Genomic DNA, 57,530 nt, shown 5'->3' with positions numbered 1-57,530 from the left:
GAGAAAAAGCGGTCAGGCAACGACATTGACGATCCTTTGCGGCACCACGATAACCTTCTTCGGCGAGCCCCCGTTGAGCGCAGCCTTGACGAAGTCAAGTTCGAGCACCGCCTGCTGGATGCTAGCTTGATCAGCGTCGCGGGCGATTGTCAAATCCCCACGCTTCTTGCCGTTGATCTGTACCGGCAAAACGATCTCGTTTTCCACCACCAATGCCGGATCGAACGCCGGCCAGGCACTGCGGGCAACCAGCGTTTCACGACCAGCAATCCTGCCGCCCAGCGCCGCCAGGCACTGTTCAGCCAGATGCGGCATCATCGGTGCCAGCATCAGGATCAGCTTTTCGGTGGCGTCACGCGTAGCGCTCTTCAATTCGTCATCGGCGCTACCTGAAGCAACCTGCTGCAGAGAACCTGCAACCGTGTTGACCAGCTCGTAAAGGCGGGCAACGCCACGGTTGAAGGCGAGTTTCTCGATATCATCTCCGACAGCCTTGACCGCCTTGTGCGCAGCCTTGGAAACAACGAGAGCTTCGCCCTGCGTACCGGCCTTCGGGGCAACGTCCTTCAACTGCTCAGCCGCTTCCGCCACCAGACGCCAGACGCGCTGCACGAAACGATGGGCGCCTTCGGCACCGGCTTCCGTCCAGATCACGTCACGCTCGGGCGGCGAATCAGACAGCATGAACCAGCGCGCCGTGTCGGCCCCATAGGAAGCGATGATGTCATCGGGATCGACGACGTTCTTCTTCGACTTCGACATCTTCTCGATGGAACCGATTTCCACCGGCTCGCCTGTCGAGAGCAGGGTCGCGCTGCGCTTGCCGTCGGTTTCCTCGATGCGAATATCGGCAGGCGCCACCCACTGGCCATCGGCCTTGTAGGTTTCGTGTACGACCATGCCCTGCGTAAACAGGCCCTTGAACGGCTCGTCGATGCCGACGTGACCGGCGACCTTCATCGCACGGGTGAAGAAACGCGAATAGAGCAGATGCAAAATCGCGTGTTCGATACCGCCGATATACTGATCGACCGGCAGCCAGTGATCGGCAACCTTGCGGTCGGTCGGTTCGTTTTCCCACGGTGCCGTAAAGCGGGCATAGTACCAGGACGAATCGACGAACGTGTCCATCGTATCGGTTTCACGGCGCGCATCGGCACCGCATTTCGGGCACTTCACATGACGCCAGGTCGCATGACGGTCGAGCGGATTGCCCGGACGGTCGAACTCGACATCATCCGGCAGCTTGACCGGCAGATCGGCGCGCGGCACCGGATTGACGCCACAGCTTTCGCAATGGATCATCGGGATCGGGCAACCCCAATAACGCTGGCGCGAGATGCCCCAGTCGCGCAGGCGGAACTGCACCTTGCGGCTTGCCTGCGGTTGATTGCCGAGGCTGGTTTTTTCCAGACGATTCGCCACTTCATTAAAGGCAGCCTCCGGCGTCATGCCGTCGAGGAAGCGCGAATTGATCATCACGCCATCGTCGGTATAGGCCGTTTCACCGATGCTGAAGCTTGCCGCATCCTCGCCCTTCGGCAGAACGACAGGTGTAACCTTCAATTTGTACTTGTTGGCGAAGTCCAGGTCGCGCTGATCGTGTGCCGGGCAGCCGAAAACCGCGCCCGTGCCATATTCCATCAGCACGAAATTGGCGACATAGACCGGCAGTTCCCAGTTCTCGTCGAACGGGTGCCTGACCTTGACGCCGGTGTCGAAACCCTTCTTCTCAGCCGTTTCAAGCGCTGCCAGCGACGTGCCATGATGATGGCATTCGTCAATGAAGCCTGCGAGCGAAGCATTGTCTTCAGCCAGTTTCTTCGCCAGCGGATGATCGGCGGAAATAGCCACGAAAGCCGCACCGAACAGCGTGTCCGGACGGGTCGTATAGACTTCGATTTCCGAGAAACCGGCAGGCGCCGTATTGCCGTCCAGCGCAAAACGAACCTGCAGACCTTCCGACTTGCCGATCCAGTTGCGCTGCATCAGGCGAACTTTTTCGGGCCATTGGTCGAGCGTATCGAGACCGGCCAGCAATTCCTCGCTGAAATCAGTGATCTTGAAGAACCACTGCGTCAGTTCACGCTGTTCGACCAGCGCGCCTGAACGCCAGCCGCGGCCGTCCACCACCTGCTCGTTGGCAAGCACGGTGTTGTCGACCGGGTCCCAGTTGACCTTGGAGGTCTTGCGCGTCACCAGACCTTTTTCGAAAAGGTCGATGAACAGCATCTGCTGGCGATGATAATATTCCACGTCGCAGGTCGCGAATTCACGCGCCCAGTCAAGCGAAAGCCCCATCGATTTCAGCTGGCTGCGCATCGTGGCGATGTTCTGGTAGGTCCATTCCTTCGGATGAACCTTGTTCTGCATTGCCGCATTTTCCGCAGGCATGCCGAACGCGTCCCATCCCATCGGATGAAGCACGTTGAACCCCTTGGCGCGCTTATAACGGGCAACCACGTCACCCATCGCATAGTTGCGCACATGGCCCATATGGATGCGTCCCGATGGATAGGGAAACATCTCAAGCACATAATATTTCTCGCGGCTGTCGCTATTGTCGGTTTCGAAGGTCCGGTCTTCTTCCCAGACTTTCTGCCAATGAGCTTCCGCCACGCGCGGATTATAACGTTCGGCTGCCATGACCGTATTTACTCGTACGAAGGTGATGCAATAAGGAGAGTCGATGTTTAATGGCGACCTTCACCACGTATTGGCGAAAGCGTCAACCTTTTGCGGATGAAAAGCCTGAAAGCGAGAGTTTCATGTCAGATATCGTCACGAACCTGAATACGGTCAAGGCCGCAATCGCCAATGCCGAAAAGGAAGCACAGCGCGACAAGGGGGCCGTAACGCTCGTCGCCGTGTCGAAAACCTTCGACGCGGAAGCAATCCGCCCGGCCCTCGACGCCGGCCAGCGGGTCTTCGGCGAAAACCGCGTGCAGGAAGCGCAAGGAAAATGGCCAGGGCTGCGCGAGGATTATTCCGGCATCGAACTGCATCTCATCGGCCCGCTTCAGTCCAACAAGGCCGCCGATGCCGTCGCCCTCTTCGATGTCATCGAAACCGTCGACCGCGAAAAGATTGCCGCCGCCCTCGCCGCCGAAATCAGGAAGCAGAACAAGGCCCCGAAGCTTTACGTGCAGGTGAATACCGGACTTGAAGAACAGAAGGCCGGTATCGCGCCCAAGGAAGCTGTCGCTTTTGTCGAGCGCTGCCGCAAGGAACATGGCCTCGCCATCGAGGGGCTGATGTGCATCCCGCCTGCGGATGAAAATCCGGGGCCGCATTTCGCGCTTCTGGAAAAGCTCGCCCGCGAGGCACAGGTCGAAAAGCTCTCCATGGGCATGTCGGGCGATTATGAAACCGCCATCGGTTTCGGCGCGACATCGGTGCGTGTCGGCTCGGCCATCTTCGGCGGGCGGAGCTATGCCAACCCCGCCTGAATACTTTGACCAAAACAATATTAATGCAGGACGATCTCGCCCTGCACATTCCTCCAGTCCGAAGGGCCAAGCAGCCGGAAATGCGTGTAGCTGACCGAATGCAAAGGTCCGTCGATTTCCCGATTCCAGAATTCGATGAAGTGATTGAGCACCGGAAAATCGGGCGCGATGTCATAATCCTGCCAGACGAAAAGCTGCAGCAGATGCGGATGATCGGGCAAGTGGTAGAAGACTTTCGCCGTCGTCAGGCCATAACCGGCGAGTTGGAGTTCGAAGGCTGACTTTGCATTCAAAGCGGACGTCGTCATAGCGATTTCCCCTTTTTGTGAAGAGCCATATTGTCAGGCTCCTGAATAGGAGATAATCACTCCAAATGGTTTTTAAATTGTAAAAACAATATATTAGCACCATTCGACAGCGAGTGCTGCCAGTTGCTATTTCTAACGATGCGTCATTGTGGATCATAGACGCGCCGATTGTCTAATTTACCTTGCCCGCAATGGAAGGTAGACAAGGCACCCGATGGTCTCGCCTTTCACGGTGAACCGTCTCACCCGGCGGGAGGTGCCGGTCAGTTTTTGGGTGCATTTATTACGAGTGGGATATCGTCCGGCTCGGGGGATGCCGAAGGAGGAAATCATGTCGGAAAAGCTTTACCCGGTTCTCGCCGAGGCAAAGAGAAACACGCTCATCGACAACGCAACCTATCTCGAATGGTATCAGGAGAGCGTGAGCGACCCGGACAGCTTCTGGGCAAAGCACGGACGGCGCATCGACTGGTTCAAGCCCTTCACCAAGGTCAAAAACACTGATTTCAACGGTGACGTGTCCATCAAGTGGTACGAGGACGGGGTTACCAACGTTTCCTATAACTGTATCGACCGTCATCTGAAGAGCCGTGGCGACCAGGTCGCCATCATCTGGGAAGGCGACAATCCCTATATCGATAAGAAGATCACCTATCGTGAACTTCACGAAAATGTCTGCCGTCTGGCCAATGTGCTGAAGAAGCATGGCGTGAAGAAGGGCGACCGTGTCACGATCTATCTGCCGATGATCCCGGAAGCGGCCTATGCGATGCTGGCCTGCGCGCGCATCGGCGCTGTGCACTCGGTCGTTTTCGCCGGATTCTCGCCAGAGGCGCTTGCCGGTCGTATCGTCGACTGTGAATCCACGTTCGTCATCACGGCCGATGAAGGCGTGCGCGGCGGCAAGCCGGTTCCCCTGAAGGAAAATACCGATACCGCCATCGACATCGCCGCCAAGCAATATGTCATGGTCAACAAGGTTCTCACCGTGCGCCGCACCGGCGGCAAGGTGAGCTGGGGACCGGGCCGCGACCTCTGGTACCATCAGGAAGTCGCAAGCGTCGAACCGACCTGCGACCCGGAACCGATGGATGCGGAAGATCCGCTCTTCATCCTCTACACATCCGGCTCGACAGGCAAGCCGAAGGGTGTGCTGCACACGACGGCCGGCTATCTCGTCTATGCATCGATGACGCACCAATATGTCTTCGACTATCACGATGGCGACATCTACTGGTGCACGGCGGATGTGGGCTGGGTGACGGGCCACTCCTATATCGTCTACGGCCCGCTCGCCAATGGCGCGACGACGCTGATGTTCGAAGGCGTACCCAACTTCCCCGACCAGGGCCGTTTCTGGGAAGTGGTCGACAAGCATCACGTCAACATCTTCTACACTGCGCCGACCGCACTGCGCGCGCTTATGGGCGCGGGCGACGAATTCGTCACCCGCTCGTCGCGCTCGACGCTGCGCCTGCTGGGCTCGGTCGGCGAGCCGATCAATCCGGAAGCGTGGGAATGGTATTACCATGTCGTGGGTGACCAGAAATGCCCCATCGTCGATACATGGTGGCAGACGGAAAATGGCGGCATCCTTATCACGCCGCTGCCGGGTGCCACCGATTTGAAACCCGGTTCGGCAACGCGCCCGTTCTTCGGCGTCAAGCCGGTGCTGGTGGACAATGAAGGCAATCTGCTGGAGGGCGTAGCCGACGGCAACCTGTGCATCTCCGACTCCTGGCCGGGCCAGATGCGTACCGTCTACGGCGACCACAAGCGCTTCATCGAAACCTATTTCTCCACCTATAAGGGCCTGTATTTTTCGGGCGACGGCTGCCGCCGCGATGAGGATGGCTATTACTGGATCACCGGCCGCGTCGATGACGTGCTCAACATTTCCGGCCACCGCCTCGGTACGGCGGAAATCGAATCGGCGCTTGTCTCGCATCACTCGGTTTCGGAAGCCGCCGTCGTGGGCTACCCGCATCCGATCAAGGGACAGGGCATCTACTGCTATGTCACGCTGATGACAGGCGAAGCAGTTCAGGACGAAGATGCGTTGCGCAAGGAACTGACCCAGCACGTGCGCAAGGAAATCGGCCCGATCGCCACGCCGGACAAGATCCAGTTCTCACCGGGCCTGCCGAAAACCCGTTCGGGCAAGATCATGCGCCGTATCCTGCGCAAGATCGCCGAAGACGAGTTCGGCGCACTGGGCGACACCTCGACGCTGGCCGATCCGGGCGTCGTGGACGACCTGATCGAAAATCGCCAGAACAAGAAATAAAAAGCGATTTAGTATTCTGTATAATACGGGAAAATTCAAAAATTTCCCCGTATTATATTTTTTTATCGGTCATTGTATAGTAATAATCATTCTTGATGATCTGGAGAAACCCCCATTTAAAGTGCTCGATACGCGCTATTATGGAACGTATCGTCTCCTTCTCCCGGTTTTGTGGAGCACTCTCCAACATTTTCAATGCACAATCTACTGAAATTGCTTTATGCCTAACTGTACTATAATTAGCAATTCTTACTTCTTTTCTTCTTTTAAGATAATGCTCTAAAGCAGTTTCATCTATCAATACACCAATAAGCTCATCAAACTCACTTCTAAGCTTGGCATATCTATAAAAAGTGAACCCTTCTTCCATTATGTTTACAATATGCCATCTCACTATTTCGGCTCGCCGCCCAAACATATGTGAATGCTCATCAAGTTCAGCTGGCCCCGTTCGCTGTGTCATCGGGTTTTCTTGCACAGAATGGTGCCCCATATCCATTGAATACAAGTGTTCACAACGTTTTACAAAAGACGCAATCGAATCTCGATTATTTAACGTAGGTCTGTTCCACTTATCGTGCCTACGAACATCGTCTATAGCCCCCTTAACGACACCTATAATGTCCCCAAAAACATGATCTCCTTGCTCAGGAGCCAGCGCAGTGGCACCTTCTGTTTTTGGAGTTTCAGGGCAAACACTCAAACTATTGGCCGCCATTCTCCTAGAGAGTAAATATCCAGTCATCTCAATCTCAATAAATTATGATAATCAGTGCAAAATACGATCAATAACAGTGTTATTAAAAATACAAATAATGGCATATGAATATACCTGACATACAACTCATGATAAACTATAATTTTTAGGGTAGAATAAAAGCAATTAAAAAATGGGGCTGAAATTAAACGACCTATCCGAAAATAAGATCAGGTCAAATGATTTCGACCAATTCAGCCATTCTGCTGACATTCCGGTTGCACCGACCCGCCTCACACCACGAATCTCGGCCTGTCTGTTCACAGGCCACGCTAAGTAAAAGAAATAGCGCGAAGCGCTATCTCGCCTTCGACACGGTGCCGCCCACCGGCTCAGGACGAGGGTTGCGGCGAGTCGGCCATCCGCAGTTCAATAATCAGAAATCTATCGACCTGCCCTTGATCTCCCAGTCACCATAACGGGCAGGGTCCTTGCCGCCGCGTCCGCCGATTTCGCGGGGCGCTTCGTTTGCCCTTTCAGCTATGCGGCGTGCTTCGGCTTCCTTCAGCGCGCGCTGGGCAGCTGGCGGCAAGTCTTCGAACATGCGCGCGCCTGCGTTTTCCGGGCTTTCGGTTGCTTCGGTTTTTTCGCTCATCGGTAATATTCCTGTTGGCTGCATCAGCTCCCATTATTGAAGCGAAGCCTGTTCATACCCATCATATAGGCAGAAAGGCACGCGGTGCAAAACCCTTGCGGGCCATGCACGATTAAGATTTTGGAGACCGCCACGGATGAATATGACGAAAACTGCCATGCTGATCGCCCTCATGACGGTCATGTTCATGAGCATCGGCTATTTGCTAGGCGGCGGCGGCGGCATGATGATCGCGCTTGTGATCGCTGTCGCCATGAACCTGTTCGGCTACTGGAACTCCGACAAGATGGTGCTGCGCATGTACAATGCGCAGGAAGTGGATGAGCGCAGCGCACCGGACTATTACCGAATGGTGAGCGGGTTGGCCGCCAATGCGGGCCTTCCCATGCCCAAGGTCTACATCATCCATGAAGACCAGCCGAACGCCTTTGCCACGGGCCGCAATCCCGAAAATGCCGCCGTTGCCGCGACGACCGGCCTTCTCAACCGCCTGTCGCCGGAAGAAGTCGCAGGCGTGATGGCGCATGAGCTGGCGCACGTCCAGAACCGCGACACGCTGACCATGACCATCGTTGCAACGCTTGCGGGCGCCATATCCATGCTCGGCAATTTTGCCTTCTTCCTTGGCGGCAATCGCGAGAACGGCAACGGCATCATGGGGGTGGTCGGCACCATTCTCGCCATGATCGTCGCCCCCTTTGCCGCGATGATCGTACAGATGGCCGTCAGCCGCACCCGCGAATATGCCGCCGACAAGCGCGGCGCGGAAATCTGCGGCAATCCGCTGTGGCTGTCCTCGGCGCTGGGCAAGATCGCGCGCGGCGCCAGGGCCATCCCAAATGAGGAAGCGGAACACAACCCGGCAACCGCGCATATGTTCATCATCAATCCCCTGAGCGGACGTGGCGCAGACAATCTTTTCTCGACGCACCCGGATACCGATAATCGCATCGCCGCCCTTGAACAGATGGCTGCCGAAATGGGCATCCGCTCGGCTGGAATGGCGCCGCGTGCCGCGGCCCCTTCCCAAAGCACCGGTCCATGGGGTAATGCAGGCGGTAACAGCAATGGCGGTTCCGGTTATCGGGGGCCGTGGTCCTAAATAAAGTAGAACAGTGTGAACGATAAAAAGCCTGCGCCGAAGCGTGGAAACAAGAAGCCGCAGAACAACAACGCCGCAGAGCTGCGCCCCGGTCTGGCAGCGCGTTTGTGTGCCGCACGCCTTCTCGGCGCGGTGATCGAAAAGAAGACCTCGCTCGACGGCCTGACCGACAATACCCATGGCCATCCCCAATATCTGGCGCTGGAGCCGCGCGACCGCGCGCTGGTTCGCGCCATTCTCGGTTCTGCGCTGCGCAATCGCGGCAGCATCGAACGCGCCATCAACAAGCGCCTCGACCGCCCATTGCCGGAAAATGCCGTGGCACTGAAACATCTTCTGCATGTCGCCATCGCGCAGATTTTCTATCTCGACCTGCCCGACCATTCGGCGGTCGATCTGGCGGTGGAAGCGGCGAACAGCGATCCGCGCAACCGCAAATATGCCGGCCTAGTCAATGCGCTGCTGCGGCGTCTCGCGCGCAACAAGGAACGCGCGCTCGCCCACACATTCCAGCCTGAAACCAATGTGCCGGAGTGGTTTGCCAAAAGCATCACCGACGCCTATGGCGCGGAAAAAGCAGCAAGCATTCTTGCCATGCACGCCTATGAGCCGCCAATCGATTTCACGGTCAAGGGCGATGCGAAGGCATGGGCCGAAAAGCTTGGTGGTGTCGCGCTGCCCAACGGTTCGGTGCGCCTGCAAACGGTCGAAGGCAATCTCACCGATCTGCCCGGCTTTGCCGAGGGCGACTGGTGGGTACAGGATGTGGCGGCAAGCCTGCCAGCGCGCCTGATGGGTGACATCAAAGGCAAACGGGTTGCTGATCTGTGTGCCGCCCCCGGCGGCAAGACGGCCCAGCTTGTGCTTCAGGGTGCAGACGTGACCGCGCTCGACCTATCCGAAAACCGGCTGAAGCGCCTCAATGGCAATCTGGAACGGCTCGGTTTCGAGGCCAAGACCGTCGCCACCAATCTGATGGATTTCCAGCCGGAAGACCTGTTCGATGCCGTGCTGCTCGACGCGCCCTGCTCGTCCACCGGCACGGTGCGCCGTCATCCGGACGTGCCGTGGACCAAGACGCCGCAGGACATTGCAAAACTCGCGGAACTTCAGGGCAAGCTTCTGGCGCACGCGGCCACGCTGGTCAAACCCGGCGGCGTGATCGTCTTTTCCAATTGTTCGCTGCATCCGCTCGAAGGCGAGGAAATGGCGCGCAAGGCGGCGGAAAATCCGCTGCTGGAATCCTATCCGATCACGGAGCAGGATTGCGCCGGATTGGATGGGCTGGTGACGGCGGAAGGCTTTTTGCGATCTACGCCTGCAGACCTGCCGCCGGATCGTTTCGACGGCAATCCGCAGATGGCCGGCATGGACGGCTTCTTCGCGGCCCGCTTCAAGCGCATATAGCAATCGCTGATAAATTAGCAAAACTGGCATAGGATGCATGACTTGCATCCTATGGTTAACGCTCGATTCACCATTTCAGTACAATTGTATCAAAGGACGCCGGCTGTTCGATTTGGCCGCAGAATAATGACAAACGATACGGAGAAAGACCGGGTGGCAGTTGCCCTCAGCGAAACCCCACATCTTTGGGGACTGGCCGTTGCACAGGCTTGGCGCAAGTTCAGCCGCCGTCTGCGTATGGGGCCGCTTTATCGCTGGCGCTTCACCGGCTTTACCCCGGACCGTATCCTGATCGCCCCGCCCGATCTGCGCGTCGCCGACCCGCAACTGGCACAGGAATTCTATCACGGCCGCTTTGCGCTGGCCGGTCGTCTCGTCGAAACCGGCGGATTGTCGCCCTTCGCGGTCGAGCCGCCGACACCGGAATGGGAAGCGGCTTTGCAAAGCTTCGGCTGGCTGCGCCATTTGAAAAGCGCCAATAGCGAACTGGCAACCGCCAATGCGCGCGCGCTCGTCGATGACTGGATGCGCATGTTCGGCAAGCGTATCGGCGGCATCGCCTGGGCGCCGGAAGTCACCGCCCAGCGCATCATCGCCTGGCTGCAGCATTCGAACCTCATCCTGTCGGGTGCCGAACTTCCCGCCTATCGCAAGTTCATGCGTTCGCTGGCCATGCAGGTGCGCTATCTGCGCACTGTCGCAGCCGCCATGGATGACGGTGAGGAACGCTTGCGCGCGCGCATCGCTCTTGCCTTCGCCGCCCTGGCCCTGCCCGTTTCGCCGCCGACGGCACGCTCCGCCCGGCGTAATCTGGAATACGAGCTGAAGCGCCAGATCCTGCCCGATGGCGGGCATATCTCGCGCAATCCCGTTACGGTTCTGGAGCTGCTGGCCGATCTTCTGCCGCTTCGCCAGACCTATGCCAATGGCACCGAATCCCCACCCAAGGCGCTGATCGAAGCCGTCGAGCGCATGTTGCCAGCCCTACGCTTCTTCCGCCATCAGGATGGCAGCCTTGCGCTTTTCAACGGCGTCGGCCCGACCATGCCGGAGCGCATCATTTCGGTCCTCCGGCATGATGAAACCGCCGGATCGCCGCTGACCCATGCGCCCTATTCGGGCTATGAGCGGCTCTCGATGGGTTCCACCACCATCATCGCCGATACCGGGCTGCCGCCGCCGGTCACGGCATCGCGGGACGCCCATGCCGGTTGTCTCGCCTTTGAAATGTCCTCCGGACGCCAGCGCTATATCGTCAATTCCGGCATCGACCGTTTCGGCCCGCCGGAATTTCGTCCATTGGGCCGCTCGACGGCTGCGCATTCCACTGCCACCATCAACGACACCTCCTCGTGCCGCTTCAGCCTCAATACGGGGCTGTCCAACATGATCGGCACGCCGATCATTGCGGGCCCTACCCGCGTGCAGCGCGACCGGATCGAGGAAATGGGTCGACAGGGTTTCGTCGCCAGCCATGACGGCTATGCGCGCCTGTTCGGCATCTATCACGAACGCCGCCTCGTGCTGTCGCATAATGGCAGCGTCATTCAGGGCGCGGACCGCTTCTATCGCGGCGATGGCCGTCCGTTGAAGGCCAACGGGCGCGACAATATTGCCGTGCGCTTCCACCTGCATCCCTCGGTCGATATTTCCTTCGACGAGAACGGATTGATCGTCCTGTCGGCCGACCGCGACGACACCTGGGTATTCTCCTGTTTTGAAGTTGCGCCGCAATTGGAGGATTCGATCTTCTTTGCGGGTTTCCGTGGTCCCGTGACATCGAAGCAGATCGTGCTCTCCTTCCCGGCTTCCGACCTGCCGGAAGTGAACTGGCAGTTCAGCCGCGTCGCGCTTGGCAGTTACGTATAAAGTTCAAAATGGTCTTTTGCGGTAGGATTCTCGGCGCGCTTGTGTTAGGGCGAGCCGTCCACTTTCCTGAACGCATCCGTTTCAGCAACGAAGAGACCAACTCCCTATGGCTGTCAGCTCCAAGCATATTCCCGCTCCCGATCTTCATCGGGTGCGCCGCGCCCTCCTTTCCGTTTCCGACAAAACCGGCCTGATCGATTTCGCCAAGGCGCTTCATGCGCAAGGCGTCGAAATCCTCTCGACCGGCGGCACCGCCAAGTCGATTGCCGCAGAAGGCATTCCGGTGAAGGACGTGTCCGAAGTAACCGGCTTCCCGGAAATCATGGACGGGCGTGTCAAGACACTGCATCCGGCAGTCCATGGCGGTCTGCTCGCCGTGCGCAACGACCCGGAACATGTCGCGGCCATGGAAGCACACGGCATTGGCGGCATCGATCTTGCCGTCATCAATCTCTATCCGTTCGAGGAAGTCCGCTTCAAGGGTGGTGACTACGACACCACCGTCGAGAACATCGACATTGGCGGCCCGGCGATGATCCGCGCATCCGCCAAGAACCATGCCTATGTCGCAACGGTCGTCGATCCTGCCGACTATGCCGACGTTGTGGCCGAACTGGAAAAGCATTCAGGCTCACTGCCGCTCGCCTTCCGCAAAAAGCTTGCCGCAAAAGCCTTCTCGCGCACGGCAGCCTATGATGCGGCCATTTCCAACTGGTTTGCCGAAGCCATCAATGAAGAAACCCCGACCTATCGCTCGGTCGCAGGCAAGCTGCATTCCGTCATGCGCTACGGTGAAAACCCGCACCAGACGGCTGGCTTTTATCTCACCGGCGAACAACGTCCGGGCGTTGCCACTGCGACGCAGCTTCAGGGCAAACAGCTTTCCTACAACAACATCAACGACACCGATGCGGCTTTCGAGCTGGTGGCCGAATTCGATCCGGCCCGCACCGCAGCCGTCGCCATCATCAAGCACGCCAATCCGTGCGGCGTGGCGGAAGCTGCCACCATTAAGGAAGCCTACCTCAAGGCGCTCGCCTGCGATCCGGTTTCGGCCTTTGGCGGCATTGTTGCGCTCAACAAGACGCTCGATGAGGAAGCCGCTGAAGAGATCGTGAAAATCTTCACCGAAGTCATCATCGCACCGGATGCCACCGAAGGCGCACAGGCCATCGTCGCGGCCAAGAAGAACCTTCGATTGCTCGTGACCGGCGGTCTGCCGGACCCGCGTGCCAAGGGCATTGCCGCCAAGACCGTTGCCGGTGGTCTGCTGGTTCAGTCGCGCGACAATGGTGTGGTCGACGATCTCGATCTCAAGGTCGTCACCAAGCGTGCACCGACCGATGCCGAACTCAACGATCTGAAATTCGCCTTCCGCGTCGGCAAGCATGTGAAGTCGAACGCCATCGTCTATGTGAAGGACGGCGCAACGGTCGGCATCGGCGCAGGCCAGATGAGTCGCGTGGATTCGGCCCGCATCGCAGCCCGAAAGGCGGAAGATGCTGCGGAAGCCGCCGGTCTTGCAGAACCGCTCACCAAGGGCTGCGTGGTCGCTTCCGATGCGTTCTTCCCCTTTGCAGACGGCCTGCTTTCTGCCGTTCAGGCGGGTGCAACCGCTGTCATCCAGCCGGGCGGCTCCATGCGGGACGACGAAGTGATCGCCGCCGCTGACGAACATGGCATCGCCATGGTCATGACGGGAATGCGCCACTTCCGGCATTAGCGCTTTTACGCATTATCCTGCGCAAAGCCGCTTCGCACTTTTGCTGGAAATGCTCTACCCCTTATAAAACATGCATTTATCGAGGCCCCGGAACCAATTATTCCGGGGCTTTTTATCAGGGTTTCATTTTCGTTGAGTTTCGTATTGTTTCGTTTAAATTCGTTTTAGCATTGAGAGAGCAGGAGGAGCCCGCCCCATGACGCAGTTTATCGGTTCCATCGATCAGGGAACCACGAGTTCGCGTTTCATCATTTTCGACAGGCAGGGCGATATCGTCGCGAGCGACCAGCGTGAACACGAGCAGATTTATCCCAAGGCGGGCTGGGTCGAACACAATCCGGTAGAAATCTGGCGCAACACGCAGCACGTCATTGCCGCCGCACTCAAAAAGGCGAAACTGAAGGCAAGCGATATCGCTTCCATCGGCATCACCAACCAGCGCGAAACCACCCTGCTCTGGGACAGGAAAACCGGTGCGCCGCTCTATAATGCAATCGTCTGGATGGATACGCGCACCGACGAACTCGTCGCCCGTTACACGAAAGAGGGTGGCGCGGACCGCTTGCGCGCGAAGACGGGCCTACCGATCTCGACCTATTTCTCCGGGCTGAAACTGCGCTGGATACTCGATCACGTTCCGGGTGCGCGCGAAAAAGCCGAAGCCGGAGACGCTCTTTTCGGCACTATCGACACATGGCTGGTCTGGAACCTGACCGGCGGCACCCATGGCGGTATTCACATCACCGATGTGACCAATGCGTCCCGTACCCAGCTCATGGATCTTTCGACACTGAAATGGGACGAGGGCATCCTCCGTCTGTTCGATATTCCGTCGGCCTGCCTGCCGGAAATCCGCTCTTCAAGCGAAGTCTATGGCGAGATCACCCTGCCCGCGCTCTCCGGTGTCAAACTTGCGGGTATTCTGGGCGACCAGCAGGCAGCGCTCTTCGGTCAGGCATGTCTGGACCCGGGCGAAGCCAAGAACACCTACGGCACCGGCTGCTTCATGCTGATGAATACCGGCGAGAAACTGGTGCCCTCCAATTACGGTCTGCTGACCACAGTTGCCTACAAGATCGACGGTGCCAAGCCGGTCTATGCGCTGGAGGGTTCGATTGCCATTACCGGCGCTCTGGTGCAATGGCTTCGCGACAATCTCGGCATTATCAAAACGAGCGGCGACATCGAAACGCTGGCGCGCACGGTTGAAGACAATGGCGACGTCTATTTCGTTCCCGCCTTTTCGGGTCTTTATGCGCCGCACTGGCAGGATTCCGCGCGCGGCATCATCGCCGGGCTGACCCGCTTCGCCAACAAGGGCCACATTGCGCGCGCGGCTCTGGAGGCGAGCGCCTATCAGGTGCGTGAAGTTCTCGAAGCGATGGTCAAGGATTCCGGTGTCGAGATCACGGAGCTGCGCGCCGATGGCGGCATGACCATCAACGACCTTCTCATGCAGTTCCAGTCCGACATTCTGGACGTGCCGGTCGTGCGCCCGAAAATCATCGAGACGACGGCGCTGGGCGCTGCCTATGCGGCGGGACTTGCCGTCGACTACTGGAAATCCACGCAGGACATCGTGGAAAACTGGCAGGTAGGGCAGCGTTGGCATGCTCGAATGCCGAGACACGAGCGAGAACGCCTGTTCAAATCCTGGGGAAAAGCGGTTCAGCGCTCCCTCGACTGGGTCGAATAAACACTCGATCTTGACTTATGCCAGTCCGGAAACCGGGACAGGTGCATTGCAAAGCCATTGATTTCAACCGCCCGGTGGACGTTTACACCCGTCGGCACGGATTTTTTTAAACCTTTTTCATGGAGTTAATAATGAGCAGCGGTTTTATCGGTGAATTTCTGGGCACGATGGTGCTTGTTCTGCTCGGCGACGGTGTTGTCGCCAATGTGCTGCTGGCAAAGTCCAAGGGCCAGAATTCCGGCTGGATCGTGATCGCTGCAGGCTGGGGATTTGCCGTTTTGTGCGGCGTATTGGTGGCGGTTGCCGCAGGTGCGCCAGGTCATCTCAATCCTGCGGTCACGCTCGCTTTCGCCGCTGCCGGTACTTTTCCGGCTCATGAGATATTGCCTTATATCACTGCGCAGATGCTCGGGGCATTTACAGGGGCGATCCTCGTCTATCTGGCCTATCTGCCGCACTGGAAGCCAACCGACGACCAGGAACTTAAGCTGGGCGTATTCTGCACCGCACCAGCTATCCGCAACATTCCTGCCAATTTCCTGACTGAAGTCATCGGCACATTTGTTCTTGTGTTTGTCGTCATCGCCATCGGCGCAAAGGCAGTCGGCGCAACTGGTGCACTCAACCCTTTGATGGTCGGCCTGCTGGTATGGGCGCTCGGCGTTTCGCTAGGCGGCCCAACAGGTTATGCGATCAATCCAGCCCGTGATCTTGGTCCGCGCATAGCCCACGCGCTTCTTCCCATTCCCGGCAAGGGCGGTTCAGATTGGGCCTACGCATGGGTACCTGTCGCCGCCCCGCTCGTCGGTGGTCTTTTCGCCATGGCCTGCGCCAGTGCGGCCGGCATGATATAAGCGCTTTATCGGTCAGCGGGATAAGGTGTCCTGACAGCCAGAAAGAACCCGACGACGAAAAACACGACCAGCACCGACATGCCTGCAGCGGCAGACGATGTAAGCGCTGTGACGCTTGCAACCAGAAACGGTCCCAGAAAGCTGGTCGCGCGTCCGGCCAGCGCATAAATGCCGAAATAGCGGCCCGATTCCTCCGGCTTGATGCTGCGCGCAAACCACGACCGCGACGAGGCCTGAACCGGGCCGAAGGCCGCGCCGATCATCAGACCATAGATGAGATAGGCATGTTCCGCGGAACTGGAGAACAGCCCTCCCTCCGGAGCGGGCGCAAAGAGCATCAGGCCGAACAGGGTGTAATCGCGCCCGGTCGAGACGATGCCGATAGAGGCAAGCAGCAAGAGCACCAGCGAGGCGATAACGACCGCCTTGGAACCAATCCGCGTATCGACACGGCTTGCGACCAGGCAGCTGAAAATGGCCACGACATTCATCACCATACCGAAAAGCCCGATCTCGGTGATCGTCCAGTTGAACAAGGCCGCCGCATAGCCCGCACCAAGCGCCAGCGTAGCGTTGACGCCATCCTGATAGATCATGCGCGCCAGAAGGAAACGGACCAGTCCAGGCCGTTTGCGTGCCTCGGCCAGAGTTACCTTCAGCTCCGCAAAACCGGAGCGCAGCGCCTTGCGCAGAGGCTCACCGCGTTCTGTATCCGGCGTGAACAGGAACATCGGCAATATGAAAACAAAATACCAAAGTGCAGCCAGCGGTCCCGTAATGCGCGCATCCTCGCCCAGAGCGGGATCGAGACCGAATAGCGGCTTCATGCCAATGATGGTTCTGCCGGTCTCGGGCGAGGCCGCCAGACACAGCACGACGAAGATCAGCACAATCATGCCGCCCAAATAGCCGAGCCCCCAGGCGATGTTGGAGACGCGCCCGATATCCTCGCTCGGCACCAGACGCGGCATCATGGAATCATTGAAGACGATGGAAAACTCGGCAGCCACCATGGCCATCGAAAACGCGCACAGTACCCAGAACAGATTCGCACCCGGAACGGCGAACCACAGCAGGCAGAGGCCTATAATCTTCAGCACAGCGAAAAAGCCGATCCATGGCTTGCGCGCACCCGTCTTGTCCGCAATTGCTCCCAGAACAGGGGACAGGATCGCGATCAGAAGACCGGCAACCGCGATGCCGTAACCCCACGCAATCTGACCAGCCTCGGGACTCTCAGCCATACGCGAGATGAAATAAGGCCCGAAAATAAAAGTTGTGACAACAGTAAAAAAGGGTTGTGCAGCCCAGTCGAACAGCATCCAGCCCCAGACGCCGCGCTGCGAAGCATAGCGACGCATCGTCACCGTTTGGTCGGTCAATGCTAACCTCCTGCGCACAAAATCAGCGGGACCATATAATGGTGTTCAGCACCAGACAACCAACAAGAAAAGGGTGGCCGAAGCCACCCTTTTCATTTGTGGATCGATTGGATCTATTGCGCAAGATCAGACATCAGACCCGCTGCAACCGCCAGACGCGAGACCGTCAGGTCACCACCTTCCGTCAGCGCCACCATGCGGCTCTTCACCTGCTCGATGCGCGCGCCATCGGCCGCAAACCAGGCTGCCGCCGGGTCCTTGTCCTTGGCAAAACGCTTGAGCGCTGCAATGGTGATGCCGCGCGCAGCCTGCGTGATCGTATCGCTCGCACGAGACAGGGCAAGCCCGTCATAGTAATCCGTAACCGGGATGGAGCGCGCGGCTTCCTCGATGCGTCCGATGCGGAAGGCTTCCGAAACACCGAAATAGGTCTTGGCGGTTACCACCCGGTCGGCACCGGCCAGATGCGCGATCAGCGCGATGTCCGGCATGATGCCTGCAAGCTGCAGATTGGCAAGACGCCCTGCCAGCTTTTCCGGCGCACCTTTTTCCACGAAAGCGGCCTTGTCGGCCTGAAGCGTATTCTTGAGGAATTCCGGCATCAGACCGTCGAAACGCGGTTCCAGCTCGGCACGTGCCTTGGTGATCGTATCCACCAGTTCCGTCAGATTGGCGCGTGTCGTATCGTTGCGCAGCACCCAGGCCGTCGTCGCCTGCAGCATCTCGCCAACGAGATGGTAGAACTGGTTCTGCACATCGCCCGGCACCTTATTGTCGAGCGCATCGATGGCATCGTAGATCGTGTCGATATCGAAACCGTCACGCACCGCCACATAGGCGCGGACGATATCGGCAGGCGACTTGCCGGTCGTATCGGCAAGACGGCTGATGAAGGTGATGCCGCCGCGATTGATGACATCGTTTGCCAGCAAGGTCGCGACGATTTCCCGACGCAGACGATGGCTGGAAACTTCCTCCGCATAGGTTTTCACCATGCGTTTCGGGAAATAGCCCATCAGCAGCGACTGGAAGTAAGGCTCGTCCGGAAGCTGGCTTGCGACCAGATCATCCGACAGCGACAGCTTGGCATAGGCGAGCAGAACCGCCAGTTCCGGACGTGTCAGCGGCTGGCCCGCCTTCTGGCGTTCAGCCAAAAGCGCATCGGACGGCAGATACTCGACCTTGCGATCAAGAAGCTTGCGATTTTCCAGCTCCGCCATGAAGCGGGCCTGATAGGGCAGCTCTGCCAGTCCCTGACGTTCGCTCAGCGAAAGCGCCAGCGGCTGCAGATAGTTGTTGCGCAAAACCAGTTCCGACACGTCGTCGGTCATACTGACCAGAAGCTTGTTGCGCGCCGGGCGCTTGAGCTTGCCCGAACGCATGGCAGCGGCAAGCGCGATCTTGATGTTGACCTCGACGTCCGAACAGTTGACGCCTGCCGAATTGTCGATGGCGTCCGTATTACCGCGACCGCCTGCCAGCGCATATTCGATACGCCCGCGCTGCGTTACGCCAAGATTTGCACCTTCGCCGATCACCCGCGCGCCCACTTCCGAGCCGGTAATGCGGATCGCGTCATTGGCGCGGTCGCCTACCTGTGCGTCCGTTTCAGCGGACGAGCGGATATAGGTGCCGATACCGCCGAACCAGAGGAGATCGACCTTCGATTTCAGGATCGCGGTCATGATTTCCTGCGGCGTGCCGGAAGTCTTTCCAAGGCCGATGACTGCCGCTGCTTCTGGCGAGAGTGTGATCGTCTTCTGGCTACGGCTATAGACGCCGCCGCCAGCCGAAAGCTTGGAGCGGTCATAGTCCTGCCAGCTCGAACGCGGCAGCTCGAACAGGCGCTTGCGCTCGGCAAAGCCATCGGCGGGAACCGGGTTCGGATCGATGAAGATATCGCGATGGTCGAACGCAGCCACCAGCCTGATCTGCTCGGAAAGCAGCATGCCGTTGCCGAACACGTCGCCCGACATGTCGCCCACACCGGCAACCGTGAAAGGCTCGCTCTGGATATCCATGTCGAGTTCGCGGAAATGCCGCTTCACGGCTTCCCATGCGCCGCGCGCGGTGATGCCCATGCCCTTGTGGTCGTAACCGGCGGAACCGCCGGATGCAAAGGCATCGTCCAGCCAGAAATCATGCGCCTGGCTGATGGCATTGGCGGTATCGGAGAAGGTGGCCGTGCCCTTGTCGGCGGCAACGACGAAATAAGGATCGTCATTGTCATGGCGTACGACTTCCGCCGGCGGCACGACATGATTGTCCTCGATATTGTCAGTAACCGACAGAAGCGTGGAGATGAACACCTTGTAGGCATCGCGACCAGCTTCGAACACCGCATTGCGATCGCCGCCGACCGGCAGGCGCTTCGGATAGAAACCACCCTTGGCGCCAACAGGCACGATCACCGCGTTCTTGACCTGCTGTGCCTTCACAAGGCCCAGCACTTCGGTGCGGTAATCCTGCGCGCGGTCCGACCAGCGCAGACCACCGCGGGCGACAGCGCCGAAGCGCAGGTGCACGCCTTCCACTTCCGGCCCATAGACGAAGATTTCGCGATAGGGGCGCGGGCTCGGCAGGCCTTCGACAAGGCGCGGATTGAGCTTGAAGGCGAAGGTGACGCGCGGCTTCCCGTCGGCATCCGGCTGGTAGGCATTGGTGCGCAGGGTCGCTTCGATCAGATTGCGGAAACGGCGCAGGATCTGGTCGTCGTCGATGCTCGGCACGCCAAGCAATGCGGTCTCAATGGCGTCAACCAGCTTCTTTTCAGCCGCATCGCGGCGCTTGGCAGAAGGGTTGAAGCGCAGATCGAACAGCGAATAGAGATCGCTGGCGATTTCCGGATAACGGTTCAGTGCAGCCGCGATGAAGCCCTGCGAATAGGCAATGCCTGCCTGCTGCAGATAACGGCCATAGGAACGCAGGATCATGATCTGGCGTGCCGAAAGCCGCGCGGTCTGTACCAGCGCGTTATAGCCGTCATTGTCGGCCAGACCGTCCCAGACATTGCGGAACACATCTTCCAGCATCTCGCCATCGTCGGAGAGATCGACCGGTGCGCCATAGGCGTTCACGAGCTGCATATCGTGCACGTAAACGGCAGCGCCATCCTTGCCAGCATGAGGCAGGTCGATGGTCTGCTCGCTGACGACGCGGAACCCCATGTTTTCCAGAAGCGGCACACGCTGCGACAGCACAACCGGCGCGCCGTGATGATAAAGCTTCAGCGAAACCGCATCGGGACCATCGGTGCGATAACGATAGAAGTCGACGAAAAGTGGAGCTTCTGCGCTGAGGCCGGCAATGCGTTCCGCATCGACGAGTGCTTCCGGCGCGGTGAAGATTTCGCGGTAGGATGGGGGGAAGCTGGCAGCAAGCGCGACGGTCTTTGCATCGGCAGTGTCGGAGCTTTCACGCACCGCATCGTCCCATGTGCGAACGATGGAACGCACTTCCGCTTCCAGCGCTTCACGATCCACATGCGGCGTGGAACGCTCGTGACGGCGAATGACGAACTGGACGCGCGTCAGGCCGTTCTGCAGGAAGACCGGATGGAATTCGAAACTGTCACCGCCATAGACGTCGACCAGATAATGCCCGATCTTTTCGCGCACGACCGAGTCGTAACGGTCACGCGGGATATAGACCAGCACCGTCGCGAAACGGCCGAAACGGTCGAGACGCGGCACGGCACGAACACGCGGACGTTCGCCGAGCGCCAGGATCAGTTCGGCATTGGCCGTCAGGCTTTCCACGTCGATCTGGAAAAGCTCGTCGCGCGGATATTCTTCCAGCACATTGATGAGCGCCTTGCCCGAATGGTCCTCGCGGTTGAAGCCCAGATGCTTGATGACCGCATCGGCCTTGGAGCGGATGAACGGAATGCCTGCAACCGAACTCGTATAAGCGACCGAAGTGAAGAGGCCGACAAGGCGCAGTTCACCAATGGCCTCGCCCTTCTCGCCGAATATCTTCACGCCGACATAATCGAGATAGGAGCGGCGATGCACCAGCGAAAGCGAATTCGCCTTGGTGACGATCAGCGGCTCGCTGCTGTCAAGGAATTCCGTTACCTCGCGCGGCGTCACCGTGTCGTCGTCATCCTTGCGCAGGACGCGGACTTCATTGTCGTTGAGGATACCGAGCGTTTCCTTCACCGGGACCAGTTCGCGCTTGTCGCCCTTGCCCTTGAAGGTCAGTTCGCGAAGCCCGAGGAAGATGAAACGATCATCGCGCAGCCATTCCAGAAACGCGATGGCTTCCGGCATGGCCGGATCGCTCGTCATTTCGGAAACGCGCTTGTAATCGGCAATTGCGCCATCGAGGCGCTTCAGCATCGGCTTCCAGTCGCTGACGGCCGAGCGAACCTGTCCAAGCACACGCTTGATGGCGGCAGTCAGGTCGGCCTTGGCCTGCTTATCGAGGGCGGGAAGATGGATCTGTACCAGGCTGACGCGCTCAACGCCCTTGGCAGGCGCGAGCTGCGATGCCTCACCCAGAATGACGAGCTCGTCCTTTTCGCGTGCAATATCCAGAACCGGATGCACGACCATGAAAATCCGGCTGGCATGATCGTTCAGCTCACCCATGATGGAATCGAGCAGGAACGGCATATTGTCATTGACGATGGTGATGACGCTGACGGGGCGACCATGGCGTTCGATACCGTTATCGACGCTGATGATGCTCTTGCCCTTGCGCCAGGAGTCGAGGGCGGCGTAGCCGTGACGGGCTGAGCTGTCGAGGGCGGCGGCATCGTAAGCGGCCAGATCTTCTGGCGGCGCCCATTCGAAGAGAAGCTGCGAGAAGGCCGTAAGCGCCTTCGATTTTCCTCCCTTCTTCTCCTCCTTGCTTGCCTTGGAACCTTTAACCTTGCTCGACCGATCCTGCTTTGCAGTCACGTCGGATACTCCTGTCATGATGGCAATGCGCGCCAAACTAGCAGATTAGGCATCGGTTTCGATGGCAATTCGCTCAAAATAACGAAAAATTTCCCGGAAAGTCAGAAAGATCGCATTTAATCCATTTAATTTGGAACAAAACTTCGAAAACTTCCCGCAAAATTTCGAAATATGCCAGTGGATTTCCCCGCGGACAGTAAAAAGTCCGGCCAAAAGGGCAAAAGCTGAGGCTGACTTTGCCACATTTCAGACTAAAGTTGCAGATGATTCTAATAATGAATCGGTCTGTCAGAGCTCGATCAGGTGGTCGTCCAGCTCATTGATATTGTCTGCTCCTGCCGGGAAATGCTTCTCTAGCAAAAGCCCGGCCTGACCGATGGCCAGCACGAAGCCTTCTGCCACCTGCGCGCGCGATGCATGATGGATGAGCGTCGCGACAATTGCGTTCCACTCGTCCTGTTCGACACGCGCATGGATGCCCGCATCAGCGATCACCTCGGCATAATGTTCGGCCATCGAGACAAAGAGCAGAATGCCGGTGCGGTGCTCCGTAATATGGACATTGCGCGCCAGAAACTGCTGCAGTGCATTGAGATGGGCGCGCTTGTAACGGATGCGACGCGGCACCAGCAACATGCGGATGGACGGAAAGAACCAGAGCACCAGCATCGCAGTCAGGAATGCTGCCAGCACCGCAAGCCCGAACATGGGCAGGCGGATATCGAACCAGTACCAATGAGCGAGAAAGGCTGCGATTACCGAAGCGATCAGGATGCCGCAAGTCGCAACAAAGCCCGCCGCAAAGAAATAATCGTCGCTGGAGCGCGCCAGAACGGCATAGATTTCGCCGCTGGTTTCGGCTTCCGCCATGCGGATGGCCTCAGCAATGCGGGCATGGTCCTCGGCGCCAATCAACGTGTGATGCTTCATCCTTGCGTCTCCCTACCAGCTGCCCGAGGCGCCGCCGCCACCGGATGAGCCGCCGCCACCGGAGAACCCGCCGCCTCCCCCGCCGGACGACCAGCCACCGCCGCCGCCCCAGCTTCCGCCACCTCTGCCGCCAGAGCCGCCGCCGCGATTGTTGTAATCCACGACCATGCCGAGCCACTGATATTTGCCGGGCCCGATCTTGCGTCCGAAAACCGGCGTCAGGATCGCCATGCCGAAACCGCCGAAGAAGATCAGGCACCAGAAGGTGATAAAGACGACAAAGACCCAGTCGACGTCGTCCGAACTCGACTGCACATTGCGCTTGGCCCGCGCTTCAAGCTCGGCTGCATCGCCGGAAAGCACGGAAAGGATACCGTCAACGCCTTGCACGATACCGTTCGAATAATTGCCGGTGCGGAATTCGGGAATAATGGTGCCGTTGATGATGACGCTTGAAAGCGCATCGGTCATGACGCCTTCGAGACCATAGCCGACCTCGATGCGCACCTTGCGGTCATTGGGCGCGACCACGAGTAAAATGCCGTTGTTTTCCTGTTTCTGCCCCAGCGCCCAGGCACGGAACAGGCGGTTGGAATAGGTTTCGATGTCTTCGCCATTGAGGCTCGGGACCGTCACCACGACCACCTGATCCGACGATTTCGCTTCAAAATCGGCAAGCTTTTGGGTCAGTTGCTGGCGCTCTGCGGGATCAATGATGCCCGCCGCATCCACCACGCGGCCCGTGAGGGCCTGTGCGGGTTTCGCCGCATCCTGTGCAAGCGCTGCGGTGTGCAGCGTCAGCGCTGCGGAAAACAGCAGAAAAACGAGCGCAAGGAGATGCCGCGGCCAGCCCAGCCAGCCCCCCAGCCAGCCAAGACCGCGGCGATCACGCGAGAGTGCCGCACTCACCATAAATCACGCCGTCAGTTGAAGTTGACTTTGGGCGCGGCCTGACTGCCTGCATCGGCACTGAAGCTCTGCATGGGCTGCGCATCGCGATACCAGATCCACGTCCAGATCATTGTCGGCATGGTGCGCAGCGCCGTGTTGTAGACGCGAACCGCCTCAATATAGTCGCGACGTGCGACGGCGATGCGGTTTTCGGTGCCTTCAAGCTGCGACTGCAATGCAAGGAAGTTCTGGTTGGCTTTCAGGTCGGGATATTTTTCAACCACCACCATCAGGCGCGACAGCGCGCTTGTCAGATTGGCCTGATTATCCTGAAACTGCTTGAAGAGTTCGGGATTGTTGAGCGTTTCGGGCGTGATCTGCACCTGCGTCGCCTTGGCGCGCGCCTCGATCACGGCCTGCAGGGTTTCCTGTTCGTGTGCGGCATAGCCTTTCACGGTCTCGACCAGATTGGGCACGAGATCGGCGCGGCGCTGGTACTGGTTCTGCACCTCGCCCCAGGCGGCCTTCGCCTTTTCCTCATTGGTCGGGATCGTGTTGAAACCGCAGGCGGAGAGCAGCGGGACCAGAACAGCGAGACCAAGAGCGATGAAAATACGGCGAAAAGAGAAAGAAGTGGCAACCGTCGCAGCCGACATGGACTTCTCCTGAAAAGAGCGCTTTGCCAAGCGCCGGGGAAACAAATTCGTCACCCGCATATGCGTATTCATGCAAATGCGAGCCGTCAAATCAACAAGATAGATGAAATCCTCTCGTTTTCCAGTCGATTTGAACAACAAGGTAAAACCGCGAGCACCATTTCCCGGTTTCAGGGATGCAGCCGGAAAGCGCCACTTTCAACCGCCGCGCGGACAGCGGCAAGCGTCTGGCTGCGCGAAAGCCCTTCCGTGGCCAGCACATGCGGCTCAAGCGGACCCAGCGCTGACAATTGCCTGTGCAGTTCCGCAATCGGTCCCGGATCGGTCAGCGTATTACCGCCCCGCTCACGGCAGCGCCGGATCGCCTCGTCGAGAGACGGTCTCAGAACGACATAATGAAGCGGCGTGGCAAGCATCCGGAACGGCTCGAGGAACCACGGTCCGATGATTCCGTCGACAATGACGAAATAGCCGCCATCGGCATAGGCCTTTGCCACTTTGGTCAGCGCATCCATCACAATGACATTTTGCGCATGCGCCTCCGGCAAATAGGGCTGGATCGCACCGTTTTTGATGAAGTGCCAGAAATCATCTGAATGAAGATGAACCTTCGGCGAACCCGGCTGGTTCGCAAGTATCTCGGCGGTTGTGGTTTTACCGGCGCCCGGTGTGCCGGTCAGGATAAGAATTTCACCAGAATGTTCCATGTCAGATTCGTAGCACAATGATGGCTATCGGTCAGCCGGGTCGCTTCTGATGAGAATGGTCATGCTTACCGCAACAAAAAAGCGGCGGATTGCGCCGCCGCTTTTTCAAAACATAAAACTGCGCGAAGATTATTCGCTTGCAGCTTCTTCAGCCGGAGCAGCAGCGGCTGCGGCAGCTTCAGCGGCCTTTGCAGCAGCTTCTTCTTCAGCCTGCTTGGCCATGGCCAGGCGTTCCTGAGCCTTCTTGCCCGGCTCACCCTTGGTCGGATTGCTGCGGGTCGGACGCTTTGCAAGACCAGCCTGGTCGAGGAAGCGCAGAACGCGGTCGGTCGGCTGTGCGCCCTGTGCAATCCAATGCTGGATGCGGTCGGCATCGAGCTTCACGCGTTCAGCGTCCTTGGCCAGCATCGGGTTCCATGCACCAACGGTTTCGATGAAGCGACCGTCGCGCGGGCTGCGGACGTCGGCAACAACGATGTGGTAGTAAGGACGCTTCTTGGAGCCAGCGCGGGCCAGACGAATCTTCAGAGACATTTTTTCTTCCTCGTGTTTAATGGTACCCTGAGTTGGTAGCTCAGAGCCTCTGGTCGGTAGCCAGAGAAAAAGGGTTAGTCGTTTGTGTTTCCGCCGTGGTTTGCGGCGGCATGCTCATGATGCCGAATGACTTCCTTCACGATGAAGTTCAGGAATTTTTCGGCGAAATCGGGATCGAGATGCGAGTCGACTGCAAGGGCGCGCAGACGTTCCACCTGACGCTTTTCGCGGGCCGGATCAGCCGGTGCGAGGCCGCGCTCGGCCTTCAGAACGCCGACAGCCTTGGTGCAGCGAAAACGTTCGGCCAGCATGTGGATCAGCGCAGCATCGATATTGTCGATGGAAGCGCGCAGTGCCAGAAGTTCAGCCGGTGCAGTGTTCTGTTCGTCGCTCATGATGCTCACTTCTTCTTCGGCAAGCCGGGAAGGCCACCGCCAAGACCGGGAAGCTTAGGCCCTCCCAAACCGGGGAGACCGCCGCCAGAAAGTCCAGGCAAGCCACCGCCTTTCGTCAGACCGGCTGCTTCCGCCTGCTTGGCAAGCGCTTCAAGCTGCTTCGGGTCCATCTTCGACAGATCCGGCATGCCGCCGAGGCCGCCCATGCCACCGCCCAGACCGCCAAGGCCCATCTTGTTGGCAAGGCCGCCCATCATCTGCTTCATCATTCCGCCCTTGCCCTTGCCCATGACTTTCATCATGTCGGCCATCTGGCGGTGCATCTTGAGAAGCTTGTTGATGTCGGCAGCAGTCGTGCCTGAACCTTTGGCAATGCGCTGCTTGCGGCTGTGCTTGAGAATATCGGGATTGGCGCGCTCGGCCTTGGTCATCGAGCCGATGATGGCAAGCTGGCGGTCAAACACCTTGTCGTCGAGACCGGCTGCTGCTGCCTTGTCCTTCATTCCGCCCATGCCGGGCATCATGCCCATGATGCTGCCCATGCCGCCGAGCTTTTTCATCTGGCCCAGCTGATCGGCAAGATCATTGAGATCGAACTTGCCCGACTGCATCTTCTTGGCCATCGCCGCGGCTTTTTCCGCGTCGATGTTTTCAGCAGCCTTTTCCACGAGCGAAACAATGTCGCCCATGCCGAGAATACGGTCGGCGATGCGCTTGGGATAGAATTCCTCCAGCGCATCCATCTTTTCGCCGGTGGCGATCAGCTTGATCGGCTTGCCGGTGATGGCGCGCATCGAAAGGGCTGCACCACCGCGCCCATCGCCGTCCATACGGGTCAGGACGATGCCGGTAATGCCGACGCGTTCGTCAAAATTGCGCGCCAGATTGACGGCGTCCTGACCGGTCAGGCTGTCGGCAACAAGCAGGATTTCATGCGGATTGGCGGCCTTGCGGATATCCGCCATTTCCACCATCAGCGGCTCGTCAATATGCGTGCGGCCAGCGGTATCGAGAATGACGACATCATGCGCGCCAAGCTTTGCAGCCTGAACGGCGCGTGCGGCGATTTCCACCGGCGACTGACCGGCGATGATCGGCAGCGTGTCGACGCCCGTCTGGATGCCAAGCTGGCGAAGCTGTTCCTGCGCGGCGGGACGGCGCGTATCGAGCGACGCCATCAGCACCTTCTTGCGCTGACGCTCGGTCAGGCGCTTGGCGATCTTGCCGGTTGTCGTCGTCTTACCTGAACCCTGCAGACCGACCATCATGATGACGACAGGTGCCGGCGCGTTCAGGTCAATCGCAACGCCTTCGGTGCCAAGCATCTCGACAAGCTCGTCATGGACGATCTTGACGACCATCTGGCCGGGCTTGATGCTTTTCAGAATTTCGGCGCCGACGGCTTTTTCACGCACCTTGTCGGTAAACGAGCGAACCACTTCCAGCGAAACGTCGGCTTCGATCAGCGCGCGACGTACTTCGCGCAGCGCTGCGGCCACGTCGGCTTCGGAAAGAGCGCCGCGTCCGGTAAGGCCGTTCAGGATGGAGCCAAGGCGCTCCTGAAGTGATTCAAACATTGCGTTTCCTTTTAATCCGAGAAGAGGCTTATGCTTCGTCAGGGATAAATCGTCCCGTGTGTCTGCCAGTTCAAGAAGCAACCAAAGCGATACAGCACCCGAGGGCGCATCGCGCTGTCGGATGTGGACCTCCGGGATCTCTTTATACCAAATGGGTCCCGGTCGGTGGCTCGCGCTCTGAAGATCGCGGATAGATTGGAGCTGGCTTTAAGGCGATCAGCCCCCAATGTCAAGCAAAAGGCCCGGAACACATTGAAGCCGACCCCGGTTTTGGGCGCATCCTGAAAAGTGTGAAACCTTTTTCGGAACAAGATGCGCCCTCAAACAAACCGGGGCCGGTTTCATTTTGCCATTCCGTCTATTGTGCAGCCACGCTGGCCAGCGGATCGCCGATGCCCAGCACATAAAGGCCGATCATCAGAAGCGTTCCTGCCAGAACCACATAATAGATCGTGGGGATAATGGTCATGCGCAGGGTCGTGCCTTCGCGTCCCAGCAAGCCGACCGTGGCCGATGCAGCCACAACGTTGTGGATCGCGATCATGTTGCCAGCCGCAGCACCGACCGATTGACCGGCAACCATCAGCGCACCGGAAACGCCAAGCCCTTCCGCCACACCATACTGGAACTGGCTGAGCATGAGGTTCGATACCGTATTAGACCCGGCAAGGAACGCACCCAGCGCACCGACGGAAGGTGCAAAGAACGGATAGACATTTCCAACTTCGGTAGCGACCCAGTCCGCAACCATCAAAGGCATACTGACCAGTTCGTTGCCATTGACGCCTGAATTGATCATGACGCGCACCATCGGCACGGTGAACAGGAGCACGAAACCTGCGCCCACCAGTGTCTTTGTGCTTTCTCCGAAAGCCTTGGCAAACTGTCCGCCATTCATGCGATGCAGGAAGAAGGTGATCAGGCAGACGATGACCAGAAGACCGCCCGGCAGGAAAAGAGGCGTGAAATCACCACCAATCCCGGTTTCACCCATAATATCCTTGGCAACGAAAGTGATCGATTTCAGCGCATTGCCCACGGACGGGAATGTGCGGCTGACCACGAGAAAGATCGCCAGAAGAATATAAGGCGTCCACGCCAGCGCAAGCGGGATATTCTTCGAAGTCAGTTCATCGAGCTTGATCTGGACGGTGCCGACCCAGCCTGCAGGCCATTCCGAAGCAGGCGCGAAATCCCAGCTTTGCTTCGGCATGAGAAAGCCGCCGCGCGCCGCAAATGTCGCCAGCGAAAGTCCGACGAGACCGCCGATCATGGACGGAAATTCTGCACCGAGGAAAACCGCGCTCAACGCATAAGGAATGGTGAATGAGAAGGCCGCAAACAGCGCGAAGGGCAAAATGGCAAGCCCTTCCGTCCAGGAGCGGTTGCGCCCGAAGAAGCGGGTCATGATGACCACAAGAAACAGCGGCATGAACGTGCCGCAGATTGCGTGCAGGATAGCCACTTCCGATGTGATGATGTGGAAAAACTGTTCCCAGCTCGACCCGACGCCCTGCAATTGCGTTGTCAGCGCCTCGCGATTGAGACCGGACTGAACACCGACGATGAGCGGCGTGCCGACAGCCCCAAACGACACCGGCGTGGACTGGATAATCAGTCCGAAAGTAACAGCGGCAAGGGCCGGAAACCCGACAGCCACCATCAGCGGTGCCACAACGGCGGCAGGGGTGCCGAAGCCGGACGCACCTTCGATGAACGACCCGAAAAGCCAGGCAATCAGGAACACCTGAATGCGCCGGTCCGGGCTGATCTGGGCGAAACCGGAGCGGATCGCAGAAATGCCGCCGGAATATTTGAGTGTATTAAGAAGCAGGATCGCGCCGAAAATAATCCAGAGCAGACCTGCTGTCTGGATCAGGCCCTGAATGGTCGAGGCAATGACCCGGTTGCCGCTCATGCCCCAGATCACCATGGCAATCAATACAGTCAGCACATAGGTCACCGGCATCGCGATGCGGGCCTGAATTCGAAATCCAACCAGCATGACGCCGGCTACGAGAATTGGCAAAAACGCAAATAGCGCAAGAAATCCGTTCGACATGTGGCGTCCTCCCCGTCAATGTCACGAACTTTGAAAGTCAACAATGCAAATGCTGGTAAAGAAATTTTACCAGTAGGACTATAAGCAATAGGTATGAAAGCCACAGCTTCCAAGCGAAAAATTGAGCTCGCGGTTTGGGGGCCAACAAAAGCTTGCTGTTTTTGTGCAAAAATGTTTGTAAACGCGGCATTTCGCATACGCTTCTGCGCGCTTTGCCGTTGCCGCATGACATTTGGTGTAAGGAATGGCAAATTCGCGTTGAGGTCGAATCAACTCCAAAGGAGAAACGAATGGCATTGGTTGCCAAGGGCCGGTCTTGGACGGCAGCAGCAGTTCTTGCAATGGGCATAATGACGGGAACAGGCATTGCCGAGGCAGCCCAGTGCGGCAATAACGCCGCCGGTTACAACGCCTGGCTCCAGCAGACAATGAAGGAAGCCGCTTCACGTGGTATCGGCAAGGCCGGGATCAGCGCACTTGGCAATACCAAGTACGCGCAGGCAACCATCAATGCTGACCGCAACCAGAAGAGCTTCAAGCTCTCCTTCGAACAGTTCATGCAGAAGCGCGGCGCCGATACCATCATCAAGCGCGGCCGTGCACAAAAGCAGCAGAACGCAGCTCTCTTTGCCGCGATCGAAAAGCGTTACGGTGTTCCAGCCGGCCCGCTGATCGCGATCTGGGGTATGGAAACCGGCTTCGGCGCCTATCTTGGCAAGCAGCACACTTTGTCGGCTGTCGCGACGCTCGCCTATGATTGCCGCCGCAGTGAATATTTCACCAACCAGCTCTATGCAGCTCTCCAGCTGATCGACCGTCAGGATCTCAATCCGAATGCGGTTGGCGCCATGCATGGTGAAATCGGTCAGACGCAGTTCCTCCCGGTCAACGTTCTGAAATACGGCGTCGACGGCGACGGCAGCGGCCATATCGACATGGCCCGCTCCAAGGCGGATGCGCTCTATTCAACCGCTAACTTCCTCGTCGGCCATGGCTGGCAGCGCGGTGCAGGCTATCAGCCGGGTGAACCCAACTACGGCGCGATCCAGGGCTGGAATGCCGCGCAGGTCTACCAGCGCGCCATCGCCGTGATGGGCAAGGCTATCGACGGTAAATGACAATCAAGGGTTGAAATTGCCGTAAAATAGCCTCAATTATCACAGAATAGCCCCAAAGTTTGGGGCTATTTTTGTATGTTTTGTTGCGAATTTTCGCGTTTGGAAGACAAAAACGCCGATTTCGGTTGTCCAAAATGTGGCAAACGACCCCTTTCGATCAGAGAGGAGCCGTTTCAGGAAGCGTTTTCTGAAAGCTGGATCAGACAGGGTCAGGCCGCGTGAAATCACCCGTCTGATGATCCATCACCCACAGTTCACCGGTCGAAATATCGAACCATGCGCCATGCAGGGTAAGCTTGCCCTTCTTCTCCAGAATATCCACGCAAGGAAATGTGCGCAGATTGTTGATGGAGTAGCGGATGGAGATGCGCTCCAGCGCGGTCTGGCGCTCGGTTTGCGTCATGAGCTGATTGCCGCTGATAGCTTCGGCGGCAGGCGCGATGAGGCTCATCCATTTGCCGATGAAGTCGCCCGGCGAAAGCGGTGCACTTTCTGTGTCGAGCGCAGCCTTGATGCCGCCGCAACGGCCGTGGCCCATGACGACGATATTCTTCACCTTGAGGCTCTGAACCGCAAATTCCAGCGCTGCCGAAGCCGCATGATATTCGCCATCGGGTTCATAGGGAGGAATGAGGTTGGCAACATTGCGCAGGACGAAGATTTCGCCGGGCGCCGTGTTGAAGATGGTTTCGGGAGCTGCACGCGAATCACAACAAGCGATAACCAGCGTTTCCGGTGATTGTCCCTTGTCGGCCAAATGGCGATATCGTGAAGTTTCGTGGGTAAAATGCTCGCGCATGAAGGTTCGGTAACCGGCGAGAAGTGAGTCTGGAAGATCAACCATATTTTTCCAATATCCCTATCGAAAACCGAGATCAATCGAAATGCATTGCGCGGGCTGCGTCCAATTGGACGCATGATCCCGCTCGTTTTCCTGCAGGCTTCTCAAGAGAGCGGTCGCCGGGCAAACTCCGAAAGCCAGCTCATTTTTGCATTATATATCGCACGGCGATAACCAGAGCGGCAGCGCTCCAGCCTCAAGCGCGGAGCCCCTTGGTCGGATGCATCAGCCGCCGCGTCTGCACCATGGCCATCGGCGTAGCGAGGCTCGACGCATCCGCCTCCAGCATCAGCTCATCCGCCCCGCGCTTTGCCGAACGCGCCATGATCTCGAACACCGCCGCCGTGGTGCTTTGCAGCATCTTTTCCTCCGCCATGCCGGACAGGCGGCGCGCGAGAAACACGGCAGAAGTCAGATCGCCAAGACCATTGGTGGGACCATCCACACGGCGATGTTCGGCCATCAGCGCCATGGTCGGCGTGAGCAGGATATTGCCGATGCTGCCGCTCATCAACGGAAAGGCCGATGTCACCAGCATGGTGGCCGGCCCCGCATCAAGCGCCGCTTCCATGAGCGCCGTATTGTCTTCCAGCGGCACGCCGGTCAGCCATGAAAGCTCGAAACGATTGGGTGTCGCGATATCGGCAAGCGGCAGAAGCCTGTCGCGAATGCCCATGGCCGTCGCTTCGGGCACATAAAGCCCCTTTTCGTCACCGATGACCGGATCGCACAGATAGACAGCTTCCGGGTTTTTCGCCTTTACGGCTTTGACCAGTTCGGCAACGGCTGCCGCCTGCTCTGGATGGCCGAGATAGCCGGTCAGGACGGCGCCCACCTCGCCAAGCCACGGCGCACGCTGAAGATCCTGCATCAGGCGCGAAAACTCTTCCGCAGGCGGCACGATGCGTCCGGCAGGCCCGTGGCCCGGATGCCATGGCAGCACCACGGTCGGCACGGCCCAGACGGGAAAACCCAGCGTTTCCAATGCGAATACGGCGGCTCTATTGCCGACCGATCCGCGCACGACATGGCTTGAGATGACAATAACGGTTGTCGCATCCGAAGGCGCAGGAAGCGTCATTGGGTACCTAGCTTTGCATGAGATAGAAAATAAGCCAGACGATGATCGCCAGCGTGATGAGAAAGCCGAGCCCGCGCCCGATACGCGTGGCCCAAAGCTCGATAGGATCATTTTCGGGAGCGTCTGCGGCGGCCAGATGATGCGCAGTGCGGGAAAATCCGCGCCGCACGATGCCTTCGGCACCGGTCTGCTCGCGTTCGAGCCTGTCGAGAATACGCCGGGCCTCTTCCTGGCGCTCGCGTCCCGGCCCGCCGCCTTCCCCTATGCCCGCCTGCTGGCGCTCGCCCATGCTCTGCCTGCCCTTTGCAATGACCCAGTGTGGTGGATTTGAATTCGAAATTCGTTCGCAACCCTGCTCCAGAGTGATACGAATTTCGGATTCGCCACACTAGTTTCCAACAGAAGAAACAGGCACAGCATCACGCTCAAAAGGCCGTTCTGCAAGCAGAATATTGCAGTCTTATACCAGGGCGCTGAGATGCTAACGCATCACGCCCTGAAAATGCTCAGTCGCCGCACGGGCTTAACCAAAACTCGATGAGTTTGACTCATCGAGTTTTGGTATTATGCGAGCTTTATGATGAGCTTTCCGAAATTGCCGCCTTCCAGCAGGGAAATGAAAGCTTTCGGCGCATTTTCCAATCCATCGACAATGTCTTCGCGATAACGCACCTGACCGTCGGCAATCCACTTCACCATGTCATGGTAAAAGGCTGGCCTCTGATCGGCAAAATCGCGCTGGATAAAGCCGCGAATGGTCAGGCTTTTCGACAGAATATCCCGCATCACCAGCGGCAGCCGGTCAGGCCCGTCGAACGGCCCGCTCTGATTATACTGCGCGATCAGGCCGCAGACCGGCACCCGCGCAAACTGGTTCAGCAGCGGAAACACAGCATCGAAGACCTTGCCGCCGACATTCTCAAAATAAACGTCAATGCCCTTCGGGCAGGCCGCAGCCAGTTCCTGAGCGAAATTCTTGCTGCGGTGGTCAATCGCCACATCGAAACCAAATTCATCGATCAACGCCTTGCATTTATCCGCTCCGCCCGCAATGCCGACTGCACGGGCACCCTTCATCCGGGCAATCTGCCCGACGGCAGAACCGACCGGACCGGTTGCCGCCGCAACCACGACGGTCTCGCCCGGTTTCGGCTGGCCTATAGTAAGCAGGCCGGAATAGGCAGTGAAACCCGGCATGCCAAGCACGCCAAGCGCCGTCGTCACCGGCGCCTGTTCCGGGTCGAGCTTGCGCAAGGTCGATGCATCGGCAACCGCATAATCCTGCCAGCCGGAATGGGAAAGCACGAAGTCGCCGGGAGCAAAGCCCGCGCTCCTGCTTTCGACGACTTCGCCGACCGTGCCGCCCTCCATCACGTCGCCGATTGCCACCGGCGCGGCATAGGATTTGGCCGCGCTCATACGCCCGCGCATATAAGGATCGAGCGACAGATAGTGCAGTCTCAAGAGAACCTCGCCATCGCCGGGGCTCGGGAGCGCCGCTTCCTCCAGCCGGAAATTTTCTGCGGTCGGACGACCTTCAGGGCGCGATGCCAGCACGATACGGCGATTGATCTTTTCGCTCATGAACGGAACTCCTGACAGTGACGATCGGGCTTCGAGCTACATATTATTAGTTTAGGGCGATGATCGGAAAAGTTGAGCTTTTGCAATCAAAATCAAGCTATACATCCGTTGTGAACGCTTGGCTTGGAAAGCTGTTCCAAAGCTGGCGATTTTGCGCCATGCATTACCCTTTTTGCAATTCGCTCCAGCCTTGGGACAAATGGCATGAATCAAGACAGGCTTTTTCTCTTGAAACCGGGTTTTGAAGATCCGGCTTATCCCGGCCAGCTTTTCTATTGCTGGCATTGCGCGCTCATCGAGGGTGTTCTGGCTTCGTTTCCAACGCTGGGGAGCAGTCTGGACATTGAGCGCGTCGACTGGCAGCGTCCGCGCAAGGCTGTCATAGAGCTGGCAGGCGAAGACAACCAAAACCTGCCCCTATTGATATTGAAGGATGGCGACCGCTCCCCGTTCGAGACCGGTATGCATGAAGGGCGTTCGCTGATCGGCGACCCGCACAAGATACTGGCCACCCTTGAGGAGCGGCACGGATTTCCGCTGCCGCATCCCTGAAACAAAACCCCGCCACAAGGGCGGGGTTCGCTTGGGGGACAGTAAGGCTGCCTATTACTTCATCGTCGGGATGACGAACTCTGCCCCATCCTTGACGCCAGACGGCCAGCGCGAGGTGACTGTCTTGGTCTTGGTATAGAAGCGGAATGCATCCGGGCCGTGCTGGTTGAGATCGCCGAAGCCGGAAGCCTTCCAGCCGCCGAAGGTGTAATAGGCGATCGGAACCGGGATCGGCACATTAATGCCGACCATGCCGACCTGCACGCGGCTGGCGAAATCGCGGGCCGCATCGCCGTCACGGGTGAAGATCGCAACGCCGTTGCCATATTCATGATCGTTCGGCAGGGCCAGCGCTTCCTCGTAATTCTTGGCGCGCACGACCGAGAGAACCGGACCGAAGATTTCTTCCTTGTAGATGCGCATGTCCGGCGTCACATGGTCGAACAGGCAGCCGCCCATGTAGAAGCCATCTTCATAGCCCTGCATCTTGAAGTTACGGCCATCGACGACCAGCTTCGCGCCTTCTTCGACCCCGAGATCCACATAGCCGCGTACGCGGTCGAGCGCCGCCTTGGTGACCAGCGGGCCGTAATCGGCGGAATTGTCGGTGGAGGTGCCGATCTTCAGCGCCTCGACGCGCGGGATGAGCTTTTCCATCAGGCGGTTGGCGGTGTCTTCACCGACCGGAACCGCAACCGAAATCGCCATGCAGCGTTCGCCAGCCGAACCGTAGCCCGCGCCGATCAGCGCATCGACGGTCTGGTCCATGTCGGCATCCGGCATGATGAGAAGATGGTTCTTCGCACCGCCGAAGCACTGTACGCGCTTGCCGTTCGAGCAGCCGCGGCCATAGATGTACTGGGCAATCGGCGTGGAGCCGACAAAGCCGATGGCCTGCACGTCCGGATCGTCGAGCAGCGCATCGACCGATTCCTTGTCGCCGTTGACGACGTTGAAAATGCCTGCCGGAAGACCGGCTTCCATGAACAGTTCGGCAAGGCGCATCGGCACGCCCGGATCGCGTTCGGACGGCTTCAGGATGAAGGCATTGCCGCAAGCAATCGCCGGACCGGCCTTCCAGAGCGGGATCATGGCCGGAAAGTTGAATGGCGTGATGCCGGCAACAACGCCAAGCGGCTGGCGCATGGAATAGGTGTCAATACCCGTACCGGCATTATCGGTGAACTCACCTTTCAGCATATGCGCCGCGCCGAGGCAGACTTCCACCACTTCGAGGCCGCGCTGAATGTCGCCCTTGGCGTCGGCAATGGTCTTGCCGTGTTCGCGGGCCAGCAATTCGGCCAGGCTGTCATATTCGGCTTCAACCAGTTCGATGAACTTGCGCAGGATGCGAACGCGGCGCTGCGGGTTGGTCGCGGCCCAGGCCGGCTGTGCGGCCTTGGCGTTTTCAACAGCCGCGCGCACTTCTTCCTTGGTGGCGAGCGCCACCTTGGCCTGCACCGAGCCGTCGAGTGGCTGGAAGACGTCCGCCGTGCGGCCACTCTTGCCTGCCACATGCTTGCCGCCGATAAAATGTCCGATATTGCGCATCGAAGAACCTCCCTGATGATCGCTTTAAGGGGCCATATGCCCCCATCGTTGACGCCATCTTGACTCTGCAAATTCATGATTGCAAGGCGCTGAAAAGCGTATCCGTTGTGCAGATTTTATAGTAACAAGGGCGTATCCTCATGCAGGGAACATCATGAACTGGGACGATATTCGCATTTTTCTCGCTGTTGCCCGCTCTGGCCAGATTCTTGGAGCGGCCAAAAGGCTCGGCCTCAACCACACCACTGTGGCCCGGCGGCTGACGGCGCTTGAAACGGCGCTCTCCACCACGCTTCTGACACGCCGCACCAACGGATCGACGCTGACGCAGGCGGGCGAGGAGTTTCTGCTGGCTGCCGAACGCATGGAAGCCGAAATGCTTTCTGCCCGCTCGCATGTCGGTAATGCGGATATTGCCGTTTCCGGCACGGTGCGCATCGGCGCGCCGGACGGGTTCGGGGTCAATTTTCTGGCGCCCCGGCTGGCGCGGCTGACGCAGAAATATCCCGACCTCACCATCCAGCTCGTGCCGGTGCCGCGCTCCTTTTCGCTGTCGCGCCGTGAGGCCGATATCGCCATTACGGTCGAACGTCCGGAACAAGGCAGGCTGATCGCGCGCAGGCTCGTCGATTATACGCTCGGTCTCTATGCGCATCGCAGCTATCTGGAGGCAAACGGCACGCCGGAAAACAGCGACGATCTCGCCCGGCACCGGCTCATCGGCTATGTGGAAGATCTCGTCATCAACCCGTCGCTGGCCTATGCGCCGGAAATCAGCCGCGACTGGAAACCGGCCTTCGAAGTGTCGAGCGCGCTTGGACAGGTCGAGGCCGTGCGGGCGGGCGCAGGTATCGGCATATTGCACGCCTTCATCGCCCGCGCCGATCCCGATCTCGTGCCCATTCTGCCGGATCGGGTGATCCGCCGCGCCTACTGGCTCGCCTATCATGAATCCGCCCGCACATTGCGGCGCGTCACCGCCATATCGGCGCTGATTTCCGAACTGGTGGAAAGCGAAAAATCGCTTTTCAGCTAAATCAATTGAGCCGCATATAGGCAACCATGACGCCGACGATCATCGCAGCCGGAACGAACAAGGCGTCGAGGCCGATGAAAGAGTGACCGAGACCGCCGCCGACAGCGCCCAGCATCAGGGACAGCCAGACCGCCACATGCTGCATCCAGCGCCATTTCGGCGTTTCACCACGCAGCGAACAGGCAAGATCGGCGGCAGCGTTGAAGAGCGTGCCGGTCACATAGGTCACGCCGAGACGCGCAGCCCCGATAGGCTGCACCGCCGCATTCTGCGCGCCCATGGCCGCGGCAAGCAGCAGCACCGGCTGGATGAACAGCGCACCCTCGCGCCGCAGCACGCCGACCAGCAGCAGGATCGCCACCACGCTCGCCATCACATAGAGACTGCCCCAGCGCCCGTAAGCGCGCACAACCAGTGTGCCGAAGAAGGCGCCGGAAAAGAACAGCACGATCAGGATCGCCGGAAACCAGACCAGGACCAGACCCTGCGGGCCGGGCTGTCCGGCCAGCGCCGTGCCAAGCTGCGTGGTGTTGCCGCTCATGAAGGATGCGAAGAAACCGCCCAGTTGCAGGAAGGCAATCGCATCGACGAAACCCGCCGATGCGGTGAGAACCAGACCGAGCGACAGTTTGGAATTCGGTGTCATTTCAATGAACTTCGAGAAAGGAAACGGCCCGGCGCAGGACCGCCGGGCCTTTCGGAAATATTCCGGTTCAGGCGCGTTTGACGATGCGCAGGATAATCAGGAGGATGGCAGCACCTATAAAGGCGTTGACGATCGAGGCGACAATCCCTCCGCCAACGGAAAATCCGAGACGCGGCAGCAACCAGCCTGCAAAGAATGCGCCGATCACGCCGACAATGATATTGCCGATCAGGCCGAAACCGCCGCCCTGCACGACCTTGCCAGCCAGCCAACCGGCAATAAGACCGACGAAAAGAAATACGAGAAGACTTCCAACATCCATGCGTTTTTCTCCCTCTCAAAACGCAACCGTTCGATGCGCCTGCAGCGAGTTGACTATATGTTGGGCGACGACACAAGGGGGTGCCGGCGCCTCCCCCGTTAAATCAGGCCACCAGATGCCGGAAAGCTGCGACGACTTCCTCATAGACCTTGCGCTTGAAGGGCACGATCAGCTCCGGCAGCACGGCCATCGGCTTCCATTCCCAGCGGTCGAACTCGGCGGTGTGTCCACCGGGCGGCGGATTGATGGCGATTTCGCTCTCGTCACCCTCGAAACGATAGGCAAACCATTTTTGCGTCTGGCCGCGATACTTGCCCTTGAGCGCCACGCCAACCAGATGCGGCGGCAGGTCGTAATTGATCCAGTCCGACGCTTCCTCAAGCAGCGAGACCGACTTCATGCCGGTTTCCTCGTAAAGTTCGCGAATAGCTGCCTCAAGCGGCTCCTCGCCCTTGTCGATCCCGCCCTGCGGCATCTGCCAGAGCTGGGTCGCACCGTCCATCTCGTCGCCCGGAATAACGATACGACGGCCAGCCCAGACCAGACCGGCCCTGTTCAGCACCATCAGCCCGACACAGGGACGGTAAGGCAGGCTTTCAGGATCGACAGGGCCTTTATGCTTCGACATGACATTCTCCATGATATGCAAATTTATTGCCGTTCGGGATCGCGGACCAGCGCCGAAACCGGCACGATTTCAATGCCGCGCTTCTTGACCTCATTGGTCCATTCGGAAACTGCATCGACGGTCACCGCAAAGGCCGAGCCGGTGCCGATGGCGCTGCCATTGGCGCGCGCGGTCCGCTCCAGTTCATCGAGACGATCTAGGATCGCGCCGCGCTCCTGCGCTGCATCGATCAGAATATCCGCCGCCGCGAAAGGCACCGCATCGCTTCCCGCAATCCGGTCAGCCTGGCTGCGCGCCGAGGTGCCGTCATCGAGATAATAAAGGCCGCGCCTGCCGATCTCGCCCAGCACCGGCGAAAAGGCTTCCGTTTCGGATGTAAAACGTGCACCCATATAATTCATCACACCGGCATAATTGGTCATCCGCGACAGCGCCCACAGCAGGGAAGCCTGATTCGTGCTGCCCCCGTCATCCACCGTCAGCGTATTGCGGCCGGGATTGACGCGCGGATAGTCGAACGGCTCCATCGGCAATTGCAGCACAAGTTCATGACCGTTTTGCCGTGCTGCCTGCATCCAGCGCTGCAAACTATTGCCCTGCGGCGCAAATCCGAGCGTGATTTCCGGCGGAAGCTTGTCGACCGCCTCCATGCTGCCGGTCTGTGACAGCCCAAGACCACCAATGACGAGTGCAATCCGCGCGCCACGCGCGCCAGACCATCCCGCTGCATAGGCATCCATCGGGCGCAGTCCGTCCGCTCCGCGCACCGGCAGCGGGCCGGTGGGGCTTTGCTCGACCAGCGCCTGTTCCGGCAGATGGGCGACACGCTTATCCTGTCCGGATTGATGCGTATTCTGCACCACGACCACATTGCCTTCCGCCATACCGGTGGTGGCACCTGGCATACCGGGTGGCATGTCCGGCGTGACCTTGATGATGGCAGGCCCCGGCTGACCGCCCGTTCCGCGCAATGCGCTGCCGGGCGGCGGCGTATTGCCGGTTGCCGGTTTTATTCCAGTCTTGGCCGCCGGCACTTCAACTTGTGTCGGCTCCACAGCGGCAGTTTCTGTTTTGCGGAAAGCCGCCTGATTGCTCTGCCAGATGGCGAACACCGCACCACCGGCCAGGCAAAGCCCGACCAAAATGGCAAGACCCGTCAGGGTCGAACGAAAAGCGCGGGAGCGTGAGCCCCCGCGCTTTTGCGGTTTCTTATCCAGTCCTAACGGGCTGTTCAGATCCAGCATGGAGCGATCAGTTCAACACGCCCTTCTTCGGGTCCGGCGGGAATGCGGCATTGGCCACCTCGCCACGCAGGAGCTTGAAGGCTTCGTTGAGCTGGATGTCGTCTTTCGGATCAGCCGGGACATAAGCCGACGAACCGGAGCCGTTATCATCCTCGGCATTGCCCTTGATGTGGCCCTTGAGTTCGGATTCGCCGCGAACGACGTCCTCACCCTTCAGTTCCGGCGGCAAAGGCTGATCGACCTTGATGTCAGGCGTGATGCCCTTGCCCTGGATCGACTTGCCCGACGGCGTGTAATAAAGCGCCGTCGTCAGACGCAGCGAACCGTTTTCGCCAAGCGGAATGATCGTCTGCACCGAGCCCTTGCCGAAGGATTGCGTGCCGAGCACGGTGGCGCGGCGGTGATCCTGAAGCGCACCGGCAACGATTTCCGAAGCGCTGGCTGAACCGCCATTGATCAAAACGATAACCGGCTTGCCGTCGGTCAGGTCGCCCTTGCGCGCATCGAAGCGGGTCACATCCTGCGGATCGCGGCCACGGGTTGAGACGACTTCACCCTTGTCGAGGAAGGCATCGGAAACGGCGACAGCCTGATCGAGCAGACCGCCCGGATTGAGGCGAAGATCCAGCACATAGCCCTTGAGCTTGTCGGCAGGAATCTTATCCTGAATATCCTTGATCGCCTTCTTCAGGTCTTCCGAGGTCTGTTCGGTGAACGAGATGACGCGCAGATAACCGATATCGTTCTCGACGCGATAGCGAACGGCCTTCACCTTGATGACGGCGCGTGCGATCTTCAGCGTGATCGGCTTGTCGACGCCCTGGCGCTGGATGGTCAGCTCAATAGACGAACCGATTTCGCCGCGCATCTTGTCGACCGCATCGGTCAGCGTCAGCCCGCGAACCTCCTGGCCGTCGATCTTGGTGATGAGATCGCCTGCCAGCACGCCGGCCTTGGAAGCAGGCGTATCGTCAATCGGCGCAATGACCTTCACGAGATCGTTGTCCATCGTCACTTCGATGCCGAGACCGCCAAATTCACCCTTGGTCTGCACGCGCATGTCCTGCGCGGCTTCCGGATTGAGATAGGAGGAATGGGGATCGAGCGAGGACAACATGCCGTTGATCGCGCTTTCGGTCAGCTTCTTGTCGTCCGGCGGCGTCACATATTGCGCGCGCACCCGTTCGAAAATATCGCCGAAAAGAGCCAGTTCCTTGTAGACATCGCTATCTTTCCCTGCCGCAAAAGCAGTGGAAGCCGGCGCGCCCTGGACCATCACCATGGCTGACGCCCCCAGAAGGGCCCCGGCGAACAGCAGCGACAGTTTACGTATCATTTTCACGTCCTTCCAGAAAGCCGTTCGGTCCACCAAGGGGCGGGATCGACGGGTTTTCCATCCTTTCGAAATTCAATGTAAAGCAATGGCGCGCCATTGCCCACCTCTATCGGTGCAACACTTGCCAGAAGTTTTTCTCCCATTGCGCCGACCGGCTCTCCCGCAAGTACAAATTGGCCTTGCGATACGTCGATTCGACCCATGCCAGCCATGACGACATGATATCCATTGCCCGCGTCGAGTATCAAGAGCTGCCCGTAAGAACGGAAAGTGCCCGCATAAAGTATCACGCCATCGGAAGGTGACGTAATCGTGGCAGAAGGCAAGGTTTCGACCACCTGCCCCATCATGGAGCCGCCGACGCCGTCCTTCTCGCCGAAGCGGCGCATGATCTTGCCAGCCGCAGGCAAGGCAAGCTTGCCCTGCAGCGAAGCAAAATCGATCTGGGCTCGCAGATGCGTGTCGTCCGGCGTCGATTCCCCGGCCTTTTCCCTCGCTGCAGCAAGGCGATCGGCTTCCGCCTTGCGGGCGGCCTCGGCTGCGTCGCGCACGCCTGCCATCTGCTTGTCGAGCCCGTCGATAAGGTCTTTCAGGCTGCCTGCCTTGGCCGCCAGTTCTTCCGAACGCTTGCGCTGCGTCTCGATTTCCTGTTCCGATTGCGACTGCAATTTCTTCTTTTCCTCAAGAAGAAGTGATTGCCGTTTCTGTTCTTCCGCCTGGACCGTGCGCGTTTCTTTGAGTTTTTCCTGCTCCTGGCGGATGGAGGCCGTCACCTTCTGCATATCCTTCAGATCGCCGGTCAACTCTTCGACCTGCTCCCGCATTTCGGGCACGACGGCGCCCAGAAGCACGGCGCTGCGCACCGATGCAAGCGCATCGTCGGGCCGCACCAGAATGGCGGGAGGCGGGTTCAGCCCCATGCGCTGCAAGGCGGCCAGCACTTCGGCCAGAACGCCGCGCCTTGCACTGAGCGACGAGCGAATGCCGTCTTCCTGCTCGCGCAGCGCAACCAGCTTGTCGGCAATATCGGCAATGTCCTGCTGCAGCTTCTTGTCGGTCTTGGCCGACTGGATCAGCGCTGCGGTGATGGTGGCCTGATCCTTCTTGAGCCCGGCCACCTCGTCTTCAAGCTTTTTCAGCTCATCACCGGTAACGGTGAGTTCCTGATTGAGCTTTTCATATTCGCTTGCCGCCTGATCGCGCTGCTGCTGGAGGGCATCCTGTGCAAGAACCGACGGCGCGCAGGCGAACACGCCAGCCAAAACGAGGCCAGCCTGCGCACATGCAAGCAGTCGTGGTCTTTTGAAAAACTGTCTGGAATTCATGCGCATTCTATCAGGATTAAACACGGCGAAAACCAGCCCTATTCAGAAACTCTCAGAAACAAATTCACGAGCGGTTCGTTGATATAGTAATTGCTTCTGCCATTTTGGTGCTTGGTCAGGAAAGCGTGTTCCGCAAGCGTATCGAGATATTTCGCGGCTGTCTGTCTCGTAATGCCCAGTTCATTTTGAACGTAATCAATTCGTGTGTAAGGGTGCCGAAAAAGATTATTCAGCAAATCCTGAGAATAAATTTTAGGCAACTCTTCACGCATTCGTTTTTTATTTGATGCCATTTGAAGCCGAATATTCTCGATAAGATCGAGCGTCGTTTTTGCCGTATCGTCAACAGCATTGAGCATATAAATAAGCCAATCCTCCCATTCACCGGTATCACGGACATATTGCAGAAGTCTGTAATATTCACTTTTTGAGTTGTTTATCGCACGGCTGAGGTAAAGAATCGGAATTTCGAGCAAATCCACGCGGGTAAGATAAAGCACATTGAGAATTCTCCCTATCCGCCCGTTTCCGTCTGGAAATGGATGAATACTTTCAAACTGATGGTGGATCAGCGCCATTTTGATGAGAGGATCGAGAGGAGAAGATTGGTCATCGTTGATGAACCGTTCAAGACTGGCCATCGCGGCATTTATCTCTTGTTGTTCCTGCGGCGGGATATAGATAATCTCTCCTGATCGTTCATTTTTGAGCGCCGTACCCGGCGTTTGTCTGAATCCATCCGTGCGCTGTTTGAGACGCTGAAACATGCCAACCACGGTTGAGTTGGTAATCAGCCCTCCCGTGCTCTGAAGCCTGTCAAAGCCAAACTTCAAGGCTTCACGATAAAGCGCAACCTCTTTTGCAGCCGGAGATTCAGGCCCGTCAGGGAACATGTCAGTCTGGAATAACTCATCTTGAGTCGTAACAATGTTTTCGATTTCCGAGCTGGCCTTTGCTTCCTGCAACGCCAGCGTGTCAATCAGAATGCCTTGATTGGGTATAGCCGCCGCCCGTCCCTTCAATTCGGCCAAAGATCTGTTCGCTGCGGCAAGCGCCTTGAAAATACCAACCGTTTCCAGGCCGGTAAGCGCAGCCAGATCAGGAAGCTGGTAGGACGGCTTTAACATATGCGCCTCGACAAGTTAAGAAAACTCAATTTCTTTAACACGTCAGGGTCAACATGTTAAATCCGTATTCCTACTCACGCCCCTGATTTATGACCGATGATAGGGATGGCCTGCCAGAATGGTGGCGGCGCGGTAAAGCTGCTCGGCAATCAGGATGCGGGCGATCTGGTGCGGCCAGGTGAGTTCGCCCAGCGCCAGAACGAGATCGGCGCGTGACCGCAAGGCCGGATCGTGGCCGTCCGGCCCGCCAATGGCGACGATGAGCTGGCGCTTGCCATCGTCCCGCATCCGCCCGATGCGATCCGCAAAAGCTTCCGATCCGAGCGCCTTGCCGCGCTCGTCCAGCAGGATTAGAGCCGCACCATTATCAAGCGCTTCGTGGATGCGCTGGGCTTCCTCGGCCTTGCGCAAATCCGCCGTCTGGCCCCGGCTTTCGGGAATTTCGCTCACACCGGCGAATTCAAGCCCCAAAGGCGGACCAGCCTTCGCAAATCGGTCGAAATAACGCTCGACCAGTTCCCGTTCGGGGCCGGCTTTCATCCGGCCCACGGCAAAAACACTCACACGCATGACGCTCTCAATTCATCGAATTAAAGCGTATCACGCTTTAATTTTCTTTTTTTAACGCATGTCTTCATCCCAAAACCGGTTCCCACTTTTGGGAGACATGCTTTAGTGCACCAATCCCGGCGCGCGTTCGTCGCCGAAATCGTCATCGAGCCAAATCTTCTCGATATTGTAGAAGTCACGGACTTCCGGTCGGAAGACATGGACGATGATATCGCCCGTATCGATGAGAACCCAGTCGCCACTCTCGAGACCTTCGACCCGCATGTCCTTGCAGCCTGCCTCGCGCAGGGCTTGCAGGAGATGGTCGGCAACCGCCGTCACATGGCGATGCGAACGGCCCGACGCGACGATCATATAATCGCCGATCGTTGATCTTCCGCGAATATCGATGGGGATGATGGATTCCGCCTTGGAGTTTTCGAGACTGGCCAAGGCCGCGTCGAAGGTCTGGGACACGAGATTGGACTCGTCCATCCTGACCGTTGAAGGCGCGTGATGAGCCTTCTTCTCAATTGCTGTTCTCAGTGTATTCCCTTTCTCAACGGAACAACGCAGTGTGGCAGTTATAAGCACCACACTCCCTAAAATAGGCAGAGTCCCTGTTTTGTTTCAAGAGTCCCCGGCTTGTTCGCCCGTTCACTTTTTTGACTGGGCTTTGCGAAGCGCCGTTGAAGAGAGCGACGAACGCGGCCCATGAATGAAGGTCCAGGCCGGAGGTGTGCGACGCGCCAGCATCGGCGCATGTTGTTCATCGACGCGGCTGTCGGAAAATGTCTGCGCCATGCGTGACGAAAGATAGGCCAGCGTCGAGCCCGGTCGGTCAATGACCGCAATCGGAAAATTCTGCGCAATCTCGCGCCAGCGCTGCCAGCGGTGGAAGGATGCGAGATTGTCCGCACCCATCACCCAGACAAAATGGACGCCGGGATTGGCATCGCGGATGAGCGCCAGCGTATCCGCCGTATAGCGCACATTGAAGGCCGCTTCGAGCGCCGTCACCTTGATGCGCGGGTCTTCGGCCACTGCCTCGCTCAGTTTCAGCCGGTCTGCGAGCGGCGCCAGTTCGCGACTGTCCTTCAGCGGGTTGCCGGGTGTCACCATCCACCAGAGCTGGTCGAGTTTCAGCCGCCGGATTGCGATTTCCGCCACCAGCGCGTGCCCGCCATGCGGCGGATTGAACGAACCGCCAAACAGCCCGACCGCCATGCCCTTTTCGACATGCGGCATACGCAGATAATGCGCATCGACGCCGGGATATTGTTTCTTGAGCGCAGAAAGCCCGAAGCCGAATTTCATCCGAAACTAACCACGAACCTGGCCCCGGATCTGACCATCGCCGCGAACGCGATATTTGAACGAGGTCAGCTGCTCGACCCCGACCGGCCCGCGCGCATGCATCTTGCCGGTGGCGATGCCGATTTCCGCGCCCATGCCGAACTCGCCGCCATCGGCAAATTGCGTCGAGGCATTATGCAGGAGAATGGCCGAGTCGATCTCGTTGAAAAACCGCGCCACGGCTGCCGCATCTTCTGCCACGATAGCTTCGGTATGGTGCGAGGAATAGCGGTTGATATGTTCGATCGCGCCCGAAATGCCATCAACCAGCGCCACGGAAATGATCGCATCGAGATATTCGGTCGACCAGTCCTCTTGCGTGGCCGGTTTTGCCGCCGGGTAGAGCGCCAGCACGTCCGCACTGCCGCGAATTTCGCAGCCCTTGGCAGCAAGATCTCCAAGGATCGGCGTCAGATGCGTCGAAGCCGCGGCGCGATCCACCAGCAGCGTTTCCGCAGCCCCGCAAATGCCGGTGCGCCGCATCTTGGCGTCGAGCGCAATCCTGCGCGCCATGTCGAGATCGGCCGACTTGTCGATATAAAGATGGCAGATGCCTTCCAGATGCGCGAAGACCGGCACCCGCGCTTCCGACTGGACGCGCGCGACAAGACTTTTGCCGCCGCGCGGCACGATCACGTCAATCGCGCCGCCAAGACCTTTCAGCATTTCGCCGACAGCGGCGCGGTCTGTCACCGGCACGATCTGGATCGCATCGGCTGGCAGATTGGCCGCTTCAAGCCCCCTGACCAGTGCTTTATGAATGGCGGCCGACGAATGCGCCGAGTCCGAGCCGCCGCGCAGGATGACGGCATTGCCTGCCTTGAGGCACAACGCACCGGCATCGGCGGTCACATTGGGACGGCTTTCGTAAATGACGCCGATCACACCGAGCGGCGTGCGCACGCGCTCGATATGAAGCCCGTTCGGACGGTCCCATTCGGCAATCACTTCACCCACCGGATCAGGCAGGGCGGCAATGGCGCGGATACCGTCAGCAATCGCATTGATCCGGCTGTCATCGAGCGTCAGCCGGTCAATGAAGGATGGTGCCATGCCGTTCTTTTCCGCATTGGCCAGATCAAGCCTGTTGGCTTCCAGAATATCGCCGCGTGCTTCAAGCAGCGCATCGGCGGCAGCCATCAGCGCCTTGTTCTTCTGTTCAGTGGTAGCGATGGAAAGAGGGGCTGCGGCAGCGCGCGCCTTGCGGCCCACTTCCGCCATGACTGCAGCAATATCGTTTACCGTTTCTGCCTTGGTCAGCATCCCATCTCCCCTATGCGACTTCTGCATTGCTGGCAGCACGCACAACCAGATCGTTGCGATGGATCATCGCCGCGCGAGCATCATAGCCAAGAATTTCACTGATCTCATCGCTTTTATGGCCTGCGATCTTGCGCGCATCCTCGGCATCATAAGCGATCAGTCCGCGCGCGATTTCGCGTCCGTCCTCATTGATTACCGCAACCGTATCGCCGCGCTCGAACTGGCCGTCGATTTCCCTGACGCCTGCGGGCAAAAGCGACTTTCCGGATTTCAGTGCCCTGGCCGCACCGGCATCCACCGTCAAACGACCAGCCGGTTCAAGATTGCCGGAAATCCAGGTTTTCCAGGCATTGACCGGCGCACGCGCCGGTTCAAACAGTGTCGCGCGTTCACCGCGATCGATTGCCGAAAGCGGGCCGAAACGCGTGCCCGAAGTGATAATCATCGCGGTCCCGGCCGCATTGGCGATCTTGCCTGCGTCGAGCTTTGTCTTCATGCCGCCGCGCGACAGTTCCGACGCCGCCGCTCCCGCCATGGCCTCGATCTGCGGGGTGATGGTTTCGACCAGCGGCAGAAACTCGGCGTCCGGGTTCTTGTGGGGCGGGGCCGTATAAAGCCCGTCAATATCCGACAGCAGGACAAGCAGGTCCGCGCCCATCATGGTCGCCACACGTGCAGCCAGACGATCATTGTCACCATAACGGATTTCGGTGGTCGCCACCGTGTCATTTTCGTTGATGACCGGCACCGCCTTCAGCTTCAACAGCGTCTCGATGGTCGCCCGCGCATTGAGATAGCGGCGGCGCTCCTCGGTATCGGAAAGCGTGACGAGAATCTGGCCGGAACGGATGGAATGACCGCCCAGCACATCGGCATAGGCCTTGGCGAGCGCGATCTGGCCTGCGGCGGCAGCAGCCTGACTTTCCTCAAGCTTCAGCGCCTTTTTCGGCAGGCCCAGAACCGTGCGCCCGAGTGCAATGGCGCCGGACGAAACCACCAGCACTTCAACGCCCGCATGATGAAGCACTGCGATATCCTGTCCGAGACTTTCCAGCCAGTCGCGTTTCAAACCGGTTGCGCGATCCACCAGAAGGGCGGACCCGATTTTGACAACGATGCGGCGATAATCTTTCAGTTTCTTCAGCATGCTTCATTCCCCTCGCCGCATCCAATTTTATTCGTCGGCTTCTGCCGTACCGGCCTCTGCCGCCCGGCTCCGGTCGATGACACTTGCGAGTTGGCGCAAGGCATCGTTCAGGCCTTCATGGCTGACGGCTGAAAGCAGCAGCGGCTCGCGCCCGCAGGCCTTTTTCAGCGCCTTGACCTTGGCCTTGCGCGCTTCCGGGTCGAGCGTATCAATCTGCGACAGCGCAACGATTTCCGGCTTGTCGGCAAGCCCGTGTTCATAGGCCTCAAGCTCACCACGAATGACCTGATAGGCCTTGGCGACATCTTCTTCCTGCGCCGAAACCAGATGCAGCAGAACGCGCGTGCGCTCGACATGGCCGAGGAAACGGTCGCCGAGACCGACGCCTTCACTCGCACCTTCGATCAAGCCCGGAATATCGGCGATGACGAATTCGCGGCCATCCACGCGGGCGACGCCCAGATTGGGATGCAGCGTGGTGAACGGATAATCGGCAATCTTCGGCTTGGCAGCTGTCACACTTGCAAGGAAGGTGGATTTTCCGGCATTGGGCAGACCGACCAGACCAGCATCGGCGATCAACTTCAGGCGCAGCCAGATGGTGCGCTCGATGCCTTCCTGTCCGGGATTGGCGCGGCGCGGCGCGCGATTGGTCGAGGTCGTGAAATGCAGATTGCCGAAGCCACCATTGCCGCCCTTGGCCAGCCGGTAGCGCTGGCCGATTTCGGTGATATCGCAGATCAGCGTTTCGTCGTCTTCCTCGAAGATCTGCGTGCCGACCGGCACCTTGAGAATAACGTCGTCGCCCTTGCCGCCCGTCATGTTGCGGCCCATGCCATGCATGCCGGTCTTGGCCCGGAAATGCTGCTGATAGCGATAATCGATCAGCGTGTTGAGACCATTTACAGCCTCAACCCAGACATCGCCGCCGCGTCCACCATCACCGCCATCGGGACCGCCGAATTCGAGAAATTTCTCGCGGCGGAACGAAACCGCCCCCGCGCCGCCATTGCCGGAGCGGATGTAGATCTTTGCCTGATCGAGAAACTTCATCTGAACGTAACCTTCTTGGATGCCCACACTCTGGCGGGCTTTTGGGCGGCAGACGCCCTGAATATTGTTACATGCGGGCCTGTGCCCGCATGTGGTGTGTTGCAATTACAGCAAAAGCGGCCTCCTGCAAACAGTCGAGAAGGCCAGATTTCATCCGAGTTTGTCTTTCCATTCAGGATCGGTGAAATCGATATAGATCAATTCCTGATCCAGATACTGGCCCTGAACATAAAGCGACTTGGGTTCAACACCGTAAGTCTTGAAACCAAGCGCATAATAAACGCGTTTGGCGGCTTCGTTCGTGGCCACCACCTTGGCATCCAGAATGATGACCTGCCTTGCAGCGTGCTCGATGACCTTGGCCACGAGCGCCTTGCCGAGTTCCAGCCCGCGCGCTTCGGGGGCAACATAGACACCCCAGAGCGTGCCGCGATGGCGCTCGGACTTGCGATCATGGCGGAACACGCCTGCCGTTCCCAACAGGTTTTCACCGTCAAAGGCACCGAAAACCGCATTGCCGTCCACCTGCTCCAGACGACGCGCGAACACGCTGTCCGAATAGGCGTTTTCTTCTTCAAAACTCGAACCGAAGGCCATCGGCGCAAGTTGCAAAGCGCTTAATCTTATAGCCCGATAGCGATGCAGATCGCCCTTTTCGAGCGCACGCACCACGATCTTATCGCGTGCGATTGTCTGACTATCCATCATTTCATTCCCCATCATTACCGGTCCTGCGGTCTATCTCAAAACCGCAGGACCATTGTTATCTTACGACTGCCAGCTTCTCAGCCCGATCCAGGTGCGGCGATCAAGGACATAGCGCTCGACCGGCACATTGCCTGCGGCAAGCGAGTCCGCCATGCCCATGCTGCTGAACTGGAAGCCGCACTTGTGAATCACCCGACGCGAACCGCCATTGCTGGCGCGACACGAGACATGCAGCCGCTCAATTTCCGTTGCACGGAAGGCGAGGTCGATCAGCGCGTGCGCGGCCTCGGTGGCAAAGCCGTGTCCCCAATAGGGTTCACCAAGCCAATAGCCGATTTCCAGTCCCTCGCCGTGCTTATGCGCATGAATGCCGCAGCAACCCATAAAGATGCCGGTTTCCGCTTGCGTAATGGCGTAGATGCAATTGCCCATCTCGCCTTTTCGCACGCGCTCGACAAAATCGACCGCATTTTCACGCGTGTATGGATGCGGCATGCGGGCAAGCATACCGGAGACGCGGGCGTTATTGGCAAGATAGGAAATCGCATCCACGTCTTCGACATGCGGCGGGCGCAGGACCAGCCTTTCAGTGACGAGGACAGGACAGTCCAATTCGTAAGCCATATCGGGGCTCAAATCGGGGACCAATCCGGGCGACAGATCGGTGTAACTGTCTCTTCTTTCGCCGCTACTTGCGTCGTAACAATCTTCTTCCAGAATTTCGACAACCATTTTTCGTACCTCCAGAGCGTTTCATTTTTACGCACATCTTATCCGAAAACCGCTTCGCACTTTTCGGGATGCGCTCAAATGCAAAAAGGGAAGATGGTGGTCCCATCTTCCCTTCGATCTTTTGGCTAGGCTGCCATATACACCGGGTCCGATGGGACGCCGGTGGTTTTAAGAGGCCCGGCTTACTCTGCTGCTTCCGCGATCGGGTCTACCGATACGTACGTGCGGCCGTTGGCTTTCGTACGGAAAGATACGGAACCGTTCGTGGTTGCAAAAATCGTGTGGTCCTTGCCGAGGCCGACATTGGCGCCCGGATGCCACTTCGTGCCGCGTTGGCGCACGATGATGTTGCCGGCGAGCACAGCTTCGCCGCCGAACTTCTTCACGCCAAGGCGTTTGGATTCTGAATCGCGACCGTTACGCGAGGAACCGCCAGCTTTTTTGTGTGCCATTGGTGTTCTCCTTTAATCTCTCTGTTTACTCAGCCGTTGCGGCCTTGGCTGCAGCCTTCTTGGGCGCTGCCTTCTTCGGCTTTGCGGCTTCGCCTTCAGCGGCGTCTGCCTTCGGAGCCTTCTTCTCGGCGGCCTTCTTGGAAGGCTTTGCACCGTCGGTGAGGATCTCCGAGATACGGATGGTCGTCAGTTCCTGACGATGACCGCGGGTGCGCTTCGAGTTCTGACGGCGACGCTTCTTGAACGCGATGACCTTGCGGGCACGGCCCTGTTCGACGACTTCGGCGGTGACGAGAGCACCGGCAACGGTCGGGGCGCCAATGGTCGAGCCGACCATCAGGACTTCTGCGAATTCTACGATGTCACCGGCTTCGCCGGCAACTTTTTCGACCTTGATGAGGTCGTTTGCGGCAACGCGGTACTGCTTGCCACCGGTCTTGATGACTGCGAACATTTGTTGTCCTTTCGGTTGTTCGGTCCGGCTCTCATTTCCACGACATTGGCGTCGAAGTGATGGGCCGTCTTTTTATCAGTCGGTTGATGAGCGGGCTTTTTGGCCCTTGATAGCAGCCCGGAAACGCCCGAAATCTGCAATCAAAACAATAGGCGCGGATTACCCCACGCCTAAGGTCTGGTGCTTATAGGTGTGAAGCGGCAGAAAAGTCAAGAATTTTCACAACGGAATGCAAATTAGCTCTTGTCTAATCGGCGCTGGCCCGTTATTGAGCCGCTGCACGCTCGGCATTCGCTTTTTGATGCTCGTTACTGTGCGATTCTTCAAGGGTCGTTTTACAGTGCTGCATAACGCGGAGAGGTGGCTGAGTGGTTGAAAGCACCGCACTCGAAATGCGGCATGGGGGCAACTCCATCGGGGGTTCGAATCCCTCCCTCTCCGCCATATGTTTTCCCTGCATGAACAGTCAGCCATTTGGTGAATATGGTCGGTCCTTTACCGTTGCAGAATTGAGCGCACGCTTCTCCGCACCGCGCAAACCATGCTAGAAGCGTATCATGACTGTGTTATCCGACGTTGCCCCCATCTATAACCCGCCGCTCGAACCCTATGTCTCGATCCTCCATCGCGATGCAGGCTTTCTCGTGCTGGACAAGCCAAGCGGCTTGCTGTCCGTGCCGGGGCGTCACCCGGCACTGTCGGACAGTCTTGCAACGCGCGTTCAGGAACAGTTTCCGCAAGCGCAGATGATCAACCGTCTCGACAAGGACACGTCCGGCCTTGTGCTGATGTCGCTCAACCGCAAGGCGCATGCGGCCATCGCCTCGCAGTTCGAGGCACGGACGACGGAAAAGTCCTACGTCGCGGTGGTCTGGGGGCGTGTCGAAGGTGACGAAGGGCTGATCGATCTGCCGTTGGCGATAGACCTCCACAACAAGCCACGCCATCGTGTCGATCACGATCATGGCAAGCCCGCACAGACACGCTGGCAGGTTATGGACAGGCATGAAAACACAACCCGGCTGCGGCTCTTTCCGCTCACAGGCCGCACACACCAACTGCGCGTGCACATGAAAGCACTCGGTCATGTGATCCTCGGTGACGAATTCTACGCCGAAGGCGAAGCACGTGCTGCCGCAGGCCGTCTGTTGCTCCATGCAGAAGAACTTGCTTTCCGCCATCCCGACGGTCGCGCCGTGACCTTTATCGCACCCTGCCCGTTCTGAGAGCCTCCATGTCGCAGAAGATAGATACATCGGAACTGGTCGTTGATTTCGTCGGAGGCGCTGTCGGCCACCGGTTTCGCTCCGGTGAAGGACGCGGACAGGCTCTCGCCAAGGCCGCCGGTTTGACGCGCGATGTCACACCGGAAATCGTGGATGCAACAGCAGGTCTCGGGCGCGATGCCTTCCTGCTGGCCTCTCTCGGGGCGAATGTGACGTTGATCGAACGCTCAGAAAAGATGCACGGTCTTCTTGCCGAAGGGCTGGCACGCGCCGCCGCAGAAGGCGGCCGCTACGCCGAGACTGTCGCGCGCATGACGCTTCTGCACGGTGATTCCTGCCAACTCCTGCCCGAACTGAAGCCGCAAGTCGTGCTGGTTGATCCGATGCACCCACCGCGCGGCAACAGCGCGCTCGTCAAGAAAGAAATGCGGCAGATCCGCGAGATCGTCGGCACCGATCCGGATGCTGAAAAATTGATGCTGGCAGCACTGGAGGCCGCGCAGAATCGCGTGGTGCTAAAATGGCCATTGCGTGCCGATCCGATGCCCGGATTGCGTAAACCGTCCCATCAGATAATCGGTAAAAGCACGCGCTATGACGTCTTCGTCAAGGCCAGGATCAGCTGAACATCCGCAATAGCTATGATTGTTCGCTTCCGCCTGTGGCAAGGCTGCGCGACATTTCACCGGAATAGATGCTGACACTGTTGCGCCCCTTCGCCTTTGCATCATACATGGCAGTATCCGCGGCCGCTAACAGTTCCGCAGCCAATTGACCATGTCTCGGGAAGCAGGCGACACCGATGCTGCAGGTGACTTCCAGATATGCTCCGTCCAGTTGGACAGGTTCACTGATCTTCCGTCTGATCTCATCCAGCCGCGAACAGAAATCGCCGTCATCTGCCTGCAAAACCAAAATGAATTCATCCCCGCCCATGCGACCGGCAAGTTCACCATCGCGCAGCAAAAGTGAAATCCGTCCGGCAACCTGCTGCAGGAGCTTGTCTCCGGCTGCATGGCCGAGCGTATCGTTGACCGGCTTGAACTGATCCAGATCGAGAAAGCCGACAGCCACCCGCTGAGAACGGGCAGCCGCCTGTTCGAGAATTTGTTCAAGCTTTCGTTCCAGAAAGGCCCTGTTCGCCAGTCCCGTCAACGTATCGTGCTCAGCCAGATAACGGATGCGCTCGTCGGCGATGCGCCGGTCAATGGCGATGCCCGCCATTCCGGCGGCAGTGGTCAAAAACTCACGAAGGCCGCGATCATCCGAAGCCTCTTCATCCACCACGAAGCCCAGAACACCATGCCCCTCACCGTTGGCAGACGGAATCTCCATGGCGAATATCGCCTGACTATCGGGAACGAGAGCTTTCAGCGCCGCCTCAAAGCGTGTCACAGATAAGAGTTCAGGCCAATCTCTCAGATTGCCCGCCAGGGATTGAAACGACGGCGCAGAAATGACAATATCGTCGCTCGTCTGGCCGGTAACGACGGCAACGCAATGAACACCAGCCGCAAGCCCACCCGACAACCGGGTCAACTGGTCGACAAATTCCGGTATGGCAACCGCGCTCACCGTCATCTCCAGAATACGGGCCTGGACCTGCATGAAGCGTTCAGCTCTTTTCTTGACGGAAATGTCGCGGGAAACACCTACAACGCCGATGATATTGCCGCTTCTATCCCGTAAAGGCACCCGCGAGATCATGAGCCAGCGATCGGCTCCGCCGCGCATGGCACGCTCTTCGTAGCCGAGATCCGGCTGACCGCTCTCCATTACCTGCCTTTCAATCTCGGAAATGCGAGCAATGATGGCAGCTTCGCCGTGAACATCGAAGTCAGTCAGTCCAATCAGTTCCTTGATGTCCGAAAGGCCGTTATTGCGAACCACCGCTTCATTGGCAAACAGGAACCGGCCCTGCAAGTCCTTGGCGTAGATGAAATCCGGTACGTGATTGATCATCGCGACGAGCCAATCAAGCTGTTCCGCACCTATGGGAGCGTTGTCGCCCGGCTTTTGTTGTGACGGCTGACGCGCCCCGTCGGCAGGGTACGAATTACCGTTGTTTTCACCGACGCCAGGCGGCGATTTATCTGCCGGACCTTTCATGGATAGAGCCCCTCCATGCTTACTAGGCTATATTAGCAATCTTTTGAGTAGTGGGAATGGTTTAAAAGGGCCTCACCCAGGCTTTGCATCACATACCACACTCTTTTCCGTGACTTTACGCGCAGCACACAAACTGCCAACATCGCGCATCAGTAGAGCGGGTTATCGCCCCTGATTTCCCAGAGTTTATTTAACCAATTACTTCACGACCCCATCATTCCGATCACGAGGTCTTATGAAACAGAGCATCGACCTGACGACCGCCCCGATCAATCAGGCTTTACTGCTCTTTGCGTTGCCGACGCTTGGCTCATCGATACTGCAATCGGCGAACGGGTCGATCGACACGATCTGGATCGGACATTTGCTTGGCGAGAATGCACTTGCGGCAACGACAAACGGCAATCTGGTGATGTTTCTGCTGACGGCTTTCGTCTTCGGCTTCGGCATGGCATCGACAATCCTGATCGGACAGGCGTTTGGACGACGCGATATAGAGGCGGCGCGCACGATAGCAGGCACCACGGTCGGCACTTTCGTACCGCTCAGCATCGTCGTCGCCATCATCGGCTGGATGCTCGCCCCTAAAGTGCTGGAACTGCTGGGGACACCTGAAACAATCGAGCCGCTGGCCCGTGCATTCCTGCAAGTCACGTTTCTGGCTATGCCGGCCATCCTGATGCAGACGATCTTGATGATGGCTTTGCGCGGTGGTGGTGACGCCATCACCCCGCTCATATTCATGGGAATGGCCGTCATATTGGATATCGCACTCAATCCCCTTTTCATTCTGGGATGGGGCCCGCTGCCCGCGCTGGGCATCGCCGGATCGGCGTTGGCGACGGCCACCGCCAATTATATAAGCCTCCTATCGATGCTTTATTACATCTATCACCGCGATCTTCCGTTGCGTCTGCGCGGCAAGGAGTTGTGGCTTCTTGTTCCTGACAAGGAATTACTGCGGCTGATCTTCACCAAAGGATTGCCGATGGGCATCCAGATGATCGTGGTCTCAAGTTCAATGCTGACCATGATGCGGCTCGTCAATCAGGAGGGGGTCGACACCACGGCCGCCTTCGGCGCCACGCAACAGCTCTGGACCTATGTCCAGATGCCGGCAATGGCGTTAGGCGCCGCTGTGAGCGCTATGGCCGCCCAGAATATCGGAGCGGGAAAATGGGACCGCGTGGGTTCAATAACCCGCATCGGCGCCATTTACGCGGTACTGATGACGGGAGCACTTGTTGTGTTGCTGCTTCTCGCTGATCGGCAAGCCATGGAGATATTTCTCGGCGCAGACAGCGCGGCGATCCCAATCGGCCAGCATATAGGCCAAATCGCGACCTGGGGCTTCATCGCCTTCGGCGTATCGATGGTTCTTTTCGGAACTGTAAGAGCAAACGGTCAGGTTATCTGGCCGCTCATCATTCTCTTCGTTTCCATGTATCCGGTACGTCTCGGCGTCGCCGTCGGTCTGCGCCAACAGCTTGGTTCCGATGCGCTCTGGCTGAGCTTTCCAACCGCAATGGTGTCAACCTTGCTGATGGCGACAATCCTCTATTTCCACGGAGGGTGGAAAAAGAACTCTTCTATGCGCGTCGATGCTCACGAGCTTCAAGGGGAGGCAGCTTGCGTGTCGCAATCGACAGAGGCAGCCCCTCCAAGCAATGCACTAGCTCCGAACGCACCGCTTGTGGCGGACGTAAAAGCTGATACCTAGTGTCGCTGTTTTGTGCATTGGGAAGTTTTGGGGCGGTTAAAACACAAAACCCGCAGCGGTGCTACGGGTTTATCGTTATCAGTGGTTGCGGGGGCAGGATTTGAACCTGCGGCCTTCAGGTTATGAGCCTGACGAGCTACCGGGCTGCTCCACCCCGCGCCAGGGTGTTTATTTTGAACCGGTTTGGTATTTTTTCGCGATTATCGCGTTGAATGTCTGTTTTGTATGGATTTGAGAAGATGATTTTGATTTGTGTGCTTTGCAGACCTGGCAGCGACCTACTCT

The 57,530-nt window shown here is 58.3% G+C and carries 52 protein-coding genes and 2 tRNA genes (1 of these 54 running past the window's edge); 15 read left to right on the top strand and 39 right to left on the bottom strand.

All coding sequences use genetic code 11. From position 1 onward, the window contains the following. On the bottom strand, window positions 1–26 hold the beginning of the coding sequence (lptE, locus tag JNC70_RS16580; protein WP_104756536.1) for an LPS assembly lipoprotein LptE. Its footprint begins 556 nt before the window's first position; 26 of the gene's 582 nt are visible here — the first part of the coding sequence; the start codon lies at window positions 24–26; its stop codon lies beyond the left edge, outside the window. Further along, window positions 13–2,646 (bottom strand): leucine--tRNA ligase, encoded by a 2,634-nt coding sequence (gene leuS, locus JNC70_RS16575; protein WP_104756535.1) that lies wholly within the window; start codon window positions 2,644–2,646, stop codon window positions 13–15. The genes lptE and leuS overlap by 14 nt, the downstream gene beginning before the upstream one ends. Before the next feature lie 122 nt (window positions 2,647–2,768). Here leuS and JNC70_RS16570 point away from each other — a divergent pair, with 122 nt between their 5' ends. Further along, window positions 2,769–3,449 (top strand): YggS family pyridoxal phosphate-dependent enzyme, encoded by a 681-nt coding sequence (locus tag JNC70_RS16570; RefSeq protein WP_104756566.1) that lies wholly within the window; start codon window positions 2,769–2,771, stop codon window positions 3,447–3,449. Between the two features lie 20 nt (window positions 3,450–3,469). Here JNC70_RS16570 and JNC70_RS16565 read toward each other — a convergent pair whose 3' ends face one another. Continuing rightward, complete coding sequence (locus JNC70_RS16565) at window positions 3,470–3,757, bottom strand: usg protein (RefSeq protein WP_104756534.1); 288 nt, start codon at window positions 3,755–3,757, stop codon at window positions 3,470–3,472. 331 nt (window positions 3,758–4,088) lie between these two features. On the opposite strand from JNC70_RS16565, the gene acs reads away from it, so the two are divergent. Then, window positions 4,089–6,044 carry an acetate--CoA ligase gene (acs, locus tag JNC70_RS16560; RefSeq protein ID WP_104756565.1) on the top strand — a complete coding sequence of 652 codons (1,956 nt, stop codon included), beginning with the start codon at window positions 4,089–4,091 and terminating at the stop codon, window positions 6,042–6,044. Between the two features lie 52 nt (window positions 6,045–6,096). Here the strand turns inward: acs and JNC70_RS16555 are convergent, their stop codons facing one another. After that, complete coding sequence (locus JNC70_RS16555) at window positions 6,097–6,762, bottom strand: hypothetical protein (RefSeq protein ID WP_374788727.1); 666 nt, start codon at window positions 6,760–6,762, stop codon at window positions 6,097–6,099. 415 nt (window positions 6,763–7,177) lie between these two features. Further along, on the bottom strand, window positions 7,178–7,396 hold the full coding sequence (locus JNC70_RS16550; protein WP_104756532.1) for a DUF1674 domain-containing protein: 219 nt from the start codon (window positions 7,394–7,396) through the stop codon (window positions 7,178–7,180). Window positions 7,397–7,532: 136 nt separating this feature from the next. On the opposite strand from JNC70_RS16550, the gene htpX reads away from it, so the two are divergent. From htpX to JNC70_RS16520, 6 genes are all read left to right on the top strand, one after another. Beyond that, window positions 7,533–8,498, top strand: a complete 966-nt coding sequence (htpX, locus tag JNC70_RS16545) for a zinc metalloprotease HtpX (protein ID WP_104756531.1) — start codon at window positions 7,533–7,535, stop codon at window positions 8,496–8,498. Window positions 8,499–8,513: 15 nt separating this feature from the next. Next, entirely contained in the window at window positions 8,514–9,905 is a 1,392-nt protein-coding gene (locus JNC70_RS16540; RefSeq protein ID WP_104756530.1) for an RsmB/NOP family class I SAM-dependent RNA methyltransferase, read from the top strand. Between the two features lie 126 nt (window positions 9,906–10,031). After that, complete coding sequence (locus JNC70_RS16535) at window positions 10,032–11,774, top strand: heparinase II/III family protein (RefSeq protein ID WP_104756529.1); 1,743 nt, start codon at window positions 10,032–10,034, stop codon at window positions 11,772–11,774. 106 nt (window positions 11,775–11,880) lie between these two features. Beyond that, window positions 11,881–13,497 (top strand): bifunctional phosphoribosylaminoimidazolecarboxamide formyltransferase/IMP cyclohydrolase, encoded by a 1,617-nt coding sequence (gene purH / locus JNC70_RS16530; protein ID WP_104756528.1) that lies wholly within the window; start codon window positions 11,881–11,883, stop codon window positions 13,495–13,497. 196 nt (window positions 13,498–13,693) lie between these two features. Beyond that, entirely contained in the window at window positions 13,694–15,193 is a 1,500-nt protein-coding gene (gene glpK / locus JNC70_RS16525) for a glycerol kinase GlpK (protein ID WP_104756527.1), read from the top strand. 131 nt (window positions 15,194–15,324) lie between these two features. After that, entirely contained in the window at window positions 15,325–16,047 is a 723-nt protein-coding gene (locus JNC70_RS16520) for an MIP/aquaporin family protein (RefSeq protein ID WP_104756526.1), read from the top strand. Between the two features lie 5 nt (window positions 16,048–16,052). Here JNC70_RS16520 and JNC70_RS16515 read toward each other — a convergent pair whose 3' ends face one another. The 10 genes from JNC70_RS16515 to JNC70_RS16470 all read right to left on the bottom strand — a co-directional run bounded on the left by JNC70_RS16515 (window position 16,053) and on the right by JNC70_RS16470 (window position 30,085). Then, the gene (locus tag JNC70_RS16515) at window positions 16,053–17,408 is read right to left on the bottom strand and encodes an MFS transporter (RefSeq protein WP_104756564.1); all 1,356 of its coding nucleotides are present in this window, start codon (window positions 17,406–17,408) and stop codon (window positions 16,053–16,055) included. A 134-nt stretch (window positions 17,409–17,542) separates the two neighbouring features. Next, window positions 17,543–22,333 (bottom strand): NAD-glutamate dehydrogenase, encoded by a 4,791-nt coding sequence (locus JNC70_RS16510; RefSeq protein ID WP_104756563.1) that lies wholly within the window; start codon window positions 22,331–22,333, stop codon window positions 17,543–17,545. 288 nt (window positions 22,334–22,621) lie between these two features. Next, entirely contained in the window at window positions 22,622–23,263 is a 642-nt protein-coding gene (locus tag JNC70_RS16505; RefSeq protein WP_104756525.1) for a TPM domain-containing protein, read from the bottom strand. Between the two features lie 12 nt (window positions 23,264–23,275). Beyond that, window positions 23,276–24,175: a TPM domain-containing protein gene (locus JNC70_RS16500; protein ID WP_374788725.1), complete on the bottom strand. Its 900-nt coding sequence runs from the start codon at window positions 24,173–24,175 to the stop codon at window positions 23,276–23,278. A gap of 11 nt (window positions 24,176–24,186) precedes the next feature. Continuing rightward, a complete protein-coding gene (locus JNC70_RS16495; RefSeq protein ID WP_104757433.1) occupies window positions 24,187–24,810 on the bottom strand; it encodes a LemA family protein in 624 nt (207 codons plus the stop codon). 170 nt (window positions 24,811–24,980) lie between these two features. Further along, the gene (locus JNC70_RS16490) at window positions 24,981–25,517 is read right to left on the bottom strand and encodes an ATP-binding protein (RefSeq protein ID WP_104757407.1); all 537 of its coding nucleotides are present in this window, start codon (window positions 25,515–25,517) and stop codon (window positions 24,981–24,983) included. 129 nt (window positions 25,518–25,646) lie between these two features. Next, complete coding sequence (gene rpsP, locus JNC70_RS16485) at window positions 25,647–26,051, bottom strand: 30S ribosomal protein S16 (RefSeq protein ID WP_010661492.1); 405 nt, start codon at window positions 26,049–26,051, stop codon at window positions 25,647–25,649. 74 nt (window positions 26,052–26,125) lie between these two features. Continuing rightward, window positions 26,126–26,446 (bottom strand): chorismate mutase, encoded by a 321-nt coding sequence (locus JNC70_RS16480; RefSeq protein ID WP_104757434.1) that lies wholly within the window; start codon window positions 26,444–26,446, stop codon window positions 26,126–26,128. 5 nt (window positions 26,447–26,451) lie between these two features. Further along, the gene (gene ffh / locus JNC70_RS16475) at window positions 26,452–28,023 is read right to left on the bottom strand and encodes a signal recognition particle protein (protein WP_104757408.1); all 1,572 of its coding nucleotides are present in this window, start codon (window positions 28,021–28,023) and stop codon (window positions 26,452–26,454) included. 358 nt (window positions 28,024–28,381) lie between these two features. Further along, window positions 28,382–30,085 (bottom strand): L-lactate permease, encoded by a 1,704-nt coding sequence (locus JNC70_RS16470; RefSeq protein ID WP_104757409.1) that lies wholly within the window; start codon window positions 30,083–30,085, stop codon window positions 28,382–28,384. A 290-nt stretch (window positions 30,086–30,375) separates the two neighbouring features. Between JNC70_RS16470 and JNC70_RS16465 the strand changes: the two genes are divergently transcribed. Then, window positions 30,376–31,203: a lytic murein transglycosylase gene (locus JNC70_RS16465; RefSeq protein ID WP_104757410.1), complete on the top strand. Its 828-nt coding sequence runs from the start codon at window positions 30,376–30,378 to the stop codon at window positions 31,201–31,203. Window positions 31,204–31,402: 199 nt separating this feature from the next. Here JNC70_RS16465 and JNC70_RS16460 read toward each other — a convergent pair whose 3' ends face one another. The 4 genes from JNC70_RS16460 to curA form a co-directional block, all read right to left on the bottom strand. Beyond that, on the bottom strand, window positions 31,403–32,047 hold the full coding sequence (locus tag JNC70_RS16460; protein WP_104757411.1) for a carbonic anhydrase: 645 nt from the start codon (window positions 32,045–32,047) through the stop codon (window positions 31,403–31,405). 193 nt (window positions 32,048–32,240) lie between these two features. Continuing rightward, window positions 32,241–33,125, bottom strand: a complete 885-nt coding sequence (pdxY, locus tag JNC70_RS16455) for a pyridoxal kinase PdxY (RefSeq protein WP_104757412.1) — start codon at window positions 33,123–33,125, stop codon at window positions 32,241–32,243. Window positions 33,126–33,132: 7 nt separating this feature from the next. Next, the gene (locus JNC70_RS16450) at window positions 33,133–33,414 is read right to left on the bottom strand and encodes a hypothetical protein (protein WP_104757413.1); all 282 of its coding nucleotides are present in this window, start codon (window positions 33,412–33,414) and stop codon (window positions 33,133–33,135) included. 275 nt (window positions 33,415–33,689) lie between these two features. After that, entirely contained in the window at window positions 33,690–34,709 is a 1,020-nt protein-coding gene (gene curA, locus JNC70_RS16445; protein ID WP_104757414.1) for an NADPH-dependent curcumin/dihydrocurcumin reductase, read from the bottom strand. A gap of 204 nt (window positions 34,710–34,913) precedes the next feature. Here curA and JNC70_RS16440 point away from each other — a divergent pair, with 204 nt between their 5' ends. Continuing rightward, entirely contained in the window at window positions 34,914–35,261 is a 348-nt protein-coding gene (locus JNC70_RS16440; protein ID WP_104757435.1) for a DUF3088 domain-containing protein, read from the top strand. 54 nt (window positions 35,262–35,315) lie between these two features. Here the strand turns inward: JNC70_RS16440 and JNC70_RS16435 are convergent, their stop codons facing one another. After that, on the bottom strand, window positions 35,316–36,812 hold the full coding sequence (locus JNC70_RS16435; RefSeq protein WP_104757415.1) for a CoA-acylating methylmalonate-semialdehyde dehydrogenase: 1,497 nt from the start codon (window positions 36,810–36,812) through the stop codon (window positions 35,316–35,318). Between the two features lie 154 nt (window positions 36,813–36,966). On the opposite strand from JNC70_RS16435, the gene JNC70_RS16430 reads away from it, so the two are divergent. After that, the gene (locus JNC70_RS16430) at window positions 36,967–37,848 is read left to right on the top strand and encodes a LysR family transcriptional regulator (protein ID WP_104757416.1); all 882 of its coding nucleotides are present in this window, start codon (window positions 36,967–36,969) and stop codon (window positions 37,846–37,848) included. A gap of 1 nt (window position 37,849) precedes the next feature. Here the strand turns inward: JNC70_RS16430 and JNC70_RS16425 are convergent, their stop codons facing one another. From JNC70_RS16425 to rplU, 17 genes are all read right to left on the bottom strand, one after another. After that, the gene (locus JNC70_RS16425) at window positions 37,850–38,494 is read right to left on the bottom strand and encodes a YoaK family protein (protein ID WP_104757417.1); all 645 of its coding nucleotides are present in this window, start codon (window positions 38,492–38,494) and stop codon (window positions 37,850–37,852) included. A 67-nt stretch (window positions 38,495–38,561) separates the two neighbouring features. Continuing rightward, window positions 38,562–38,816 (bottom strand): GlsB/YeaQ/YmgE family stress response membrane protein, encoded by a 255-nt coding sequence (locus JNC70_RS16420; RefSeq protein WP_104757418.1) that lies wholly within the window; start codon window positions 38,814–38,816, stop codon window positions 38,562–38,564. A gap of 103 nt (window positions 38,817–38,919) precedes the next feature. Further along, a complete protein-coding gene (locus tag JNC70_RS16415) occupies window positions 38,920–39,444 on the bottom strand; it encodes an RNA pyrophosphohydrolase (protein ID WP_104757419.1) in 525 nt (174 codons plus the stop codon). A 23-nt stretch (window positions 39,445–39,467) separates the two neighbouring features. Beyond that, window positions 39,468–40,688, bottom strand: coding sequence for a divergent polysaccharide deacetylase family protein (locus tag JNC70_RS16410; protein WP_374788724.1), 1,221 nt, complete (start codon window positions 40,686–40,688; stop codon window positions 39,468–39,470). A 7-nt stretch (window positions 40,689–40,695) separates the two neighbouring features. After that, on the bottom strand, window positions 40,696–42,024 hold the full coding sequence (locus JNC70_RS16405; protein WP_104757420.1) for a S41 family peptidase: 1,329 nt from the start codon (window positions 42,022–42,024) through the stop codon (window positions 40,696–40,698). Window positions 42,025–42,026: 2 nt separating this feature from the next. Then, window positions 42,027–43,349, bottom strand: coding sequence for a murein hydrolase activator EnvC family protein (locus tag JNC70_RS16400; protein ID WP_104757436.1), 1,323 nt, complete (start codon window positions 43,347–43,349; stop codon window positions 42,027–42,029). Between the two features lie 38 nt (window positions 43,350–43,387). Next, on the bottom strand, window positions 43,388–44,476 hold the full coding sequence (locus JNC70_RS16395) for a Fic family protein (protein WP_104757421.1): 1,089 nt from the start codon (window positions 44,474–44,476) through the stop codon (window positions 43,388–43,390). An 87-nt stretch (window positions 44,477–44,563) separates the two neighbouring features. Next, window positions 44,564–45,046: a 23S rRNA (pseudouridine(1915)-N(3))-methyltransferase RlmH gene (gene rlmH / locus JNC70_RS16390; protein WP_104757422.1), complete on the bottom strand. Its 483-nt coding sequence runs from the start codon at window positions 45,044–45,046 to the stop codon at window positions 44,564–44,566. A gap of 102 nt (window positions 45,047–45,148) precedes the next feature. Continuing rightward, window positions 45,149–45,520, bottom strand: a complete 372-nt coding sequence (gene rsfS / locus JNC70_RS16385; protein WP_104757423.1) for a ribosome silencing factor — start codon at window positions 45,518–45,520, stop codon at window positions 45,149–45,151. A gap of 162 nt (window positions 45,521–45,682) precedes the next feature. Then, a complete protein-coding gene (locus tag JNC70_RS16380) occupies window positions 45,683–46,342 on the bottom strand; it encodes a nicotinate-nucleotide adenylyltransferase (protein WP_104757424.1) in 660 nt (219 codons plus the stop codon). A 6-nt stretch (window positions 46,343–46,348) separates the two neighbouring features. Beyond that, window positions 46,349–47,644 (bottom strand): glutamate-5-semialdehyde dehydrogenase, encoded by a 1,296-nt coding sequence (locus JNC70_RS16375; protein WP_104757425.1) that lies wholly within the window; start codon window positions 47,642–47,644, stop codon window positions 46,349–46,351. Window positions 47,645–47,654: 10 nt separating this feature from the next. After that, a complete protein-coding gene (proB, locus tag JNC70_RS16370) occupies window positions 47,655–48,791 on the bottom strand; it encodes a glutamate 5-kinase (RefSeq protein ID WP_104757426.1) in 1,137 nt (378 codons plus the stop codon). A gap of 27 nt (window positions 48,792–48,818) precedes the next feature. Further along, window positions 48,819–49,844 (bottom strand): GTPase ObgE, encoded by a 1,026-nt coding sequence (obgE, locus tag JNC70_RS16365; protein WP_104757427.1) that lies wholly within the window; start codon window positions 49,842–49,844, stop codon window positions 48,819–48,821. Between the two features lie 150 nt (window positions 49,845–49,994). Beyond that, window positions 49,995–50,552 carry a GNAT family N-acetyltransferase gene (locus JNC70_RS16360; protein WP_104757437.1) on the bottom strand — a complete coding sequence of 186 codons (558 nt, stop codon included), beginning with the start codon at window positions 50,550–50,552 and terminating at the stop codon, window positions 49,995–49,997. A gap of 60 nt (window positions 50,553–50,612) precedes the next feature. Continuing rightward, window positions 50,613–51,284 (bottom strand): GNAT family N-acetyltransferase, encoded by a 672-nt coding sequence (locus JNC70_RS16355; RefSeq protein WP_104757428.1) that lies wholly within the window; start codon window positions 51,282–51,284, stop codon window positions 50,613–50,615. 182 nt (window positions 51,285–51,466) lie between these two features. Beyond that, window positions 51,467–51,736 (bottom strand): 50S ribosomal protein L27, encoded by a 270-nt coding sequence (rpmA, locus tag JNC70_RS16350; RefSeq protein WP_010661520.1) that lies wholly within the window; start codon window positions 51,734–51,736, stop codon window positions 51,467–51,469. A 25-nt stretch (window positions 51,737–51,761) separates the two neighbouring features. After that, on the bottom strand, window positions 51,762–52,190 hold the full coding sequence (gene rplU, locus JNC70_RS16345) for a 50S ribosomal protein L21 (protein WP_104757429.1): 429 nt from the start codon (window positions 52,188–52,190) through the stop codon (window positions 51,762–51,764). 354 nt (window positions 52,191–52,544) lie between these two features. On the opposite strand from rplU, the gene JNC70_RS16340 reads away from it, so the two are divergent. The 3 genes from JNC70_RS16340 (at window position 52,545) to JNC70_RS16330 (ending at window position 54,042) form a co-directional block, all read left to right on the top strand. Further along, a tRNA-Ser gene (locus JNC70_RS16340) sits at window positions 52,545–52,634 on the top strand. A 113-nt stretch (window positions 52,635–52,747) separates the two neighbouring features. Continuing rightward, window positions 52,748–53,416, top strand: a complete 669-nt coding sequence (locus JNC70_RS16335; RefSeq protein ID WP_104757567.1) for a pseudouridine synthase — start codon at window positions 52,748–52,750, stop codon at window positions 53,414–53,416. A gap of 8 nt (window positions 53,417–53,424) precedes the next feature. Beyond that, complete coding sequence (locus JNC70_RS16330; protein WP_104757566.1) at window positions 53,425–54,042, top strand: class I SAM-dependent methyltransferase; 618 nt, start codon at window positions 53,425–53,427, stop codon at window positions 54,040–54,042. A 13-nt stretch (window positions 54,043–54,055) separates the two neighbouring features. On the opposite strand, the gene JNC70_RS16325 is transcribed toward JNC70_RS16330, so the two are convergent. Further along, window positions 54,056–55,525 (bottom strand): diguanylate cyclase domain-containing protein, encoded by a 1,470-nt coding sequence (locus JNC70_RS16325; protein WP_104757565.1) that lies wholly within the window; start codon window positions 55,523–55,525, stop codon window positions 54,056–54,058. Window positions 55,526–55,760: 235 nt separating this feature from the next. Between JNC70_RS16325 and JNC70_RS16320 the strand changes: the two genes are divergently transcribed. After that, complete coding sequence (locus JNC70_RS16320) at window positions 55,761–57,245, top strand: MATE family efflux transporter (protein WP_104757564.1); 1,485 nt, start codon at window positions 55,761–55,763, stop codon at window positions 57,243–57,245. Window positions 57,246–57,327: 82 nt separating this feature from the next. Here JNC70_RS16320 and JNC70_RS16315 read toward each other — a convergent pair. Then, window positions 57,328–57,404, bottom strand: a tRNA-Met gene (locus JNC70_RS16315). Window positions 57,405–57,530 lie beyond the last annotated feature (126 nt).

This window comes from Brucella oryzae (assembly GCF_041929965.1).
Classification (GTDB): domain Bacteria; phylum Pseudomonadota; class Alphaproteobacteria; order Rhizobiales; family Rhizobiaceae; genus Brucella; species Brucella oryzae.
This window is presented reverse-complemented; position numbering and strand designations above follow the sequence as displayed.

Bases quoted from the DNA above. Each gene is read 5' to 3' on its own strand.
- leuS (WP_104756535.1), bottom strand. From the start codon at position 2,646: ATGGCAGCCGAACGTTATAATCCGCGCGTGGCGGAAGCTCATTGGCAG.
- JNC70_RS16570 (WP_104756566.1), top strand. From the start codon at position 2,769: ATGTCAGATATCGTCACGAACCTGAATACGGTCAAGGCCGCAATCGCC.
- JNC70_RS16565 (WP_104756534.1), bottom strand. From the start codon at position 3,757: ATGACGACGTCCGCTTTGAATGCAAAGTCAGCCTTCGAACTCCAACTC.
- acs (WP_104756565.1), top strand. From the start codon at position 4,089: ATGTCGGAAAAGCTTTACCCGGTTCTCGCCGAGGCAAAGAGAAACACG.
- JNC70_RS16555 (WP_374788727.1), bottom strand. From the start codon at position 6,762: ATGGCGGCCAATAGTTTGAGTGTTTGCCCTGAAACTCCAAAAACAGAA.
- JNC70_RS16550 (WP_104756532.1), bottom strand. From the start codon at position 7,396: ATGAGCGAAAAAACCGAAGCAACCGAAAGCCCGGAAAACGCAGGCGCG.
- htpX (WP_104756531.1), top strand. From the start codon at position 7,533: ATGAATATGACGAAAACTGCCATGCTGATCGCCCTCATGACGGTCATG.
- JNC70_RS16535 (WP_104756529.1), top strand. From the start codon at position 10,032: ATGACAAACGATACGGAGAAAGACCGGGTGGCAGTTGCCCTCAGCGAA.
- purH (WP_104756528.1), top strand. From the start codon at position 11,881: ATGGCTGTCAGCTCCAAGCATATTCCCGCTCCCGATCTTCATCGGGTG.
- glpK (WP_104756527.1), top strand. From the start codon at position 13,694: ATGACGCAGTTTATCGGTTCCATCGATCAGGGAACCACGAGTTCGCGT.
- JNC70_RS16520 (WP_104756526.1), top strand. From the start codon at position 15,325: ATGAGCAGCGGTTTTATCGGTGAATTTCTGGGCACGATGGTGCTTGTT.
- JNC70_RS16515 (WP_104756564.1), bottom strand. From the start codon at position 17,408: ATGCGTCGCTATGCTTCGCAGCGCGGCGTCTGGGGCTGGATGCTGTTC.
- JNC70_RS16505 (WP_104756525.1), bottom strand. From the start codon at position 23,263: ATGAAGCATCACACGTTGATTGGCGCCGAGGACCATGCCCGCATTGCT.
- JNC70_RS16500 (WP_374788725.1), bottom strand. From the start codon at position 24,175: ATGGTGAGTGCGGCACTCTCGCGTGATCGCCGCGGTCTTGGCTGGCTG.
- JNC70_RS16495 (WP_104757433.1), bottom strand. From the start codon at position 24,810: ATGTCGGCTGCGACGGTTGCCACTTCTTTCTCTTTTCGCCGTATTTTC.
- JNC70_RS16490 (WP_104757407.1), bottom strand. From the start codon at position 25,517: ATGGAACATTCTGGTGAAATTCTTATCCTGACCGGCACACCGGGCGCC.
- rpsP (WP_010661492.1), bottom strand. From the start codon at position 26,051: ATGTCTCTGAAGATTCGTCTGGCCCGCGCTGGCTCCAAGAAGCGTCCT.
- JNC70_RS16480 (WP_104757434.1), bottom strand. From the start codon at position 26,446: ATGAGCGACGAACAGAACACTGCACCGGCTGAACTTCTGGCACTGCGC.
- ffh (WP_104757408.1), bottom strand. From the start codon at position 28,023: ATGTTTGAATCACTTCAGGAGCGCCTTGGCTCCATCCTGAACGGCCTT.
- JNC70_RS16470 (WP_104757409.1), bottom strand. From the start codon at position 30,085: ATGTCGAACGGATTTCTTGCGCTATTTGCGTTTTTGCCAATTCTCGTA.
- JNC70_RS16465 (WP_104757410.1), top strand. From the start codon at position 30,376: ATGGCATTGGTTGCCAAGGGCCGGTCTTGGACGGCAGCAGCAGTTCTT.
- JNC70_RS16460 (WP_104757411.1), bottom strand. From the start codon at position 32,047: ATGGTTGATCTTCCAGACTCACTTCTCGCCGGTTACCGAACCTTCATG.
- pdxY (WP_104757412.1), bottom strand. From the start codon at position 33,125: ATGACGCTTCCTGCGCCTTCGGATGCGACAACCGTTATTGTCATCTCA.
- JNC70_RS16450 (WP_104757413.1), bottom strand. From the start codon at position 33,414: ATGGGCGAGCGCCAGCAGGCGGGCATAGGGGAAGGCGGCGGGCCGGGA.
- curA (WP_104757414.1), bottom strand. From the start codon at position 34,709: ATGAGCGAAAAGATCAATCGCCGTATCGTGCTGGCATCGCGCCCTGAA.
- JNC70_RS16440 (WP_104757435.1), top strand. From the start codon at position 34,914: ATGAATCAAGACAGGCTTTTTCTCTTGAAACCGGGTTTTGAAGATCCG.
- JNC70_RS16435 (WP_104757415.1), bottom strand. From the start codon at position 36,812: ATGCGCAATATCGGACATTTTATCGGCGGCAAGCATGTGGCAGGCAAG.
- JNC70_RS16430 (WP_104757416.1), top strand. From the start codon at position 36,967: ATGAACTGGGACGATATTCGCATTTTTCTCGCTGTTGCCCGCTCTGGC.
- JNC70_RS16425 (WP_104757417.1), bottom strand. From the start codon at position 38,494: ATGACACCGAATTCCAAACTGTCGCTCGGTCTGGTTCTCACCGCATCG.
- JNC70_RS16420 (WP_104757418.1), bottom strand. From the start codon at position 38,816: ATGGATGTTGGAAGTCTTCTCGTATTTCTTTTCGTCGGTCTTATTGCC.
- JNC70_RS16415 (WP_104757419.1), bottom strand. From the start codon at position 39,444: ATGTCGAAGCATAAAGGCCCTGTCGATCCTGAAAGCCTGCCTTACCGT.
- JNC70_RS16410 (WP_374788724.1), bottom strand. From the start codon at position 40,688: ATGCTGGATCTGAACAGCCCGTTAGGACTGGATAAGAAACCGCAAAAG.
- JNC70_RS16405 (WP_104757420.1), bottom strand. From the start codon at position 42,024: ATGATACGTAAACTGTCGCTGCTGTTCGCCGGGGCCCTTCTGGGGGCG.
- JNC70_RS16400 (WP_104757436.1), bottom strand. From the start codon at position 43,349: ATGAATTCCAGACAGTTTTTCAAAAGACCACGACTGCTTGCATGTGCG.
- JNC70_RS16395 (WP_104757421.1), bottom strand. From the start codon at position 44,476: ATGTTAAAGCCGTCCTACCAGCTTCCTGATCTGGCTGCGCTTACCGGC.
- rlmH (WP_104757422.1), bottom strand. From the start codon at position 45,046: ATGCGTGTGAGTGTTTTTGCCGTGGGCCGGATGAAAGCCGGCCCCGAA.
- rsfS (WP_104757423.1), bottom strand. From the start codon at position 45,520: ATGGACGAGTCCAATCTCGTGTCCCAGACCTTCGACGCGGCCTTGGCC.
- JNC70_RS16380 (WP_104757424.1), bottom strand. From the start codon at position 46,342: ATGAAATTCGGCTTCGGGCTTTCTGCGCTCAAGAAACAATATCCCGGC.
- JNC70_RS16375 (WP_104757425.1), bottom strand. From the start codon at position 47,644: ATGCTGACCAAGGCAGAAACGGTAAACGATATTGCTGCAGTCATGGCG.
- proB (WP_104757426.1), bottom strand. From the start codon at position 48,791: ATGCTGAAGAAACTGAAAGATTATCGCCGCATCGTTGTCAAAATCGGG.
- obgE (WP_104757427.1), bottom strand. From the start codon at position 49,844: ATGAAGTTTCTCGATCAGGCAAAGATCTACATCCGCTCCGGCAATGGC.
- JNC70_RS16360 (WP_104757437.1), bottom strand. From the start codon at position 50,552: ATGATGGATAGTCAGACAATCGCACGCGATAAGATCGTGGTGCGTGCG.
- JNC70_RS16355 (WP_104757428.1), bottom strand. From the start codon at position 51,284: ATGGTTGTCGAAATTCTGGAAGAAGATTGTTACGACGCAAGTAGCGGC.
- rpmA (WP_010661520.1), bottom strand. From the start codon at position 51,736: ATGGCACACAAAAAAGCTGGCGGTTCCTCGCGTAACGGTCGCGATTCA.
- rplU (WP_104757429.1), bottom strand. From the start codon at position 52,190: ATGTTCGCAGTCATCAAGACCGGTGGCAAGCAGTACCGCGTTGCCGCA.
- JNC70_RS16335 (WP_104757567.1), top strand. From the start codon at position 52,748: ATGACTGTGTTATCCGACGTTGCCCCCATCTATAACCCGCCGCTCGAA.
- JNC70_RS16330 (WP_104757566.1), top strand. From the start codon at position 53,425: ATGTCGCAGAAGATAGATACATCGGAACTGGTCGTTGATTTCGTCGGA.
- JNC70_RS16325 (WP_104757565.1), bottom strand. From the start codon at position 55,525: ATGAAAGGTCCGGCAGATAAATCGCCGCCTGGCGTCGGTGAAAACAAC.
- JNC70_RS16320 (WP_104757564.1), top strand. From the start codon at position 55,761: ATGAAACAGAGCATCGACCTGACGACCGCCCCGATCAATCAGGCTTTA.